General features: G+C 57.0%; 48 protein-coding genes (1 of these 48 cut by a window edge). 35 read left to right on the top strand and 13 right to left on the bottom strand.

Going from position 1 to position 57,671, the window contains the following annotated elements; genetic code table 11:
• Nucleotides 1–126: 126 nt before the first annotated feature.
• The 4 genes from FFV09_RS05130 to FFV09_RS05115 all read left to right on the top strand — a co-directional run bounded on the left by FFV09_RS05130 (nucleotide 127) and on the right by FFV09_RS05115 (nucleotide 5,529).
• Entirely contained in the window at nucleotides 127–1,398 is a 1,272-nt protein-coding gene (locus FFV09_RS05130) for an ATP-binding response regulator (protein ID WP_141446696.1), read from the top strand.
• Between the two features lie 40 nt (nucleotides 1,399–1,438).
• The gene (locus FFV09_RS05125) at nucleotides 1,439–2,431 is read left to right on the top strand and encodes an MBL fold metallo-hydrolase (protein WP_141446694.1); all 993 of its coding nucleotides are present in this window, start codon (nucleotides 1,439–1,441) and stop codon (nucleotides 2,429–2,431) included.
• A 418-nt stretch (nucleotides 2,432–2,849) separates the two neighbouring features.
• The gene (locus tag FFV09_RS05120; protein WP_246098477.1) at nucleotides 2,850–4,550 is read left to right on the top strand and encodes a copper amine oxidase N-terminal domain-containing protein; all 1,701 of its coding nucleotides are present in this window, start codon (nucleotides 2,850–2,852) and stop codon (nucleotides 4,548–4,550) included.
• Between the two features lie 202 nt (nucleotides 4,551–4,752).
• Nucleotides 4,753–5,529, top strand: coding sequence for an enhanced serine sensitivity protein SseB C-terminal domain-containing protein (locus FFV09_RS05115; RefSeq protein ID WP_170314944.1), 777 nt, complete (start codon nucleotides 4,753–4,755; stop codon nucleotides 5,527–5,529).
• A 194-nt stretch (nucleotides 5,530–5,723) separates the two neighbouring features.
• Here FFV09_RS05115 and FFV09_RS05110 read toward each other — a convergent pair whose 3' ends face one another.
• Nucleotides 5,724–6,281, bottom strand: coding sequence for a phosphatidylglycerophosphatase A family protein (locus tag FFV09_RS05110; protein WP_141450339.1), 558 nt, complete (start codon nucleotides 6,279–6,281; stop codon nucleotides 5,724–5,726).
• Nucleotides 6,282–6,469: 188 nt separating this feature from the next.
• Between FFV09_RS05110 and rph the strand changes: the two genes are divergently transcribed.
• Both rph and FFV09_RS05100 read left to right on the top strand, forming a co-directional pair.
• Nucleotides 6,470–7,228 carry a ribonuclease PH gene (rph, locus tag FFV09_RS05105; RefSeq protein WP_141446691.1) on the top strand — a complete coding sequence of 253 codons (759 nt, stop codon included), beginning with the start codon at nucleotides 6,470–6,472 and terminating at the stop codon, nucleotides 7,226–7,228.
• Entirely contained in the window at nucleotides 7,225–7,863 is a 639-nt protein-coding gene (locus FFV09_RS05100) for an XTP/dITP diphosphatase (protein WP_141446690.1), read from the top strand. The genes rph and FFV09_RS05100 overlap by 4 nt, the downstream gene beginning before the upstream one ends.
• 138 nt (nucleotides 7,864–8,001) lie before the next feature.
• On the opposite strand, the gene FFV09_RS05095 is transcribed toward FFV09_RS05100, so the two are convergent.
• Nucleotides 8,002–9,846, bottom strand: coding sequence for a flagellar assembly protein A (locus FFV09_RS05095; protein WP_141446688.1), 1,845 nt, complete (start codon nucleotides 9,844–9,846; stop codon nucleotides 8,002–8,004).
• A gap of 230 nt (nucleotides 9,847–10,076) precedes the next feature.
• Between FFV09_RS05095 and FFV09_RS05090 the strand changes: the two genes are divergently transcribed.
• Both FFV09_RS05090 and FFV09_RS05085 read left to right on the top strand, forming a co-directional pair.
• Nucleotides 10,077–11,237 carry a WD40 repeat domain-containing protein gene (locus tag FFV09_RS05090; RefSeq protein ID WP_141446687.1) on the top strand — a complete coding sequence of 387 codons (1,161 nt, stop codon included), beginning with the start codon at nucleotides 10,077–10,079 and terminating at the stop codon, nucleotides 11,235–11,237.
• Nucleotides 11,234–12,343 carry a M23 family metallopeptidase gene (locus FFV09_RS05085; protein WP_141446686.1) on the top strand — a complete coding sequence of 370 codons (1,110 nt, stop codon included), beginning with the start codon at nucleotides 11,234–11,236 and terminating at the stop codon, nucleotides 12,341–12,343. Before FFV09_RS05090 ends, FFV09_RS05085 begins: the two co-directional genes overlap by 4 nt.
• Nucleotides 12,344–12,588: 245 nt before the next feature.
• Here the strand turns inward: FFV09_RS05085 and FFV09_RS05080 are convergent, their stop codons facing one another.
• The 5 genes from FFV09_RS05080 to FFV09_RS05060 all read right to left on the bottom strand — a co-directional run bounded on the left by FFV09_RS05080 (nucleotide 12,589) and on the right by FFV09_RS05060 (nucleotide 19,361).
• Nucleotides 12,589–14,100, bottom strand: a complete 1,512-nt coding sequence (locus FFV09_RS05080) for a methyl-accepting chemotaxis protein (RefSeq protein ID WP_141446684.1) — start codon at nucleotides 14,098–14,100, stop codon at nucleotides 12,589–12,591.
• Between the two features lie 109 nt (nucleotides 14,101–14,209).
• Entirely contained in the window at nucleotides 14,210–15,199 is a 990-nt protein-coding gene (locus FFV09_RS05075; protein WP_141446683.1) for a Gfo/Idh/MocA family protein, read from the bottom strand.
• Nucleotides 15,200–15,348: 149 nt separating this feature from the next.
• Nucleotides 15,349–16,665: a YsnF/AvaK domain-containing protein gene (locus FFV09_RS05070; RefSeq protein ID WP_141446681.1), complete on the bottom strand. Its 1,317-nt coding sequence runs from the start codon at nucleotides 16,663–16,665 to the stop codon at nucleotides 15,349–15,351.
• 225 nt (nucleotides 16,666–16,890) lie between these two features.
• Nucleotides 16,891–18,045 carry a YsnF/AvaK domain-containing protein gene (locus FFV09_RS05065; protein WP_141446679.1) on the bottom strand — a complete coding sequence of 385 codons (1,155 nt, stop codon included), beginning with the start codon at nucleotides 18,043–18,045 and terminating at the stop codon, nucleotides 16,891–16,893.
• Between the two features lie 221 nt (nucleotides 18,046–18,266).
• On the bottom strand, nucleotides 18,267–19,361 hold the full coding sequence (locus FFV09_RS05060) for an AI-2E family transporter (protein WP_141446677.1): 1,095 nt from the start codon (nucleotides 19,359–19,361) through the stop codon (nucleotides 18,267–18,269).
• Between the two features lie 364 nt (nucleotides 19,362–19,725).
• Here FFV09_RS05060 and FFV09_RS05055 point away from each other — a divergent pair, with 364 nt between their 5' ends.
• The 12 genes from FFV09_RS05055 to FFV09_RS05000 all read left to right on the top strand — a co-directional run bounded on the left by FFV09_RS05055 (nucleotide 19,726) and on the right by FFV09_RS05000 (nucleotide 37,268).
• Entirely contained in the window at nucleotides 19,726–20,562 is an 837-nt protein-coding gene (locus FFV09_RS05055; protein WP_141446676.1) for an amino acid ABC transporter substrate-binding protein, read from the top strand.
• A 250-nt stretch (nucleotides 20,563–20,812) separates the two neighbouring features.
• Nucleotides 20,813–21,481 carry an amino acid ABC transporter permease gene (locus tag FFV09_RS05050; RefSeq protein ID WP_141446674.1) on the top strand — a complete coding sequence of 223 codons (669 nt, stop codon included), beginning with the start codon at nucleotides 20,813–20,815 and terminating at the stop codon, nucleotides 21,479–21,481.
• 24 nt (nucleotides 21,482–21,505) lie between these two features.
• Nucleotides 21,506–22,258 carry an amino acid ABC transporter ATP-binding protein gene (locus tag FFV09_RS05045; protein ID WP_141446673.1) on the top strand — a complete coding sequence of 251 codons (753 nt, stop codon included), beginning with the start codon at nucleotides 21,506–21,508 and terminating at the stop codon, nucleotides 22,256–22,258.
• A gap of 182 nt (nucleotides 22,259–22,440) precedes the next feature.
• Nucleotides 22,441–24,174 (top strand): methyl-accepting chemotaxis protein, encoded by a 1,734-nt coding sequence (locus FFV09_RS05040; RefSeq protein ID WP_141446671.1) that lies wholly within the window; start codon nucleotides 22,441–22,443, stop codon nucleotides 24,172–24,174.
• Between the two features lie 234 nt (nucleotides 24,175–24,408).
• On the top strand, nucleotides 24,409–26,184 hold the full coding sequence (locus FFV09_RS05035; RefSeq protein ID WP_141446668.1) for a sensor histidine kinase: 1,776 nt from the start codon (nucleotides 24,409–24,411) through the stop codon (nucleotides 26,182–26,184).
• Between the two features lie 22 nt (nucleotides 26,185–26,206).
• The gene (locus FFV09_RS05030; RefSeq protein WP_141446667.1) at nucleotides 26,207–27,874 is read left to right on the top strand and encodes a response regulator transcription factor; all 1,668 of its coding nucleotides are present in this window, start codon (nucleotides 26,207–26,209) and stop codon (nucleotides 27,872–27,874) included.
• 467 nt (nucleotides 27,875–28,341) lie between these two features.
• Nucleotides 28,342–30,030: a type 2 periplasmic-binding domain-containing protein gene (locus FFV09_RS05025; protein WP_141446665.1), complete on the top strand. Its 1,689-nt coding sequence runs from the start codon at nucleotides 28,342–28,344 to the stop codon at nucleotides 30,028–30,030.
• 162 nt (nucleotides 30,031–30,192) lie between these two features.
• Nucleotides 30,193–31,083: an ABC transporter permease gene (locus FFV09_RS05020; protein ID WP_141446664.1), complete on the top strand. Its 891-nt coding sequence runs from the start codon at nucleotides 30,193–30,195 to the stop codon at nucleotides 31,081–31,083.
• 51 nt (nucleotides 31,084–31,134) lie between these two features.
• Nucleotides 31,135–32,013, top strand: coding sequence for a carbohydrate ABC transporter permease (locus tag FFV09_RS05015; RefSeq protein ID WP_141446663.1), 879 nt, complete (start codon nucleotides 31,135–31,137; stop codon nucleotides 32,011–32,013).
• Between the two features lie 1,042 nt (nucleotides 32,014–33,055).
• Nucleotides 33,056–35,083 carry a beta-galactosidase gene (locus FFV09_RS05010; RefSeq protein WP_170315134.1) on the top strand — a complete coding sequence of 676 codons (2,028 nt, stop codon included), beginning with the start codon at nucleotides 33,056–33,058 and terminating at the stop codon, nucleotides 35,081–35,083.
• A 216-nt stretch (nucleotides 35,084–35,299) separates the two neighbouring features.
• Nucleotides 35,300–36,226, top strand: coding sequence for an NADP-dependent oxidoreductase (locus tag FFV09_RS05005; RefSeq protein ID WP_141446661.1), 927 nt, complete (start codon nucleotides 35,300–35,302; stop codon nucleotides 36,224–36,226).
• A gap of 160 nt (nucleotides 36,227–36,386) precedes the next feature.
• The gene (locus FFV09_RS05000) at nucleotides 36,387–37,268 is read left to right on the top strand and encodes a CHAD domain-containing protein (protein WP_170314943.1); all 882 of its coding nucleotides are present in this window, start codon (nucleotides 36,387–36,389) and stop codon (nucleotides 37,266–37,268) included.
• Between the two features lie 229 nt (nucleotides 37,269–37,497).
• Here the strand turns inward: FFV09_RS05000 and FFV09_RS04995 are convergent, their stop codons facing one another.
• From FFV09_RS04995 to FFV09_RS04980, 4 genes are all read right to left on the bottom strand, one after another.
• Nucleotides 37,498–38,208 carry an S-layer homology domain-containing protein gene (locus FFV09_RS04995; RefSeq protein WP_141446659.1) on the bottom strand — a complete coding sequence of 237 codons (711 nt, stop codon included), beginning with the start codon at nucleotides 38,206–38,208 and terminating at the stop codon, nucleotides 37,498–37,500.
• Nucleotides 38,209–38,443: 235 nt separating this feature from the next.
• Complete coding sequence (locus FFV09_RS04990; protein ID WP_141446658.1) at nucleotides 38,444–39,862, bottom strand: aldehyde dehydrogenase; 1,419 nt, start codon at nucleotides 39,860–39,862, stop codon at nucleotides 38,444–38,446.
• Between the two features lie 343 nt (nucleotides 39,863–40,205).
• Nucleotides 40,206–41,270, bottom strand: coding sequence for a hemolysin family protein (locus tag FFV09_RS04985; RefSeq protein ID WP_141446657.1), 1,065 nt, complete (start codon nucleotides 41,268–41,270; stop codon nucleotides 40,206–40,208).
• 123 nt (nucleotides 41,271–41,393) lie between these two features.
• Nucleotides 41,394–42,698, bottom strand: a complete 1,305-nt coding sequence (locus FFV09_RS04980; protein ID WP_141446656.1) for a hemolysin family protein — start codon at nucleotides 42,696–42,698, stop codon at nucleotides 41,394–41,396.
• 332 nt (nucleotides 42,699–43,030) lie between these two features.
• Here FFV09_RS04980 and FFV09_RS04975 point away from each other — a divergent pair, with 332 nt between their 5' ends.
• From FFV09_RS04975 to FFV09_RS04955, 5 genes are all read left to right on the top strand, one after another.
• A complete protein-coding gene (locus tag FFV09_RS04975; protein WP_141446655.1) occupies nucleotides 43,031–43,981 on the top strand; it encodes a sulfurtransferase in 951 nt (316 codons plus the stop codon).
• Between the two features lie 428 nt (nucleotides 43,982–44,409).
• Nucleotides 44,410–44,676: a DUF1883 domain-containing protein gene (locus FFV09_RS24525; RefSeq protein WP_141446654.1), complete on the top strand. Its 267-nt coding sequence runs from the start codon at nucleotides 44,410–44,412 to the stop codon at nucleotides 44,674–44,676.
• A 220-nt stretch (nucleotides 44,677–44,896) separates the two neighbouring features.
• On the top strand, nucleotides 44,897–45,844 hold the full coding sequence (locus FFV09_RS04965) for a ribonuclease H1 domain-containing protein (RefSeq protein ID WP_141446653.1): 948 nt from the start codon (nucleotides 44,897–44,899) through the stop codon (nucleotides 45,842–45,844).
• Nucleotides 45,837–46,913 carry a type II toxin-antitoxin system RnlA family toxin gene (locus FFV09_RS04960; protein WP_170314942.1) on the top strand — a complete coding sequence of 359 codons (1,077 nt, stop codon included), beginning with the start codon at nucleotides 45,837–45,839 and terminating at the stop codon, nucleotides 46,911–46,913. The genes FFV09_RS04965 and FFV09_RS04960 overlap by 8 nt, the downstream gene beginning before the upstream one ends.
• A gap of 27 nt (nucleotides 46,914–46,940) precedes the next feature.
• Complete coding sequence (locus FFV09_RS04955; protein ID WP_141446651.1) at nucleotides 46,941–47,318, top strand: type II toxin-antitoxin system RnlB family antitoxin; 378 nt, start codon at nucleotides 46,941–46,943, stop codon at nucleotides 47,316–47,318.
• Between the two features lie 159 nt (nucleotides 47,319–47,477).
• On the opposite strand, the gene FFV09_RS04950 is transcribed toward FFV09_RS04955, so the two are convergent.
• Nucleotides 47,478–47,855 carry a hypothetical protein gene (locus FFV09_RS04950; RefSeq protein WP_170314877.1) on the bottom strand — a complete coding sequence of 126 codons (378 nt, stop codon included), beginning with the start codon at nucleotides 47,853–47,855 and terminating at the stop codon, nucleotides 47,478–47,480.
• On the opposite strand from FFV09_RS04950, the gene FFV09_RS04945 reads away from it, so the two are divergent.
• The 10 genes from FFV09_RS04945 to FFV09_RS04900 all read left to right on the top strand — a co-directional run bounded on the left by FFV09_RS04945 (nucleotide 47,823) and on the right by FFV09_RS04900 (nucleotide 56,370).
• Nucleotides 47,823–48,542 carry an SDR family NAD(P)-dependent oxidoreductase gene (locus FFV09_RS04945; RefSeq protein ID WP_141446649.1) on the top strand — a complete coding sequence of 240 codons (720 nt, stop codon included), beginning with the start codon at nucleotides 47,823–47,825 and terminating at the stop codon, nucleotides 48,540–48,542. The genes FFV09_RS04950 and FFV09_RS04945 overlap by 33 nt on opposite strands.
• 267 nt (nucleotides 48,543–48,809) lie before the next feature.
• Nucleotides 48,810–49,805, top strand: coding sequence for a LacI family DNA-binding transcriptional regulator (locus tag FFV09_RS04940; protein WP_141446648.1), 996 nt, complete (start codon nucleotides 48,810–48,812; stop codon nucleotides 49,803–49,805).
• A 2-nt stretch (nucleotides 49,806–49,807) separates the two neighbouring features.
• A complete protein-coding gene (gene rbsK, locus FFV09_RS04935; protein ID WP_141446647.1) occupies nucleotides 49,808–50,710 on the top strand; it encodes a ribokinase in 903 nt (300 codons plus the stop codon).
• Complete coding sequence (gene rbsD / locus FFV09_RS04930; RefSeq protein WP_141446646.1) at nucleotides 50,707–51,114, top strand: D-ribose pyranase; 408 nt, start codon at nucleotides 50,707–50,709, stop codon at nucleotides 51,112–51,114. Before rbsK ends, rbsD begins: the two co-directional genes overlap by 4 nt.
• Before the next feature lie 11 nt (nucleotides 51,115–51,125).
• Nucleotides 51,126–52,607, top strand: a complete 1,482-nt coding sequence (locus FFV09_RS04925) for a sugar ABC transporter ATP-binding protein (protein WP_141446645.1) — start codon at nucleotides 51,126–51,128, stop codon at nucleotides 52,605–52,607.
• A 1-nt stretch (nucleotide 52,608) separates the two neighbouring features.
• Nucleotides 52,609–53,580: a ribose ABC transporter permease RbsC gene (gene rbsC, locus FFV09_RS04920; protein WP_141446644.1), complete on the top strand. Its 972-nt coding sequence runs from the start codon at nucleotides 52,609–52,611 to the stop codon at nucleotides 53,578–53,580.
• 20 nt (nucleotides 53,581–53,600) lie between these two features.
• Nucleotides 53,601–54,533, top strand: coding sequence for a ribose ABC transporter substrate-binding protein RbsB (rbsB, locus tag FFV09_RS04915; RefSeq protein WP_141446643.1), 933 nt, complete (start codon nucleotides 53,601–53,603; stop codon nucleotides 54,531–54,533).
• 360 nt (nucleotides 54,534–54,893) lie between these two features.
• On the top strand, nucleotides 54,894–55,640 hold the full coding sequence (locus FFV09_RS04910; RefSeq protein WP_141446642.1) for an HIRAN domain-containing protein: 747 nt from the start codon (nucleotides 54,894–54,896) through the stop codon (nucleotides 55,638–55,640).
• A gap of 60 nt (nucleotides 55,641–55,700) precedes the next feature.
• Nucleotides 55,701–56,060, top strand: a complete 360-nt coding sequence (locus FFV09_RS04905; protein WP_141446641.1) for a hypothetical protein — start codon at nucleotides 55,701–55,703, stop codon at nucleotides 56,058–56,060.
• Nucleotides 56,061–56,190: 130 nt separating this feature from the next.
• On the top strand, nucleotides 56,191–56,370 hold the full coding sequence (locus FFV09_RS04900) for a hypothetical protein (protein ID WP_141446640.1): 180 nt from the start codon (nucleotides 56,191–56,193) through the stop codon (nucleotides 56,368–56,370).
• A gap of 136 nt (nucleotides 56,371–56,506) precedes the next feature.
• Here the strand turns inward: FFV09_RS04900 and FFV09_RS04895 are convergent, their stop codons facing one another.
• On the bottom strand, nucleotides 56,507–57,671 hold the 3' portion of the coding sequence (locus tag FFV09_RS04895; RefSeq protein ID WP_141446639.1) for an MATE family efflux transporter. The gene runs 185 nt beyond the window's last position; only the last 1,165 of its 1,350 coding nucleotides appear in the window; the start codon falls outside the window, past its right edge — the gene reads right to left on this strand; its stop codon occupies nucleotides 56,507–56,509.

The following is a 57,671-nucleotide window of genomic DNA, read 5'->3' as shown; positions in this document are numbered from 1 at the left end:
CGGAAGCAATGAATAGAAACGTTTCGAGTCGAATTCGCCCCAAATGATTTTTGTCGGAAAATGGTTATAAGCAGGCAAGCTGAGGGTATATAGCACTATTATGCTTGCCTGAAGAGGTGCTAAGGAATGTCAAACGAACAAGAAAATTATCGAAAAATAGAACGATACGAACAGGAGCATCAAGAGCTGCGGACCGAAATCGACGGGCTGCGGCTGCTGCTGGAACAAGAGCGGACGGCGCGCGAAGCGGCGGATCGCGAATCGCAGAACAAAGCGCATTTCGTCGCGGTGCTCAGCCACGAGATCCGCAATCCGCTCAACGGCATCATCGCCATGAGCGATCTGCTGCAGGATACCGAACTGACGGAAGAGCAGGAGAATTATCTGGAGATTATCCAGAGCAGCAACCACTCGCTGCTTGAGCTCGTCAACGGTATTCTCGATATGAGCCGCCTTGAAGCGGGCCGCATGACCGTGTCCCACAATCCGTTCGACCTGATCAACACGGTCGAAGATTTGATCTATATGCTCGCTCCGCGGGCGTTTGCCAAAAACGTCGAAGTCATCTTGAACGTCGAATCGGAAATTCCGCTGTTCGTCGTCGGAGACGTACTGAAAGTACGCCAGATTTTCCTGAACCTGATGCAGAACGCGATCAAGTTTACGCATGAAGGAGAGATCGTGTTCGAACTCAAACGGATTCCTTCGCTCAAAAGCGACGGTATCTCGGTCAGCTTCGCTATTCACGATACGGGTATCGGCATGTCCGAAGAACAGTCGGGCCGGATCTTCGACGTCTACACACAGGTGCACGAGTCGTCGCAGCATACGTACGAAGGCTCCGGACTCGGCATGACGATCACGAAAAATCTGGTTGAGCTGCTCGGCGGCACGATCGAAGTGTCCAGCGAACCCGGCCGGGGTACGTCGATCGAAATCATGCTGTCGTTCGACCGGTATACCGACCTGCCTTCGATACCGTTCGAGGACGACGTGCTGGAAGGCATGCGTTTCCTTGTGGTGGACCAGCAGGCGACGAGCCGCAGCACGATCGTCGGCATGCTCGAAGGCTGGGGCGCCCATGCGGAGTCCGCGGCCGAAATGGAAGAAGATCTGGTGGAGCGCGTCGGCATGGGCGCGTTCGACGTCGTCTTTATCGACGGCAGCACGCTCAAGCGGGGCGAAATTTTCCGCAATTTGCAGCAAATCCCGGATCTTAACCTGTTTCTGCTGGCCTGGCTGGGCGAGAAGATCGAAGAAGGGGAACGCAGTTTCTTCCGCTCGATCATCCCGAAGCCGATTCGCAAGCTGCATATGTTGAACGCGATTTTGGCCATGGAAAAAAACGACCGTTCTGCGGGACGCGACCACGATCGCGATCCGGAGCGCGGTCTGTAGCGGAAACGGCGGCAAATCGAGGAAAGGACGGAACAAGGGCATGAGCCAATCACGAATCACGAGCTACGACAAATTGACACGGGTACGGATGGGCATGTCTTTTCCGCTGCGCTGGGTTAACAGCTATATGCTGCGCGGCGAAGAAGGCTGGACGGTCGTCGATCCCGGCCCCCGTTCCGCCGAGAACGAATCCGCGTGGGAAGAGGTGCTGCGGGACATGGGCATTGCGCCGCGGGATATCGCTTCGATCGTCCTGACGCATCATCACCCGGACCATTACGGCCTTGCGGGCTGGTTCCAGCAGCGCGGCGGAGCGCAGGTATGGATGTCCCACGCCGCAAGCGAAGCGGCCCGCCGCAACTGGGGCAGTGCGTCGGATTCGTCCGGCGGGGCCGGCTTCGCGCAGGCGACGATCGAATTGTACCGCCGCCACGGCATGGAACAAGACCGTCTGGCGCAGCTGCCGGAGCATCTGTCCGGCTTCGCCGCGCAGGTCGAGCCGCAGCCCGAAATCTCGGTGATCGACACGGGCATGCCGATCCGCTTCGGCGGCCGGCTGTGGCAGCCGGTGGAGACGGGCGGGCATGCCGAAGGGCATCTGTCTTTTTACGAGGAGAAGACGGGGCTGATCCTGTGCGGGGATGCGGTGCTGCCGAGAATCTCGCCGAACATTTCCTATACGCCCGGAGGCGACGAACATCCGCTGCGCTCGTATCTGGACGGGCTGCGCGTGCTGGGCGGACTGAACGTAAGCCAGGCTTTTCCCGGCCACCGCGATCCGTTCGGGAATTTCACGGAACGGACAGCGCAGCTGTTGGCCCATCACGAGGAGCGGCTGGACCGGATGCAGGGCATGCTCGGCGGCGACCCGCGCAGCGCCTACCAAGTGTGCATCGAACTGTTCGGCGGTTCGCTCGGCATTCACCAGCTCCGCTTCGCGCTGTCGGAGACGCTCGCCCACCTGGTCGAATTGGAAGACCGGGGGCGTGTCTCCCGAACGGAAGAAGACGTATGCACTTGGCATTCCCTTTGACGATCCGCTATCGAATCGAACGAACCTGTTTGAACGAGCTTGTCTCCCTATTAAGAGGGACGGGCTTTTTTTTATGCGACCAAAGTATGAACCGGCAGCCCGGACAAGCCCGCAAAAATAAATTTCGAAATAAGCTTTGCCGCTTGGTTAGTTCTTAGGAACCGCGTTTATATAAGAGATGCCGGCAATTATATGACACTCCAAAAAGTTTCGGGAAATCAAAACCAGAAACGTCCAAATGGAAAATATTTTAAAAAGGCAATTTCGAAGAAATCCAAAGTTTTTAAAAAGATTTTGAAAACAGGTGATCCAAATTTCGAACCGCTGCGTTTCATGACATGTAAGCAGCGGAAACAACACAAGAAACAACGGGAATCAGGAAACAACAAAATTCAGATATACAATGGAGGAATGGACAATGTTTAAAATGTTCAATGCAAAGAAGCTCGTGGCACCGGTACTCGGTCTGGCTCTGGTAGTTCCGACAGTGGCGGGGGCCGCTCCGGCACAGGCTTCGACAACGACAACGACGAACATTGCGGCAACGGCAGCGCAAATGACAGCAATGAAAGCTTCGACTACGACGCCTGCGGTCGAACTGAGAGCCGCGCTTGACCGTCTCCTTTCCGAACATTACCAACTCGCGGTAGACTCGATGATCAAAGCGTACCAGGGTTCGCCTGACGCGGCTGCTTCGTTCGCGGCACTGAACGCCAACGCAAGCGACATGCTGCCAGCGATCGAATCGCTCTACGGCAAAGCGGGCGCAACCGAATTCGGACGCATCTTCAGCGCCCACAACCAAGCGACCGATGAACTGGTCAAAGCGCAAAAAGCCGGCAACACGGCAGGCGTACAGGCAGCTGAAGCCAAAATCGAGAAATTCGTCAAAGAATTCTCGGCCTTCCTCGGAACGGCAACAGGCGGCAAACTGCCACAAGCTACAGCCGAAAAAGTGCTTCGTCTCCACGAAGACCAGGTTCAGGATACTTTCGAGAAATATGTAGCAGGCGACTTCACGGGAGCTTACACCGCTTACCGTACAGGCCTGAACACGATGTTTACGGTCAGCGAAGCATTGTCGACGGCAATCGTGACGCAAATGCCGGAAAAATTCCAGAACACGAAATCCGATACGCCTGCCGGCGATCTGAGATCGGCTCTGAACTACCTGTTCGCGGAACACTTCGCACTTGCTACGCTGCAAATGCAAGAGCAGTATGACGGCATGAGCGCAAGCAGCAGCGCACTCGTGATTGCCGAAGCCGGCAACACCAAAGACTTCAAAGCGGCAATCGCTTCGGTCTACGGCAATGCGGGAGCGGATCAGTTCGAGAAGCTCTGGACGACCGACCATATCAACGTGCAGGCTCAATACGTAGCGGCCGTGAAGAGCGGGGACCAAGCGGCCATTACGGCAGCCAAAGCCCAAATCACGAAATTCACCAAAGAAATGGCGGCGTTCTTGAGCGCGGCTACCGAAAACCGCATTCCGGAAGCCGGAGCATTGGCCGGACTGACTGCGCATGAAGACCAAGTGCAAAAAGTGCTGGATCAATACGCAGCCAAAGATTACACCGGTTCGTACAAAACGGAACGCGAAGGTTATGCCCTGATGTTCGACGTGGGTAAACTGCTGAGCGGCGCGATCGTGGACCAGTTCAACCCTAAATTCCAACAACCGGCTATGACACCGGCTCCAACAACTCCGGCAACACCTGCACCGGCACCGGGCAAAATGATGACGGTCAAAATGCAGATCGGAAGCCAAAACCTGACGCTGAACGGCAAAACGACCAAAATGGACACGATGCCGCGCGTTTGGGATAACACCACTTACGTACCGCTTCGTTTCCTGAGCGAAGGCATCGGCGCCAACGTGAAATGGGACAAAAAAGCCAATGCTGTAACGGTAATGGCCGGCAAAGATACGCTGAAATTCTGGTTGGGCAAAGACTTCATGGAAGTCAACGGCAAAAGACAGTCGATCGGCCACGAAGTATTCGCGGACGAGAACGGCAGAACCGTCGTACCGCTTCGCTTCATCACGGGTCTGCTGGGTTGGAACTTCAACGTCGACAGCAGCAACTGGATGATCACGCTCACGAAATCGATGTAATCAGTTCGCCAACCTGTCCTTTCGGACGGACACTTTTCAATCAAGCTTCAAGAGGACTTCCTGTAACCGGGAAGTCCTCTTTTTTTTTGCTTTTACCTATAAACAGGTATAAAATGTCTTATAAGACAGCAGTAATCCTTTTTCTGCAATCCTTTTTCAATCCATGTTCATTATAGAAGACCTACAAGAAAGGAGGGAAATGATGAGTTTTACACCCCAAAACCGATTGGAAATAGCTCTAAGCGAGGCGGTCGAATATCCGTCACGGCGCAGGGCATTCTATGAGGAGCTTCAACGTGCGGAACTGTATGCGCTACATATGGAAGGCGACGTGCCGGTCGAAGACGGAATGATCCGGGAAAAAGCGGAAGTGCGCCTGCCATGCGTGGAAATCGAAGGCAAAACGTATTTGCCCGTATTCAGTTCCCTGGAGATGCTGCAGCGTTCGATCGAGCAGGAGATGCGTTATATCTCGATGAACGCGATGGATTTGTTCGGACTCGTTCGCGGTTCGGACGTCTGGCTAAATCCCGGCGCGCCGTTCGCCAAGCAGTTTCCGGCTACCGAAATCGAATCGATTCTCGACGGAAGCCTGCTGGCAATGCCGCAGAGCTATACGCTGGATACGGACCGTCAGATTATGCTCGGGCGTCCGGTGCAGGAACCGACCGAGCTGCTGAGCGGCCTCTCGGAAGTGTTTCGATCGTTCTCGAATGTGAAGCTTGCGTACAGCGCGCATTATTACAATCCCGAGAGCGGAGATCCGCCGCACACGCTGATCGCGGTCGAAGCCGAAGGGGAATGGGAAGAAGTGGTACGGGCGGCAAGCTTGCGCGCTTCCTCGGCGTGTATTCCCGATCCGCCTGTCGATTTCGTGCGGCTGGACGGCCTCAGCGGTCTGGAACGTTATTTCGAAGCGGACTGCGAGCCGTTCTACCGCAAGTTCGGACGCCTCAAGCAGGTCGTGCGCCGGGCTTGACGGGCGTGGCTTGACGGCGCGGCCGCCTTATGTTCGCGGAGGCAGGGAAAAAGGGACGTCCCTGCGATACTCCGGCGAACCGGCGGCATGCGAAAAGGCAGGACCGATTTGGTCCTGCCTCTTTTTGGCGCGTTTTGGGGGATGCCGGTTCGGGCAATGCCGGTTGGAGCGATGCGGGCATCGCTCCATATCGCTCAGTCGTCGCCGGGTTCTTTGGGCAGCTCGATCGACACTTCGCGTTCGGTCTGCTTGTTGTGCGCGATCCGGCTGCTGGCCGCCGCGGCGATCGCGCCGACGATATCGTCGAGAAACGTATGGACGGGGCCGAGGTTTTTGTCGTTCAGCCGCTCCAGAATGCCGGGCTTGAGCTTGTCGACGTAACCGAAATTGGTCAGGCCGATGCTGCCGTACACGTTGACGATCGACAGCGCGAGAATCTCGTCCACGCCGTACAGCCCTTCGTCGTTTTTGATCATTTCCTGCAGCGGGGACAGCAGTTTGCCTTCTTCCGCAAGCACGTCGAGCTGGATGCCGGTCAGCACGGCGTTTTGCACCTCACGCTTTTCGAGCACTTTTTCCACGTTATGCACGCATTCTTCCATTGTCAGTTCGGGGTAATATTTTTGCTGCAGAAAAAGGACCAGTTCCGCAATCTCTTCGATTTTCACGCCGCGCTTGTCCAGCCAGCTTCGGGTCGCCTCGGCTACTTTGCGGCTGTTGAGCGAATAAGCCTGACGTTCGGGAATGCCCATTTTTTCTTCTTTGGGCGTAATTTTTTCCGGATTTTGCATGTTAATCACCTCTCTTCCTTTCTGTACAATTTCGGTGCCGATGAAACAAAAACTGTCCAAAAAGGCGAGGAACATGTGCTTTCCCCGGCGGATTTTGCTAAAATGAACACAACGAAGCGTCGAACAGACGGATACGGGAGGATACAAAAGTGAGCAGGAACGACAGAAAACCGGACGAGATTCGTCCCGTCAAGCTTGAGATCGACACGAACAAATACGCGGAAGGTTCGGTTACGATCACGGTAGGCGATACGATAGTGCTCTGCAACGCCACAGTGGAAGAAAAAGTGCCGCCGTTTATGAAAGGTCAGGGACGCGGCTGGGTCACGGCCGAATACTCGATGCTGCCCCGGGCGACGCATTCGCGCAGCATCCGGGAATCGGCCAAAGGAAAGCTGGGCGGACGCACGATGGAAATCCAGCGCCTGATCGCCCGCGCCCTGCGCGCGGTCGTCGATCTGCAGGCGCTCGGAGAGCGGACGATCATCGTCGACTGCGACGTGATCCAGGCGGACGGAGGCACGCGAACGACTTCGATTACCGGCGCGTTTGTGGCGATGTGCCTGGCCATGAACAAGCTCGAAGCGCAGGGCAAGCTCAAGACGTATCCGATTACCGATTACCTCGCTTCGGTCAGCGTGGGCGTCGTCGACGGCGAAGCGCTGCTCGACCTGCGCTACGACGAAGATTCTTCCGCGGCGGTCGATATGAACATTGTGATGACCGGAGCCGGGGAATTCGTCGAGCTGCAGGGGACCGGCGAAGAGCGGCCGTTCAGCCGCGCCGAATTGAACGCCCTGCTCGAACTCGGCGAGCATGGCGTCCGGCAGATGATCGGGCTCCAGCGGGAAGCGCTCGGCGCGAACGCGCTGAAGATCGGCAGTCACGGAAGCGGAGGATTGGCATGAGCGAAGCAGGCAGCGGAAACGGCAGAGAGATTATAGTCATGGCGACCCGCAATATGGGCAAGGTGCGCGAGTTCCGGCATGCGCTGGAACCGCTCGGCAAGGAAGTGCGCAGCCTGCACGAGTATCCGGAAGCGCCGGAAGTCGTGGAAGACGGCCGGACCTTCGCGGAGAACGCGTTCAAAAAAGCGAAAGAAATCGGCGATTTTCTGAATCTGCCGGTCATTTCCGACGATTCGGGGTTGTGCGTCGAGATGCTGGACGGAGCGCCGGGCATACATTCGGCACGATACGCCGGCGAACACGGCAACGACGCGGCGAACAACGCCAAATTGATGGACGAGCTGATGCGCAGACGCCTCGGCGACGACACGGAGCAGCCACTGCTGAGTCCGGCGAAGTTCGTCTGCGCGCTGGCGATGTACGATCCGGCGACCGGCCGCACGCTGGAGTCCGAAGGCCAGGTCGAAGGCTGGATCACGTCGGAGACGGCCGGCGCGGGCGGCTTCGGCTATGATCCGCTGTTCTTCGTGCCGCAGTACGAGCGCACGATGGCGGAACTGAGCGTCGAGGAGAAGCAGCGGATCAGCCACCGCGGAGCGGCTCTGCAGGAACTGCTGAAGAAGCTGAACGGCTAGCGGCGGAAACGCACAAGACTCGGGAGCGAACTGGATCTGAATCGGATAAGAACGGAAACGGCAAAAGCGCGGAAACGAAGGTGAACTTCGTTTCCGCGCTTTTTGCATTCGGCCTCGGGAGCTGGCGGGCGTCCGCGTTCAGCCCGGCACGGCGTTCGCGTCCGGCTCGGGGATGCCGAACGTATAATCCTGCACCGGAGTCAGGATATTGCGGTGCTGGGTGCCGACGGAAATTTTCCCTTCGAACATGCGGTGCACATGGATGCTCTGCCGGGCGCGCAGGATGCAGGGCGCGCCGCCGGCGCTGCCGACGATCCGCGCGTCGATCCGCTCTTCCGCTTCGAGGCAGGAGCCGCGGCAGACCGAGACCGGATGCACGAACGTAATCGAGCCGGTCGAATACAGATCGCTCTGCATAACGCCTTCGCGGTGGATCACGAGGTCTCCGTTCGATTTGATCGTGCTGGTCTGGCAGCGGGACAATTCGATCCGCGAATCGCCCTGCTGCATATCGTTCACGAACGAATGCTCCCGCTCCAGGCTGCCCTGCAGGCGGACGAGCAGCGGCTCGTCCAGCGATTCGATCATCTGGGCCGGCGACAGCATCAGGTTCAGGTCGTCGGCAAACTCGTTCGAAGCGCCGCCGGTGCTGCGCTGCACCGCGACGAGCACCTGCAGCAGCTCGCGTACCCGCGGCTGAATCTCTTTGAACTTCGTCTTCATGAGCAGCAGGACGACCTGGCCGAAGCGGGCAGACTGTCCCCGCCGGCCGACTTCGGCATACAGCGTGCGCGCCGCCTGCAGCAGCATCGCCGTCTCGTCCTTGAGCTGCATCGAGAGGTGATAGAGACGGTTGAACGTCAGGCCGAAGCTGCCGGAATACAGACAGCTGCCGATCGTGCTGCCCTGCACGACGATGCTGCCGGCCGCCGTGATCGTCGAATGGTAGACGCCGCCCGATACGTAGACGTTGCCGAGCGACTCGACGATCATGTTGTCGGTCACGTTCCCCTGAATGGTCACGTCGCCCGAAAAGACGATATGCCCGGTCTTCAGGTTGACGTCGCCCTGCACGACGTAAGCGTCGGAGACGTCCAGATAGCGGACGGCTCCTTCCGTGATGCACGGCCGGCCGGATTTGGCGGCGACGAATACGCCGGGTTCCCGTTCTTCAACATGCTGCCGGGCGCGCACGTCGAGCTCGCGTACCGGAGGCGCGGCAATAGATTCGCCGTATACGTCATAGCCCGGCATGCCCGGCTCCGAAGGGATGACCCGGGCCAGCAGGTCGCCCGGCTGGACAGACGGAATGCGCAGATGGCTGCGGTAATCGAGGGAACCGCCGGCTTCTTCGAACGCATTTTCGATACACTCTTCGAACCGAAGCTCCAGCTCGGCATCACGGCCGGGCAGCGGCTGGCGCCCGAAAGCGAAAGCGGCCGGCTGGCCGTTCGCCTGTTGAAGCGCTTGCACGATAGCGGGGACGTCCAGATGCTGGCGAATGCCAAGCGCTCCGACTTCGGCCATGAGCTCGGCGATCCCGAGCCGCCGAACGACGGTGTCAGTGTCGGGACGCGCGCTCGGCGAAAGCGTGCGTGCGGCGGCGGTGTCTGCAAGCGTCCAGGCATGGCGGATCTCGGCGAAGACGCGAATGACCGCCTGCATGCGATCGGGCGAGACTTCGATGTCGTACATCGGCTCGTCCGGGTATTCCCATTCGATCCGGTCGACCGAGCGAACCGCCGAAGCGGAGAGCAGCTCGGCGCCGTTGAGCCAAAATCGCAGCGGCGCGGCCGGCAGCAGAACGGCGGGTTCGCCTTCTCCCGCCGGATCGGTCACTTGAAATTTGCCCGCGCGCACGCGGATCGTGCCGTCCGCATGGACCGGCGGCGAAGACGGAGGATGGGTGACGCTGCCGGAGCCGGTAGACGCAGGGACATCGAACAAGTCTGGCTTTTCCGGCACAATCAGGGATTCCGGCATGCGAATAACCTCCTTTGGGATGATAGATCAGAACACGGCAAATAGACGTGCAACTTGAGAGCTAGACGGACAGGGAATTAAGTCTTTGTTATGGAATAGAATAATACCTTTAGCCCTATTTTTCAATAACCATTTCCAATTTGTCCGTTTTATTGCATGTATGCGAGTTATCGCGTACATTAGGGCGCATCAAGAGAACTTTCGTACCGGAAAGAGAGGATGAACCGACTATGCGAAAAACGTTCAAAATCGCCGCCGCGGCCGCGCTGCTGCTCGCCGTGGCTTCGGGCGCCGCGCTCGCGGATACCGATGCCTGGACGGGGGCGGGCAAACAACCCGGGCTGATGGCCGGGCAAGGCGGTACGCTGCTCAAGCTGCCCGGACGGGCGGAGAAGCAGCGGGCCGCGGCTTCGATCGATCCGGCGACCGGCCGCGCCGGAAGTCTGGCCGGCACGCGGGCCGCGCAGGGGCAGACCGGCACGTTCACGGCGAGGCTTCGGGCGGACGGCCTGAACGAGACGCTGACTTTCCGCTATGCCGAATCGGACGGCCGACTGGTTCCGCTGCCTTCGCCGGATCTCGGTTACGAGCTGCATACTCTTCCGGACGGGCAGGCGCTGGTCGAATACGCGTCGTCCCTCTACAAGCTCGATCCACAGCGGAAGACGCTGTCCCCGTTTCTGCTCGGACAAACGGGCGGCTACCGCAAGACTGTCCGCAGTGCGACAGCCGGAGGAGCGCCCAAGATGGTCGTTTGGGGCAAGCGTGCTTCGATCAGCCCCGACGGGCACAAGCTGCTGTACTGGACGACGCGCAGCTTCCCGTCGACCGGCAGCGAAGACGGAGAGAACTGGATCAAGGACCTGCGGACGGGAGCGGAGAAAAAGATCTACGGAGCCGGCTACACGCTGCTCGGCTGGGATAACGACAATCGCTTCTATCTCGATCTGGGCGACGGCGGCATCGTGCGCGTGGACAGCTCGACCGGAGCGTCGGCCAAGCTCGTCTCCGGCTATTCCGTCTCGGCCGTCTCCGGCACGCATCTGCTGTCGCAGACGAAGGACGGTTCGCTGAGCGTACGCGATCTGTCCGCCGGCAAGGCCCGCACGTTCAAGGGCGGCGGACTGGGGCATGTCCGTTCCGCGGCCGCGTCCGCGGACGGCGGAACGTTCGCGGTTCTGAACGCGCCCGACCGTTCGAGCCGCGTGTCGACGCTGATACTGATCGAAGCGCGCACGCTCAAAAGCCGCACGATCGCGGAGCCCGCGGGCGCTTCGATCCTCGGCCTGTCGTGGCAGGACGCCGAGCGGCTGCTCGTTCGGACGCGCAGCCGGGCAACCGGGACGGAATCGACGTATACGATCGATATTGGCGAGGAGGCGGGGACATGAAGCATCAGCGAAGCGGATATGGAACCGGAACCGGGTACGTTCGGGAGCGTAAGGGCATGCGCCGCCATCGGCCGCTGCGCCGGATCGGCGCGGTCGTCTGCGCGCTGCTTGCGCTCGGCGCGGTATCGACGGCTTCGGCGGCCGATTACGGCGCGCGCTTTGTTCAGCAGTACGGCGTCCGCACGTCGATCGCGCCGGCTCTGACGCCGGCCCGCAGCGATGCGGACGGCGTGCTCGAACGCTATGCGCCGATCGAAAGCAAGACGAATCAGCCGCGCAGCGTAGTCGGCGGAACCAATCCGCATAACGGCGCGGACTTGGCCATGGCCGCGGGAGAACGCGTCTACGCGATTCTGCCCGGCAGGGTGACCGAGATCAAGTCCGACACGTCGGCCCAGCTCGGCAGCGTGATCATTGATCACGACACCGACGGGGACGGCACGCCCGACGGCGACTACGTCCAATACGTGCATATCGATCCGGCGGGTTCCGGCGGTTCGGGCCTGCGCGTCGGCGATTATGTGACCGAGACGACCGTGATCGGCACGGTCGACCGGGCCAAGCGCTATAACCCGCATCTGCATATCCAGCACGTCAGCCGCGGCCGCAGCGGCGATCCAAGCAGCCGGACGATGCCGATGTATCCGTTCTACCGCCACGCTTCGCTTGCGACGTGGAACGGCGGCTCGGATCTCGATTATGTGTCCGCCGACTGGCAGGACGGCAGCCTGCTGTACCTGACCGCCTATGCGGGCACCGACAATCCGCGCACGAATCGATATGACCGTAACGCGCCGGCCGAGATTCGGCTGCATTACAAGGTCGGTTCGGGCGGCAGGTGGAAAATGTCTCCGGTCCGCTTCAGCCTGTACGAAGCCCGGACGTTCCGGTATCGGATCGATCTGCGGCAGGCGACCGGAGCCCGGACCGGGCAACAGGTTCACGTCTATGCGGTGGCGGTCCGGGCGACCGATCCGACCTTTCCGGGGTCGGCCGCTTATCGGCACGGCTTGTGGCCGCAGTTCTACAAGCAGCCGGACCGGGTGCTGTACGCGTCGTCCCAGGCGAGAGCGGACGCGGCTTCGAGGGTGTTTACGATTCGCTAAACCGGGTGAATCGGGTATATCGGGTGAGCGTTGAGACGGGGCATTCGGCAAAAAAAGGCAAATCCTGCGCGAGCGTTCGCGCGGGATTTGCCTTTTTTGTTCAGAATAAAAGATCGGCCGAACCCGCAGCTTCCAGGCGTCGCATCCAGCCAATCCGGGCCATTCGGTTAAGCCAAGCCAAGCCAAGCCAGCCGAGTCGGCTCTGGCCGGTCAGGCCGACCGAACCCGCCCGCCGAAGCCGGTCTTTATCCGCTCGTGCCGGACGAGACGGACAGCGAACTTTGAGCATCTTCCCGGTCCGGGGCCGCGGTCAGATCCTGCAGATCGCCGATCAGCTTCTCCAGCTGGCCGAAGCTGCCCGCCATCTGGTCGGTGATGTATTTCTGTTCGCTCATGCCGGCCAGAATCTCTTCCATGGCGGAGCTGGTCTGCTTCGTGATCGTGGAGATGGCGGCGGTCTGATCGGTAACTTCGGAAGACGAGGCTTTCATCTTCTCGGAGCGCAGTTCGACTTCGCCTGCCTGATCCAGCAGTTTGTGCGTGTTCTCGTTGATCTCGGTCAGCACGTCTTCGGAGCGCCGGGCGGCGGCCAGACTGCTCTCCGCCGCTTCGCGGCCGCGGTTCACCTGGCTCATAAGCCGTTCCGTGCCGCTCTGCAGCTCGCCGAGGATGCCGCCGATCTGTTCGGCGGACTCGCGCGAATGCTCGGCCAGCTTGCGCACTTCGTCGGACACGACGGCGAATCCGCGTCCGGCGTCGCCGGCCCGGGCCGCTTCGATCGCGGCGTTCAGCGCCAGCAGGTTCGTCTGGCTGGCGATCTCGGAGATCGTCGTCAGAATCTGGGCGATCTGGCGGTTCTGTTCGCGGAACAGCTCCATGTCATGCGCCGTATCGCTCATAACCGAGTAGACCTGATCGATCTGTTCGCGCAGGTCGCCCATGCGGCTGGCGCCTTCCTGCGTGACGCTCGCCGTATGGGCGGACAGGTCGCGCATGATCGACGAGTTCTGCACGACGCCTTCGATCTCCACGTCGCTGGCCGACATTTTGTCCGAGATGCCCGATACGCTGCCGGCCTGACTCTCCGCGCCTTCCGCCACCTGGGCAAAAGCGTTCGTGATCTCGCCGGTAATCAGTTCGTTCAGCGTAATGTTTTCTTTGGACTTGTGGGCGAACTTCCCGAGTTGATCGACCGCCGACTTGATTTGGGCAAATACCCGCTCAAGCTGCTCGGCGTCGGCTTCCGCGCGTTGGCGCTGCCGGACGGAATCGGCGAACAATTTTTCGCCCAGATAACCGATCGCGACCGCGATCGCCGCGATGACGACGAACAAGCCGACCGTGAAGATGAGTGATACCAGCCGGCCTTCGGGCACGAACACGTCCGCGCCGCGCAGCCACGACACGAAAATCGCGATTGCCGTCAGGCACGAGTAGAGCAGCACGTAGCGCGCCCGCGGATAGAGCAGCAGCAGCACGACCGGCAGCAGCGCCGCTAGCACGTTGATCGTATCGGTCAGCACGAGGGCGTAGCAGGCGAAGAAGAACAAGGCGGCCGCATACGGCAGAACCGGCTGTGCTTTTCCCGTCCACGTCAGCCATGTAAATACCGCCGTAAAAACGCCCATGGCGCCGGCCGCGAGCTGCGTCGGAAGCGACAGGTTCAAGCTGGCGAGGCCGAGAAGCAGAAAGACGGCCCACAAGATCCACATGACGATTTTGTTTCTCTGATGCATGACTTGATCGAGATTGCTCAAATGCTCACTTCCCCATCTATGGAATTGGTTGTACGCGATGACAGACTTAGATTTATTATCGGCAAAAAGCCCCTAACGGTGTAGGGGCTCCTGCGAAAAAACGTATGCCTCAAACTTCGTCGGGATAGCGGAGTCCCCAACTGCTGCGCGCCTGATCCATCATCGCCATGACGCCGATCGACCAGCCGAGCGTGGAAGGCGTCTCGCCGCCCTGAACCCAGGCGTTGAAATCGCGCACTTCGTACGACAGCGCTTCGGCGCGTTCGCCGGCCGGAATCGTCTCCGTCGTCCCGTCTTCGTACGAGATGAGGGCGCGCACGGCGCGGGTGAAATCTTTGATCAGGATCGTGCCGCGTTCGCAGACGATAAAGGCGACATGCCCGGTATCGGCCAAAAAGCTGATCGAGACCGAAGCCGATTCGCCGAGTCCGCCGTGCAGCCGGATGAACGCTTCTTCGTCGACGCAGGTATCCGCTTTGCGTACGTCCGTGAGGAAACGGTCGGGACCGCCCGGCATGAACATCTTGACAAGCGACAGCGCGTACGTACCCATGTCGAGCAGCACCCCGCCGGCCAGATCCGGATTGAAGAAGCGGTTGCCCGGATGGTATTCTTTGGCGTCGCCCATTTCCACGTGGATACTTTTGATCGCGCCGAGTTTGCCGCCTGCAAGCAGGTCAAGCAGTTCCCGGTACAGCGGCATATGGTAGACGGTCATCGCTTCGGCCAGCACGAGACCTCGCGATTGGGCGGCTTCGACCGCTTCCGCAAGCTGGGCGCCGTTCAGCGTAATCGCTTTTTCGCAGAAGACGTGCTTGCCTTTTTCGAGCGCGCGCAGGATGAATTCGTGGTGCGTATTGTGCGGCGTGGCGATATAGACGACGTCGACGGCGGGGTCGTCCAGCAGTTCGTCCAGGCTTCCGTAGCTTTTGGCAATATCGTGTTCGCGGGCGAACGCTTGGGCTTTGTCCAGGCTGCGGGCGCCGACCGCCTCGATACTTCCGCACACCGCGCGGATCGCGGAAGCGAAATCGCCGGCAATCTGTCCGGGTCCGAAGATCGCCCACCGGATCTCGGAGCGGGTATTAAGTTCTGTCATGTCGTCAACCTCTTTCGATAGGGAATAGGAATACGGCAGCAGCGCCGAAGAAAGGCGCGACAAAGCGGAACGTCCGCATACACGGAACGTTCCGCGGAAAAAGCCGGCCGGAGCCGGCAGATAGAGGACTGCAAATTGCAGCAAGGGCGTTAACGTCTTGGACGTTCGCTGCGCGGCGGCAGGGAGGCCGCATCGGTCGCCGGCGGGGAAGAAGGCAAGCCCGCAGACGGCCGCCGTTCGGCCGCTTCGCCGGACAAAGTTTCGTCGACCGCCGCGTGCCCGGTCTGTTCGACCCGCGCTTCTTCATGCCGCAGCGTCTCTTCGATATGCCGCGTTTCTTCGACTTCCTGCTTGTAGACGTCGACTTCGCCGGTCACGACGCTGCGCTTGTTTACTTCGATGCGCTCTTCGCTGACCGGGATCCGAATCGTCTCGTCGCGGCCGATCTGTTCGTCCGTCGCTTCGCCGTTGACCGCGCGCCGCTCGATCACGACTTCTTCGTGGCTGACCGGTACCCGGATCACTTTTTCCTCGTGAACGATTTCTTTGCGGACTTCGACTTCGCCGGTGCGAACCTGCTTTTTGTCGATATCGAGCTGTTCGGCCCGCAGCTGGATCGCGTCGCGGTCTGTGTCGCGGTCTGCGTCACGGTCTGTACTGTGGTCGGCGTGCATCTCCAGTTCGCGCTGCAGGGAGGCTTCCGTATCGCGGCCGGTATCGGCCGGATAAGCGGAATCCCGCTCCTGCTGCCCGATTCCGTCGATTACGCCGAGCGGCGCTGTGTCGCGAACATCGGCTGTACCGCGAACATCGACTGTGTCACGAACATCGGCTGTACCGCGAACATCGACTGTGTCGCGAACATCGGCTGTACCGCGAACGTCAGCCGTCTCATGAACATCGGCCGCTTCGCGCTCCGAAGCGTGCGGCGCGGCGACGGTCAGGTTGTCGTTGTCGCCGTCCGCGCCCAGACGGGTATGGTTCAGCGCGTAATGCCGGCGGAAGATGTCCTCGACTTCTTCTTTGCGGTCGCTTGTCGTATCGACGAGCACCAGCATGCGCCCGCCGCCGATCTGCTGATCGTACGCTTTCGCGTCTTCTTCGGGAATGCCGAGGCCGATCAGGCCGCCGACGAGCCCGCCGCCGGTCGCGCCGACGGCGATGCCGGCCAGCGCCGTCGCGATCGGGCCCGCCGCGAGCAGCGGCCCGATGCCGGGAATCGCCAGCGCGCCGAGTCCGGCCAGAAGTCCGCCTACGCCGCCCAGGATACCTCCGGCCGTCGCGCCTCCGGCGGCGCCTTCGGGTGCTTTGGTGCCGGTCTGTTCGCCGATCGCGGCCGCATCCTGATGGTCTTTGGAAATGACGGAAATATCGTCGGCGTCATAGCCGTACCGCTTCAGCTCCTCGATCGCTTCGGAAGCTTCGCGCTGCGTCAGAAAGATGCCCGCTACTTTTTGAGTCTCCATCTTGTCATCCTCCTTGGTGGAACTTGAATGGGCAAATCTTGCACGGGTAAAAAAGGGCGATCGCCCCGAATACGCGAACAAGCCCGAGCTGTAGTCCAGCCGGGCTTATTCGCGTTCGGAAAGGGCGCCGCTTCCTGTCATGGAAGCCTGATCAGGATGCGGGGGAAGCGGCGCTTTCTCTTCGGGATCGCTTAACGGGTTCCGGTGTGCGGTCGCACAGCCTCGTTACGGACGACGTGTCGTCGCGTTTTCTCTCAGCTTGTCGGCGTCCGCGCCGTCGCGCACTTCCACGCGGCCGTCTTTGTCGACGCGCGCTTCTTCGCGGCGCAGCGTATCGCGAACCTGCTCCGTTTCATGCACTTCGCGTTTGTGAACTTCGACTTCGCCGGTGACGACGTTGCGTTTGTTCACTTCGACCTGCTCTTCGGTGAGCGGCACGCGAATCGTCTCGTCCATGCCGACCGGCTCGTCGGTCGGCACGTTGTTCACCGCACGGCGTTCGATCACGACTTCTTCGTGGCTGACCGGAACGTCGATCGATTTCTGCTCTTCGACGATTTCCTTGTGTACGCCGACTTCGCCGCTGCGCACCGTGTTCGTCGTCACGTCGAGCTGTTCTTCACGCAGCTGCAGCTTGCGGGCTTCGTCATGATTGTCCGAATCAAGGCCGGCCCGATGCTGGTCCAGATCGAGATCGGCCGGGCTTGCAAGTCCGCGGTCGCCGACCGGCGTTCCGTCCATACGGTTCGCGTCGAGGTTCGTCGCGCCCATCGCCGGCGTATCGCGGTACAGCGTATCTTCGGCCATCGTATCGCGGGCCACCGCCGGATCGGAAGTCGAGTCGTTCATCATCGTTCCGCTGGCCAGGCCGCCCTTCATGTCCATCTCGTGCCGTCGGTTCGTGGAATTGTTGTCCCGGAAAATGCGGGAGATTTCGCCGCGCTTCGCATCTTCCGAATCGACGATGACGAGGATGCCGCCGCTGTCGACCGCTTCATCGTATTCCTTCGCTTCGTTCTCGGGAATGCCGAGGCCGATCAGACCGCCGACGAGTCCGCCGCCTGCCGCGCCGACCGCTGCTCCGGCAAGCGTGGCCGCGAGCGGGCCTGCCGCCAGCAGCGGGCCGATGCCCGGAATGGCGAGTGCGCCGAGACCGGCCAGCAGGCCGCCGATACCGCCGAGCACGCCGCCGGTAGCCGCGCCGCCTGCCGCGCCTTCGGGAGCCATGGTTCCCGTTTCGTCTTCAAGCTTGCGCATGTCTTTCTTGTCCCGGGTAATGACCGAGATGTCGTTCGTGCTGTAGCCCGATTTCTTCAGGTCCTCGATTGCATGGGAAGCGTCTCTTTCCGAATTGAACACGCCTACGATTTTGTTGTTCATGATGTTACCTCCTCGTGGTTGTCGAAATGTAGAATTTCGTTGTGTTGGTTATTCGTCGATGGGGCTGTTCCAAGGCTTCGATGTTCCTGCCATGCTTCATATTTACACACGCCAAGAGATTCTAAACCGCCTGGCAAGGGGTTTTTTATAAAAGTCAATCTTTTTTTCAAAATTGTTTCAAAACAAAAAAAGCCGCTCTCCCGCAGGGAGAACGGCCGGCTTCAGTTTAGCGTGTGCTTGATCTTGCTCTTGATGTACATCTGGTAAATGTGGCGAATTGCGATCTTGACGACCATGTAGATCGGGATGCAGATCAGCATGCCCAGAATGCCCATAACGTCGCCGCCGACGAGCAGCAGCACGATGACGGTCAGCGGGTGCATGTCGAGCTGCTTGCCGAAGACGAGCGGTTCGAGCAGGTTGTTCTGGACCAACTGGGCCACGACGACGATCACGATCGACCAGAGCGCCATGCTCGGCGATTCGATCAGGCCGACGATGCCGACCGGAACGCCGGCGAGGAAGGCACCGATGAACGGAATAAAGTTCAGGAAGAACGAGATGATGACGAGCAGCAGCGAGTACGGCAGCCCGATAATGAGGAAGCCGATATACAGCAGCACGCACAGCATCAGGTTGACGATGACGCGCCCGGCGATGAAGCCGTTCAGCGCATCGTCCATTTCGCCGAGCATTGCTTTGCCGTCTTCCTTGTTGTTCGCCGGGAACAGCTTCATCAGGTACGGAGGAAGCTTGTGATCGTCGCGGAGCAGGAAGTAGAGCAGGATCGGGAACGTCGCGATGACGAGCACGAAGCTCGACAGGAACGAGAACATGCCGGTAATATTATCCGACAGCCAGGTCAGCGACGTATCGAGTACGCCCGACAGGCGGTCGAGCAGTTCCTGGTTCTGGCCGGCATCGCTCGGAAGGAAGCGGCTGAACGTCGGATTGTGCTGCAGCTGCTGGAGCTGGTATACCGCGTCCTGCGCGAGCTGCGGCGCGTTGGTCACGAAGCTCTCCACCTGGTCGCGCAGGGTAGGCCATACCCAGAACGAAGCGCCGACGATCAGCAGGATGAAGACTACGAAGATCAGCATGACCGACCAGGAGCGCTTCAATTTTTTGCGTTCGAGGAACCGGACGAGCGGACGCAGCGGGTAATAGAAGAAAGCTGCGATCAGCAGGGGAACGACGAGCGAACTGACCAGCGATACGACCGGCGTGAAGATGAATTTGACCATCGTTCCCAGGAGAATGATGAGCAGGACCAGGGCGACGCCCGCTCCCGCGACGAAAAAGCGATTCTTGAACATGAACATCCTCCTAGTGAAAGTATGCTTCCGGCAAGAGAAGCTTGCGGCAAACGCCGCTCCGCTGCCTATCCGGAGAGGTGCGGAGACCGGGTCGAGGGTAAGGGGGACTACGGCCCAAGCAAGACAGATCTATGTATATACTTAAACGAAACCGGTTCCCTTCACGCTGTAAAAATAAGAGAGAAATAAGCGCGGTAAGAAGAAGGCGAAAAGGGCGGATTCGGAATGTTCGATCTAAAGCCGATAAAATGAATGGGAATTATACGAAACCCCATTGACTTTCATAAGGTAAGGGTATAAAATTCAATCTTGCACGACCTACTTGTACTGTACATCCATTAGACACAATCGGAGGAATTCACCCATGAAAAAAGCGACTTTGCTCGGCCTTGTTGCCATCCTGATGACCCTGATGCTCGCCGCCTGCGGCAGCAACGGAAGCAGCCCGGCCGCTACGAATAACGCGGGTACGGCGGAAGAGAAGCCGGCCGCGGCAGCCAATGCGCTGGAGAAGATCAAGTCCGACGGCAAGATGGTCATCGGAACCGAAGGCACGTACGCCCCGTTCACTTTCCACGACGCAAGCGGCGCATTGACCGGCTTCGACGTGGAGATCGCCCGCGAAGTGGCCAAGCGTCTCGGCGTGGAAGCCGAATTCGTGGAAGCGCCGTGGGACAGCCTGCTGGCCGGCATCGACGCCGGACGCTTCAACGCCGTATTCAACGAAGTCTCGATCCGCGACGATCGCAAAGAAAAATATGATTTCTCCGATCCGTACATTTCTTCCGGCGCGGTCCTGATCGTGCGCGAAGACAACACGGACATCCAATCGCTGGCCGATCTCAAAGGCAAAAAGTCCGCCCAGTCGCTGACCAGCAACCTCGCTGACATCGCCAAAGAGAACGGCGCCGAGATCGTGCCGATCGAAGGCTTCAACCAGGCGATCGGCCTGCTGAACTCCGGCCGCGTCGACGCGACGATCAACGATAACCTGTCGTTCCTCGATCTGAAGAAACAAAAACCGGACATCGCGCTCAAAGTCGTGGCCGAAGCCGACGACGCTTCGCAAAGCGGCGGCGTATTCGCCAAGAACCAGCCGGAGCTGATCGAAGCAGTCAACAAAGCGCTGGCCGACATGCACGAAGACGGCACGTACAAGACGATCTCCGAGAAATATTTCGGCGAAGACGTGTCCAAGTAAGCAAGTAAGAGTCAAGCTTGCCGTCCCTACCTGAAGCGGGACGAGGCGCTCGGCGCCGCGGGCTTCGATCCGCATTACTGATACGGAAGAAGCCGTTCGCGGTTTCAACCGCCCGGGGCTACCTTCGGATTCGCGCAGGCGATTCCGGAGGCGGCCCCCTTCCTTTTGTTCGGAGACGCCGATTGCGTGTAATGACGAAGAAGACGTCTTTTCCCAAAACGATTTTGCCTGGAGAGGGGTATAACGGAGCATGGACGAACGTAAAATTCAGATTTTGATCGACTCGCTGTGGCCGATGATCAAAGCCGGCCTGCAGTTTACGATCCCGCTGACGCTCATCTCGTTCGCGCTGGGATTGGTGCTGGCGATCGCCGTCGCTTTGGTGCGGCTGTGGAAGATCCCGGTATTGAGCCAGATTGCCGGCATCTATGTATGGATTATCCGGGGGACGCCGCTGCTCGTGCAGCTGTTCATCATTTTCTACGGACTGCCGAGCATCGGGGTCGAATTCGATCCGTTCCCGGCCGCGGTCATCGGCTTCACGCTCAATATGGGCGCCTACAACTCCGAGATCGTGCGCGCCGCGATCCAGTCGATCTCGAACGGACAGTGGGAAGCGGCTTCTTCGCTCGGCATGACGCGCGGACAGGCGCTGCGGCGCATCATCCTGCCGCAGGCCGCCCGCGTTTCGGTGCCGCCGCTGTCGAACTCTTTTATCAGCCTGGTCAAGGACACGTCGCTCGCCTACACGATCACCGTGATCGAAATGTTCCAGGTAGCCAAACAAATCGAGGCCACTACCTACGAACCTTTGCTTATCTACTGCGAAGTTGCCGCCTTGTACCTCGTTCTCTGCACGATTCTCAATGCGCTGCAGAACGTGATGGAGAAGCGGCTGGCCCGTTTCTCGGCCCCTTAATCCGCTCGGAGAGGAGACAAATCCATGCTTGAAATTCGCAATTTGCATAAATCGTTCGGAACGCTCGACGTGCTTAAGGGCGTAGACCTGTCGCTGGAAAAAGGCAAGGTGCTCGTCATTATCGGCCCGTCCGGCTCCGGCAAGACGACGCTGCTGCGCTGCCTGAACCTGCTGGAGATGCCGAGCGCCGGTTCGTTGAAGCTGGGCGATTCGGTCCTCGAATTCGGCACCGGGCGCAAACCGGGCAAGGCGGAGATACTCAAGCTGCGCCAAAGCACCGGCATGGTGTTCCAGTCGTACAATCTGTTCCCGCACAAGACGGCGATCGAGAACGTGATGGAAGCGCAGATTATCGTCCAAAAGAAAGACAAGGCGGCCGCGCGCAAACGTTCCGCCGAGCTGCTGGCCAAAGTCGGTCTGAGCGGCAAGGAAGATTCGTATCCGCACCAGCTGTCGGGCGGGCAGCAGCAGCGCGTCGGCATCGCCCGGGCGCTTGCGACCGATCCGCAGGTGATGCTGTTCGACGAACCGACTTCCGCGCTCGATCCCGAACTCGTCGGCGAAGTGCTGAAAGTCATGAAGCAGCTGGCCGCCGAAGGCATGACGATGGTCGTCGTGACGCACGAGATGAAGTTTGCCGCCGAAGCCGCCGACACGGTCGTGCTGATGGACGACGGCATCGTGCTCGAACAGGGACGTCCGGATCAGGTGCTCCGCAACCCGTCCAGCGAGCGCGCCGCGCAGTTCCTGAACGTGCTGATCGAAAAAGAAAGCTGAGTTTGCAGGATAGAAAAATTGGAGAATTTGACAAAAAGCCGAAGGATCGCAGCCGATCCTCCGGCTTTTTTTATTTTTTTATACGATTTGCTTGTTCACTATTCAAAAATCCATTTTTTTGTCGAAAAAACTAACGTGAGCACTTGCATCCGCACAGGAACGGAAAAGACGGGGGAAAACAGATGAAAAAGACATTCAGGCTTACGTTTTTTGCGAAAAACATGCTGATGATTGCGCTGGGAACGTTGTTGGTCGGCGGAATGCTGACAGGAATTACCGTAAAATTGCAGCAAAACATGGCACTCGACAATCTTCGCGGCCAGTATGTCGGCGTCGCGAATTACATCAAAGCGCAGCTTGGCACGGAATTGGTCGCCCAGGCGATCGTGAATCCGGGACCGGATAACGCAGCAGGTCAAAAGCTTACTCCGCTGCTCGATCAAGTGTCGGAACTCAATTCCAACATCGCGCAGGTCTATGTCTACGGCGCCGATCTGGAGAACGGATCCGAGAGTATTATCGCCCTGCCGAACAGTCTGATCGACGCGGACATGGTGCAGGGGACGCGGTACGACAACCCGGCCGAATTCCAGGCGGCCATGGAGACCGCCATCAACGACAAAAAGCCGGCCAGCACCGGCATTTTCACGGACATCTATGGCAACTGGGTAACTGTAGTGCAGCCGATCACGGACGATGCCGGCAAAGTTATCGCCGTCATGGGACTGGATATCAACGCAGCCAGCGTTGCCGCCAACACGGGCGACATTTTGCGCGCGTCGCTGCTGGCGCTGGCTCTCTGCTTCCTCGTCGTCCTGGCGATCCAGTTCTTCGCAATGCGCCGCATGATGCAGCCGATCCGCGAACTGTTCGGAGCGATCGGCCAGATGAACGCCGGCGATCTGAACGTGCAGCTGCGCACCGATCGCAAAGACGATTTCGGCGATCTGAACCGCAAGTTCTCCGAAATGGCGGGCGAACTCAAGACGATCATCGCCGGCGTGCAGAGCCGTGCGCAGCAGGCCGCGAAGTCGTCTTCCGCTCTCAAGAACGAAGTCGAACAGAATATGCGCATCCAGGGCGGCGTGCTGGAGAGTGCGGAACGGATGAGCCTCGGCGCCCGGACACAGGAAAGCTCGGCCGAAGAAACGTCGAGAGTCATGGAAGAAATGTCGCGCGCGATTCAGGAAATCGCCCAGACCGCTTACCAGGTATCCGACGCGGCTTCCGATATGAAAACGGAAGCCGGAACCGGCGGCGAATCGATCGAACGCGTCGGCGAGCAGATGTCGGCGATCAGCGCTTCCGTCGGCCGCTCCGCGGCCCGGATTCGCCAGCTGCAGGAGCGTTCGCGCGAGATCGAAGGCATCGCCGGACTGATCTCGGGTATCGCTTCGCAGACGAACCTGCTGGCGCTGAACGCCGCGATCGAAGCGGCGAGAGCCGGCGAGCACGGCCGCGGCTTCGCCGTCGTGGCGGAAGAAGTGCGCAAGCTGGCGGACCAATCGGCGACGTCGGCCGGCCAAATCTCCGGCATTCTCGGCCTGATGATCAAGGAGACCGACGAAGCGGTCGTGCTGATGGAAGAAGGGCTGCACGAAGTGCAGACCGGCATCGAGCTGTCGCAGCGCACAGGCGAAGCATTCAGCCGGATCGAAGCGGCGATCGGCGGCGTCTCGACGCAGACGGAAGACATGTCGGCCGTGACGGAGCAGATGTCGGCAAGCTCGGAAGAAGTGTCCGCATCGGTCGCGGAACTTGCCGGCATTGCCAAAGAATCGGCCGGCAGCTCGATGGAAGTGACGCAGGCTTCGCAGCTGCAGCGCGAATCGCTGGGCAGCGTATCCGCTTCGTCGGAAGAGCTGAACCAGATGGCGCTGGAACTGAACGAACTGATTGCCAAGTTCAAGATTTGATCTGTACCTATAGGTCTGCGCCCTGATTCGTCGGGGCTCGGCCCGTAAATAGAAGCCGCTTACGCAGGGCAGGGGAGCCGTTCAAGCGAACGGCTCCTTTTTTCGCTGCCAAAACAGCCGAAATGTTGCCATAGTGCTCTTGCCGACTTCGGTGTCACCGCTTACAATGAGTTGGCTTGACCATTAACCGCCTGCGCCGCGCGCAGGGCGTTCACCGAGAGGGAGGAGACTCCGATGCCCCGCGCCAATCTTTTTGCGAAAATGATGCTTATTCTGACCTTGATGTGGATTCCGGTCGCGCTGCTCTACGGTTACTCCAACAAGACGACGACAGACGTGCTGAGGCAGGAACTCGGCGAATCGAACCGGAATCAGCTGGCCTTTTTCCAGAGTCAGGTCAATACCAATATCGAGATGCTCGCTTCCTGGCCGAATCTGCTTATTCACGATCCGGACATCGAGAGCTTCCGCAAGCTGTATACGAACGGCGGTTATTTTAATCTGGACGAGATCAATCTGGTCAAGCGGATTCAGAACAAGCTGAGCATTCAGGAAAGTTCGTCGAACTGGAAAAGCCGGCTGCATCTGTATTCGCCTTCGCTGCGCCGCGTAGTGTCCGAGAACGATGCCCGCGCCTACGATCCGACCGCCCTGCAGGCGCAGATCAAGCCGGGCTGGCAGGTGAACCGGGCGACAGACGGCAGCGAAGACATTTTCCGCTTCTCGTGGTTTACGGTCGCCCCTTACGGGATCGACGATCCGGCTCTCGAAGCGGAAACGATCGTGGAACTCGAATTCGACAGCCGCAATATCCAGAACATGCTCGACAAGTTCAAGACCGACGGCCGCCACGATCCTTTTTATTACCGGGGCGATATGGGAACGATCTACAACCGGACGTCGGATCGCGATCTGACCGGCCGGATGATGCAGAAGCTGAACGTATCGCCGCTGCCCGAAAGCGACAATCTCACGGTGCGGATCGACGGCGAGCCGTATATGGTCAGCATCGTGCTGTCCAAGGAGACGGGCTGGTACCTGATCGACTATATGCCGATGGCCGACATGCTGGAGCCGATCCGCAAATCGAATCTGCTGTTCTACTCGTCGATCCTGATGCTGCTCGTGATGGGTTCGGTCGCGGCGTATCTGCTCTACGTGCAGGTGCAGATCCCGATCCGCCAGCTGATCCGGGGCTTCCAGAGCCTGCAGCAGGAAGATTATTCGGTCCGGATCAAGCCCAAAGGACGCAACGAGTTCAGCTTCCTGTCGGAGCGCTTCAACCAGATGGTCGACCAGATCCAGAATTTGTTCGAGCACGTCTATCTGGAGCAGCTGCACGTCAAGGAAGCACGGCTCAAGCAGCTGCAATCGCAGATCAATCCGCATTTCTTCTATAACTGCCTGTCGTTCGTGACGAGCATGGCGAAGCTTGGCCGGATGGATGCGGTCGTGGCGATGTCGCACAGCCTGTCGCGGTATTACCGCTACACGACCCGGCAGGAACGGGAATTGGTCCCGCTGCGCGAAGAAGCGGAGTTCGTGCGGCATTATCTGGAGATCCAGAAGATGCGCATGAACCGGCTGGATTACGTCATCGACCTGCCGGAGACGCTGCTCGATCTGTACGTGCCGCCGCTCATGCTCCAGCCGCTCGTCGAAAATGCGGTCATTCACGGTATCGAGCCGCATGCGGAAGCCGGGCTGATCCGGATTACGGGCGAGCTGAACGACGACGGAGACGTGATTCTGCGCGTCGAAGACAACGGCGGCGGACTTGAAGCCGGCGAACGGGAGCAGTTGGAACGGCGCCTGATCGAACCGATGGGCGAAGAGACGGGCTGCGGCTTATGGAACGTCAATCAGCGGCTACAGCTGCGCGGCGGCCGGGAAGCCGGCGTCCGGACGGAACGGTCGCCGATCGGCGGGCTGAGCGTCAGTCTGGTCTGGAACGAGAATACGCTCGGCAAAACGGACGAAGCGGACACGCTGCGGCGGCGATCCGGCTAAGCGAAAGAGAGGGGACGACGGAATGATCGAAGTGCTGCTTGTGGACGACGAGACGTATGTGACGGAAAGTCTGGAACTGACGATTCCGTGGGAAGAGATCGGGGTGAGCACGGTACGCCGCGCCGCTTCCGGTGCGGAAGCGTTGGCGATCATGGAAGAGGAAGCGATCGATCTGGTCGTGACGGACATCCGCATGCCGGGCATGGACGGGCTGCAGCTGATCGAGGAGATCGGGCGGCGGTTCGCGGGGGTGCGCTGCATTCTGCTCACGGGCCACAGCGACTTCTCCTATGCCAAAAAAGCGCTGCAGCTGCGGGCGAGCGACTACGTGCTCAAGCCGGTAGACGACGCGGAGTTCGTCGCCGCCGTGTCCGAAGCGATCGATTCGCTGCGGGAAGAATGGGACGAATTCGACAAAGTGCACCGGCTGCTGTACAGCCGCAAATCGGATTACAAAGTGCTGCGCGAGAACCTGCTGCAGGAACTGCTGCTCGGCCGCGAACTGGGCGGCCGGGCGCTTGCCGAGCAGCTGCGCGCGTACGAACTGCCGCTGCAAGCCGGAGCGCCGACGCTCATGCTGCTCGCGCGGCTGGAAGGCCGCTTCGCGTCGATGGACGCGGCTTCGCTGGAGCTGATGGACTTTGCGGCCGGCAATATCGCCGGCGAAGTGCTGCGCGGCCAGCCGCTCTGGTACGGCAGCGGCCCGCACGGCTGCCTCGTGCTGCTGCTGCAGCCCAGCGAAGCCGGCGGCGGTCTCGCGCTCGAACAGACGGCCGGCGGCCTCGATCGCCGGCTCGATACGCTGCGGGAACATATCCGCCTGTATCTGAAGGGCGAGATCTCGCTCGCGGTCTCGACCGTGTTCGAACTCGGCGGAGGAGCGCCGACCGCCGCTTATCGGCGCACGCTCGGTTCGCTCTACGCCGCGGGCACGGGCGGGCGCACCGTCTATACCGATGCTCGCGCCGCGGCATCGGGCCAGGCGGTGTCGCATTCCGCCGTATCGCCGGCGGGGGACGGGCGCGGAGCGATCGCCGAGGCGATGTATGCGCCGCCGACGCTGCTGCATCTGCTGGAGTCCCACCAGTGGGACGAAGCCAAAGCGAAAATGGGCGGCGTCTTCGACGCGGCGGAGCAGGCCGGCCTTGCCGGCCCGCCGATGTACGAGATCTATTTGTGGATGACGAATGCGTTCCTGTTCATCTCGCACCGCGAAGGCCAGCCTGTCGGGGAACTCGGCGGCGAAGAAGGCTTCGACCCGGTCCTTGCGCGCGGACTCGTGCAGCATCCGCAGCGGCTGCGCAGCTGGGGCATGCGCCTGCTGGACGGCCTGGCCGAGCAGATGTCGCACGGCGGCGGCGAAGGCCAGGGCCGAAGCAAAGTGGCCGGCCGGATTCGCCATCTGGTCGGCGCCGGCCTCGACGGCGACCTGTCCGTCAAGACGCTTGCCGACCAGGTGTACCTGCATCCGGTATATCTGTCCAAGATCTACAAAGCCGAGACCGGCGAAGCGCTCGGCGATTACATTATCCGGATGCGGATGGAGCGCGCCGCGCATCTGTTGAAGCATACGTCCAAAAAGATTTACGAGATTACCGGCGAGCTGGGGTATCAGAACCCGCAGTATTTTAGCAAGATGTTCAAGAAGCAGTACGGCATGACCCCGAACGAATTCAGGGAATTAAGCTGAACAAGCAGAAAAGAAGCGGCCGAGCCGCTTCTCAACGTGTCGAGAACGGTCTGCTTCCGAGTGAAGCGAGGAGGCGAAGGGAGAAATTCAGTGTAGGAGCGCCAGCGTTCGCCTTTGAAATCAGGAAAATCCCATTCAAATTTGATCCTTTTTCCTGATTTCAACACGCGACCGGAACGAATTTCTCCCGCAGTCGACAAGCTTCTCATACGTATAGGACCTTCTCGACAGCCTGAGAAGCGGCCGAGCCGCTTCTTTTTTTTGGTTTGCGCATCTTTTGGGCTTGGCGGCGTCCTGTGGAGGTCCGACCTCCAAAACGCGCGGCGCGGGGTTCCCGCCCGCCCGCCCGCCCGCGAACCCGTCATTCCTTTCCAAAGGTGCAGGAATGTTGCGAACGCGACATAGGCCGCTTTCTTCGTCCGCCCTATAATAAAGAAGCAAGGCAGACGACACGAGGGGGAAACAACATGAAAGCGATATCCGGCAAAAGATGGCTGCCGCTGCTGGCGGCCGGCGCGATGCTGGCCACGACGCTGGCGGGATGCTCCGGCGGAGGCAAAACGGAAGAAAGCGCGGCAGGCGCCGCGCCGAACCTTGAGAACGTATACAAAGAGAAATACGATCCGCCGGTTACGATTACGACCGCTTGGGGCGTCGATCCGGCACTGACTTTCAAAAACGGAGAAACGATCGAAAATAGCGTGGCGACCAAATGGGCCAAAGAGCAGTTCGGCATCGATATCAAATCGCTCTGGTCGGTAACCGATACGAACGGCGCTTTCGGCACGAAGCTGCGCCTGGCGATGTCTTCGGGACAGGATATGCCCGACCTGCTGACGATCGGCACCGCCGACAACCAGATTGCGCAGGACCTGATCGACTCCGGCATGTACGAAGAAGTCGGGCCGCTGTTCGACAAATACGCGTCCGACACGTGGAAAGAAGCGGTCAATCAGGACCCGAACGTCTGGAACGCCTATATGCGCGACGGCAAGAAAATGGGCATTCCGGTACTCGATTACGCCTACAACCACGATTACCTGCTCTGGATTCGCCAGGATTGGCTGGACAAGCTGAACCTGAAAGCTCCGAAAACGATCGACGAAATGGAAAAAGTGATGGACGCGTTCAAAAACCAAAATCCGGACGGACTGTCGCCGGATCAGGTCGTTCCGCTGAGCATCGGCTTCAAGACGTCGATGAACACGTGGATGGGCGATCCTTCCTGGATCTTCGGCGCTTACGGCACGCTGCCTCAGCAGTGGAACGCCGGAGCGGACGGCAAGCTGGTGTACGGTTCGACCGAACCGGGCATGAAGGAAGGCCTGCAGAAGCTTGGCGACTGGCTGGCCAAAGGCTATATCCCGCAGGAAGCGGCGCTGTGGGACGAGAACAAGACGGCGGAACCGGCGGTTGCCGGCACGGCGGGCATCATTCCGGGACCGTACTGGATGAGCGGCTGGCCGCTCAAAGACACGGTCAAAAACGCGCCGGGCGCGGTCTGGGCGCCGATCGAAATTCCGTCCGGTCCGGACGGACAAGCGATGCGCCACGGCACGCAGTTCACGAACGGCGTCACGCTGATCAAAAAAGGCATGGAGCATCCCGAAGCTTTCTTCACGTACCAGAACTACCTGTTCGACAACTACGCGAATCCCGAGCCGGGCAGCCCGTACGATAACGGCTTGTTCGCCGGCTACGATTACCAGCTCGACGCCAACGGCAAGCAGCTGCCGATCGAAGAGATCGACGGCGGTTACGTGAACGTCGTCCGCTACCTGCTCGTTCGCGACGGCGCCCGGATTCCGGACGCGCAGATGAAAGCTCTGCAAAGCCTGGCCGAAGGCAACGAGCCGAAGACCAAGCTTGAGAAAGACGTGGCTGTCAACTACGGTCCGGAGACGCCGGCAGCGGCGCAGGTGCTGTTGAAGCAGGACGACATTTCGCGCAAAAACCTGTTCACCGGTCCGACGACCGAAACGATGAAAAGCAAAATGGATTATCTCAACAAAATGGAAAACCAAACGTTTAACGAAATCATCTACGGCAAAAAACCGGCCGATGCGTTCGACGAGTTCGTCACCACGTGGAAAGCGGGCGGCGGCGAGCAGATCACGCAGGAAGTCAACGCCTGGTACGACGAAGTCAAACAGTAAACCGCCCGAATCCGGGTCCGGTCCGCATTCCCCGAAGAGGGAAGCGGGCCGGAATCGGCTTCTCGCCGGTCTGCGGCATACGCGGAAATTGAAGGCGGCAGGGGGATAGCCCTGCGGCCTTTGCTTTCCCATGCCCTTTTTCAGTCGAAGGAGGAGAATCGTTTGAAAACATTGAAAAAAACTTGGCCGTTTCACGTCATGCTCCTGCCGGCGATGATCTTCCTTATTATTTTCAGTTACATCCCGATGGGCGGCATCGTCATGGCGTTTCAGGATTACAAGCCCTGGCTCGGTATCGGCGGCTCGGAATGGGTCGGACTGGACAATTTCCGCTACCTGTTCGAGCGCGAAGACAGCGTGCAGGTAATCTGGAATACGCTGTTTATCGCCATCTTGAAATTGGTCTTCAACCTGATCGTTCCGTTCCTGTTCGCGATTTTGCTGAACGAAGTGCGCAAAACGGCGCTTCAACGGGGCATTCAGACGCTCGTCTACCTGCCTCACTTCCTGTCGTGGGTTATCCTCGGTGGCATTCTGATCGACCTGCTCGCCACCGGCGGCCTGGTCAACCGGGCGCTCGGCTTTTTCGGTCTCGGTCCTTACTTTTTTCTCGGCGACAATGATTGGTTCCGCTTCACGGTCATCGTCTCGGACATCTGGAAAGAGTTCGGCTACAGCACGATCATCTTCCTCGCGGCGCTTGCCGGCATCGATCCGTCGCAGTACGAAGCGGCCGAGATCGACGGCGCGACCCGCCTGAAGCAGACGCTGCATATTACGATTCCTTCGCTGATTCCGATCCTGATGGTCGTCGGTACGCTTGCGCTCGGCAACGTGCTGAACGCCGGCTTCGATCAGATCTTCAACCTGTACAACCCGCTCGTGTACGAAAAAGGCGACATTATCGACACGTTCGTCTACCGGACCGCTATCCTCAACGGGGAAATGGGCTTCGGCACCGCCGTCGGATTGTTCAAGTCGATCATCAGCATGGTCCTGATCCTGATCTCGTACCGTCTCGCTTACAAATGGGCCGGGTATCGCATTTTCTAATCCGGACGCCGCGCAGCCGCGCGGCCCGCTTCCGGGGAAAGAGGGAATCCCATGTATCATAAAACGACAGGTTACCGCGTCTTCAGCATTTTCAACACATGCTTTCTCGTATTTCTCGCCGTCTTGTGCATCATCCCGCTCGTACACGTACTGGCTGTCTCGTTCAGCACCAAAGCGGCGGCCGACGCCAATCTGGTCGGACTTTGGCCGGTCGGCTTTTCGCTCGAAGCGTACAAAAAAACGGCCGCCAACCCGCTGTTCCTGCATTCGCTCTGGGTGTCGGTCATGCGCACGGTTATCGGCACGGCGATCACGCTGCTCATTACGTTCCTCGCCTCCTACGCCCTGTCCAAAGAAAACAGCGTGTTCCGGGGCCGCAACGTCTACTCGTGGATCTTCGTGTTCAGCATGATCTTCAGCGGCGGCCTGGTTCCTTTTTACATCGTGATCCAAAAACTCGGCCTGATCAACTCGTTCTGGGTGCTCGTCCTGCCGGGTGCGGTGAACACGTTCCTCGTCATCTTGATGCTGAACTTTTTCCGCGGCATTCCGAAAGAGCTCGAAGAAGCGGCGCTGATCGACGGAGCCGGCCATTTCCGCACGCTGTTCCGCATTTTCCTGCCGATCTCGCTGCCTTCGATCGCGACCGTCGCGCTGTTCAGCATGGTGTTCCACTGGAATTCCTGGTTCGACGGCCTGCTGTATCTCAACAACGCCAAAGATTTCCCGCTCGCCACGTTCCTGCAGACGGTCATCATCCAGCAGGATATGAGTTCCATGAGCGTGAATCCGAAAGAGATGGAACTGATCTCGCAGACGACCGTCAAAGCGGCCCAGATCTTTATCGGCAGCGCGCCGATCCTGATCGTGTATCCGTTCCTGCAAAAGTATTTCGTCAAAGGCATGACGGTCGGCTCGGTGAAAGGCTGAATCCGGCTGGTGTCTTTTGACAGGTTCGTCGATTGGGTTGGAAAAGACGGGGCGTGTGCGTATGCGATACATGTGCACGTTGGCGCGCTGCGGGGCGAAGGGTCTGCGGTCGCTGATCTCACCCTGATTTTTCGGATTGGAATAAGATCGCGGGCGGTGAAAATAAGGGTTCAAAGGCGACCTTCGACTCCTTCGCCCCTCCGCTGGGTGCGTGGGTATGCGCTGCGTGCGCGCTGCGGGGCGAAGGGTTTGCGGTCGCTGATCTCACCCTGATTTTCGGATTGGAATAAGATCGCCGGCGGTGAAAATAAGGGTTCAAAGGCGACCTTCGACTCCTTCGCCCCTTCGCTGGGTGCGTAGGTATGCGTGCTGGCATGCACGTTGGCGCGCTGCGGGGCGAAGGGTCTGCGGTCGCTGATCTCACCCTGATTTTCGGATTGGAATAAGATCGCGGGCGGTGAAAATAAGGGTTCAAAGGCGACCTTCGACTCCTTCGCCTCTTCGCTGGGTGCGTGGGTATGCGTGCTGGCATGCGCGTTGGCGCGCTGCGGGGCGAAGGAGGGTTGTACGCCTCTATGGTCGTGAAATGTGCACCAAAAGTCAACATTCTCGGGTGATTGAGCAGTTTTTTCTCCGAATGTTGACTTTAAGTCAGCATTTTAGCTCGATTCCAGCCTTATTGGCATGCAAACGCACAAAATGTTGCCTTTACGTCAACTTTTCCGCAAAAAGCTCGCTCAAAACCTTGAAATGTGGACCAGAAGTCAACAATGCTAACCAGGCACCTATTTTCCCGAAAATCGGTTCGATTCGTTGTTCTCCATATCCAACATGAATAGCGTAAGATGGATGAAACAGCCTTTACCTATCTCCATTGCTCTCCGCAGCGCCGCCCAACCGCAAACGCCTCCACCACCGCCGCCACCTCTACTACCGAGAGCGGAAGCTTTTCAGCCGTCATCCAGAAATTTTTTATCCAAATGAAGGAGAGTGACTCCAAGTGACCTACGTTTACCCGCCCGTGAGCGACAAAGTCCCTCACATGCTGCACGGAGCCGACTACAACCCGGAGCAGTGGCTCCGCTACCCGGAAGTGCTGGAAGAAGATATCCGCCTGATGAAGCTGGCCAAATGCAACGTCATGTCCGTCGGCATTTTCTCGTGGGCGATGCTGGAACCGGAAGAAGGGGTGTTCACGTTCGACTGGCTCGATCAGGTGCTGGACCGCTTCGCGGCGAACGGCATCTACGCGCTGCTGGCGACGCCGAGCGCGGCGCGGCCGGCCTGGATGGCGCAGAAGTACCCCGAGGTGCTGCGCACCGAAGAGAACCGCGTCCGCAACCTGTTCGGGTTCCGGCATAACCACTGTCCGACGTCACCCGTGTACCGCGAGAAGACGTCGATCATCAACCGCAAGCTGGCCGAACGGTATTCGGAACATCCCGCGGTCATCGGCTGGCATATTTCGAACGAATTCGGCGGCGACTGCCACTGCGAGCTGTGCCAGACCGAGTTCCGCAAGTTCGTTCAGGAGAAGTACGGCACGCTCGACGAGCTCAACCACGCCTGGTGGACGACGTTCTGGAGCCACAGCGTGACGGACTGGTCGCAGGTCGAATCGCCGGCTCCGCACGGGGAGAAGCAGGTACACGCGATGAACCTAGATTGGCGCCGGTTCGTCACCAAACGCACCGTCGATTTCGTCAAGCACGAAACGGTGCCGCTGCGCGAGATCAATCCCAAGCTGCCGGTGACGACCAATTTTATGGAATTTTACGAAGGATTGGATTATTGGCAGTTCGCGGATGCGCTCGATTTCCTATCGTGGGACAGCTACCCGACGTGGCATGACGCCGATACGGAATCGAAGCAGGCGGCGAAGATCGCTATGATGCACGATATCGTCCGCTCGATCAAGGGCGGCCGTCCGTTCCTGCTCATGGAGAGTACGCCGAGCCTCACCAACTGGCAGGACGTCAGCAAGCTCAAGCGTCCGGGCGTGCATCGGCTCTCGTCGCTGCAGGCCGTCGCGCACGGATCGGACAGCGTGCAGTATTTCCAATGGCGCAAAAGCCGCGGGTCGAGCGAGAAGCTGCACGGGGCGGTCGTCGATCACGCCGGGCACGAACATACCCGCGTGTTCCGCGACGTGACGGATGTCGGGTCGGCGCTTGAAGGCATGGACCGGATCGTCGGCACGTCGGTGCCGGCCGAAACGGCGATTATATTCGACTGGGAGAACCGCTGGGCCGTTAACGATTCGCAGGGGCCGCGCAATATGGGCGTCAAGTACGAGCAGACCGTGCAGAGCCACCACGAAGCGCTGTGGAAGCTTGGCGTGCCGACGGACGTGATCAGCATGGATGCCGATTTTGCCAAGTACAAATTGATCGTCGCCCCGATGCTGTACATGGTGCGCGAAGGCGTGGGCGAGCGTCTGGAACGGTTCGTCGAAAATGGCGGGACGCTCGTCGTGACGTACTGGTCGGGCATCGTGAACGAGACGGACCTGTGCTTCCTCGGCGGATTCCCGGGTCCGCTGCGCAAAGTGCTCGGCATCTGGTCGGAAGAACTGGAAGGGCTGCACGACCGCGACCGGAACCGTCTTCGCCTGAACGGCAGCGGCGAGCTCGGCCTGTCCGGCGACTACGAAATTTCCGAAATGTGCGACCTGATCCATCTGGAAAGCGCGGAGAGTCTGGCGGAGTACGCGTCCGACTTCTATGCGGGACGTCCGGCGCTGACCGTCAACCGTCTCGGCGCGGGCGAAGCGTATTATATGGCGGCCCGCACCGGCGGAACGTTCCACGACGATTTCTATACGGCGCTTGTCCGCCGCTCGGGCATCGCCCGCACGCTGGACGTGCCGCTGCCGCCGGGCACGTCGGCGCATCTGCGGACCGACGGCGAGAGCGACTTCGTGTTCGTGCAGAATTACACGCCGGAAGCCGTGTCGTTCCCGCTCGACCCCCGTTCTTACACGGATCTGGACGGCGGCGAACCGGTCGGCGCGCAGCTTGAGCTGGCACCGTACGATATTCGCGTGTTGGAACGCCGCAGGGACGCGTAGAGGGACGAAAGGTTTCTTTTTGAAGCCACCGACCCGGCTTATGACCCGGTTCCGGGGACCGTCGTTTGCGACTTGACAGCGCTGAAACAAGCCCGTTCGAACCCTTCTTCCGTATCGGAAGGAGGGTTTTTTCATGCAAAAAGGGTCTGGGCAAGGCAGCAGGGGTAATAGCATGGGAAGCAAGGCAACCCTGCTACAGAAAGGTGAGGATGAAATTTGAAAGCAATCGTAATTGACGAGTTTGGCGGACCCGATAAACTGCAAGAACGGAACGTACCCGAACCGAAGATCGATGCGAACCAGATCCTGATCAAACTGTATGCGACGTCGGTGAATCCGGTCGACACCAAAATCAGGGAAGGCGCGATGGGCGCGGCAGCCGGTCCATTCCCGCTCGTGCTCGGCGGAGACGTCGCGGGCATCGTCAAGGAAGTCGGAGACAATGTCAGCCGCTTCAAGCCGCGCGATGCGGTATTCGCCCGGCCCCGCGTGTTCGGCACCTATGCGCAGTACGTCGCGGTAGACGCGGACGTCGTCGTGAAGAAGCCGGACAATCTGAGCTACGAAGAAGCGGCGTCGATTCCGTTGGCCGGCCTCACGGCCTGGCAGGCGCTGGTCGATCACGGCAAAGTAAAGGCGGGCGACAAAGTGCTGATCCATGCGGGCGCCGGCGGCGTCGGCACGCTTGCGATCCAGATCGCCAAAGCGCTGGGCGCGGAAGTGGCTTCGACCGCAAGCGGCAAAAATGCCGAACTGTTGAAGTCGCTTGGCGTGGACCATGTGATCGACTATACGCAGGAGGACTTCTCCGAAGTGCTCTCGGATTACGATATGGTGCTCGATACGATGGGCGGCGATATTCAGCACAAAAGCTTCAAAGTGCTCAAGCCGGGCGGCCATCTCGTCTCGATTCTCGAGAAGCCGGATGAAAATCTGGCGAAAGACCTCGGCATCCATACGGCCCATTTCATGATGGAGCCCAAAGGCGAACAGCTGGAGAAGCTGGCCGAACTGATCAAGCAGGGCAAATTGAAGCCGGTCATCGATTCGACCTACTGGTTGAGCGAAGAAGGCGTCCGTGACGCGCATACCAAAAGCGAAAGTCACCACGCCGTCGGCAAGATCGTCATTCGCGAAAAATAAACCGGTTCGGCGGGCTGTCTTTTTCTGCCGTGCCCCGGTTTGAAAATATTCGTCAAAAACGAAGCCTCCCGGCAGACGGGGGGCTTTGTTTCGGGTAATGATACGGATAGACAGCATTGAAGCAGGCAGAGGGAGTCTACCGAGAAGGAGTGCGAAGCAGATGAGCAACGAACGGGAATCATACGTATTGACGATGCAGGAGGATACGCCGGAGCTGATCGAACAGTGGCGGGACGCGCTGGACGAACTGTATATGGAATTCCGCAAACGCAGCCGGGCCGCGCTCAAAGACTATGACGTCGAAGACGTGCATCAGGCGAGGGTGAGCGCGCGCAAGCTATTGACGCTGCTGCCGGTGCTCGATCCGGACGACGAGAGCGGCCTGTACCGCCCGATCAAAAAAGCGCAGAAGCGCTTCGGCCGGGTGCGGGACGCGGACGTGCTGATCGGCGAGTTCAAGCAGCTGCGGCAGGAAGCGAAGGAAGCCGGGCGGGGCGACGAGTCCAGACTGTTCAAACGGATGGCCAAGCTGGAAAAAGAAGAACGGCGCAGCCAACGCAAAAAGCTCAGCGCCAAACTGCCGAAGATCGTGAACGGGAAGCTGGATCGCCGGTGGAAGACGTTTCTAAAAGAAGACCTGCCGGAACTGGCCGCGCGCGCGGACGTTGTAGGCAGCGTGCGCGAACTGAAAGACGATTACCGCAAACGGCGGCATGTGTACCAGGTAACGGCGGATCGCGCAGGGTTGTACAGCGACGAAGCGCTGGATGCGCTGCATCAGGTGCGGATCGCGGCCAAGCGCTGCCGGTATACCGCGGAAGCGGCGGCGTTTGCACTCGGCGACAAGCAGGCGGAAGACGCCGAACATTTCAAAAGCGTGCAGAAGCGTCTCGGCGAAGTCAACGACCGCCATGTGCGTATCCGGATTGCCGACGACTACGGTCCCGAAGCGCTCGGCGCGGATGAGGCCGGCTGGACCGCGTTCCGGGAGCGGCTGGATGCCCAGTTAAAAGAAGCGCTCGAAGAAGTGGGCGAACTGTAAGCGGTATCGGATCGGAATCGTCGCAAGCCGACAACAGAGTCACAAAGAGCCGTTAGCGGCGAGATCGCCAAGAAACCCGGTTCTCCTTCAGGGAGAGCCGGGTTTCTTGGGCGTGCAGGATGAAGAGGCGGGGCAATAACGATAGATCGGGCGGGGCGCAGACGCTGCCCGGCGCTTTGTTCGAGGTCAGGCATTCGGGGCAGCAGTCTTGCTCAAGCAGACAGCCGACTTACTTGGCCGGCGGTTCCGGATCGGCCGGCATGTCCGGGGTCGAGGCCGGGGTTTTTGATGTATTTTTCAGAAAATCGATCGTGTCATACAGCAGCACGGCGGCTTCGGCGCGGGTAATTTTGGCTTTGGGATTCAGGGTGCCGTCGGCGTTCAATTTGAGAATGCCGCGCGAGAGCGCGCGCTGGATCGAACCCTGATATTCCGGGGTAAGCTGGTCTTCGTCGCCGATCGGCTGCGGCTTGATGTTGATCAGCGGCAGGTTGCCCGACGTCTCGACCGCCTGCATCAAGTAATGGATATACGTCTCCTTCGTCATCGGCGCGGTCGGATCGACGGATTCCGGCAGCTTCACGCCGTTGAAATGGGCGTTGACGAACGCTTCCGCGTACCAGGCCTCGTCCGAGACAGCCGGGAACAGATCGTGCGCCGTCGGCACTTTGCCGGCTTCGAACGAGATCGCCGCGAGGCTGAGCTGCAGGCCGCCGGCGATAAACTGGATGCCCTGCGCGTAATTGAGCACCGACTTGGGCTGGAACGAAGCCGCGCTTACGCCTTTGACCAGACCTTCGGTTTTGAGCGCGTCGATTTTCGCCTGCCCGCTCACACCGTTCAGGTCGCCGAAGCCGGCGCCTGCGGCAAACAGCTGACCGCCAAGCGACACGGAGAGCACGGAGACGGCCAACACGGAAGTCATGCTTTTTTTGTTCATTTTCTGTTCCTCCTCAAGGTGGCGGACGGCGCTTAAGGGACCGGCTTGGATAACATCCGCTTCGATAATCTTTCTTACTGCCTCAGACGCGCAGCCGCCGGGAAAGGTTGCAGCGCAAAAAAACCGTTCCTGCCGCGGAAATTTCCGGGGCAGGAACGGTTCGGTTAGGATGAACGGTTCGATTCGAGATGAACCGTTCGGTTCAAGCGAAGCTTCGATCCGTCAACGGTTCGAATTATTTGAGCATTTTTTTGGCCAGCTGCATTTGCTCTTCGCCGTAAGGCGGGAAGAACAGCGTCGTGCCGCTTTCGGCCGAAGGGCGCTTCAGGATGCTCTTCTGGTGCGAGAACGTGCGCAGGCTGTGCAGGCCGTGATACGAGCCTGTGCCCGATGCCCCGGTTCCGCCGAACGGCAGATGCGGGTTCGACACATGCAGCAGCGTATCGTTGATGCAGCCGCCGCCGAACGGCACTTTTTCGAGTACGCGATCCTGCACTTCCTCGTCGGTCGTGAACAGGTACAGCGAAAGCGGACGCGGATGCGCGTTGACCTGGCGAATCGCGTCGTTCAGGTCGGTATACGTCAGCACGGGCAGGAGCGGTCCGAACAGTTCTTCCTGCATGCTGGCCGCATCCCACGAATCGATATCCAGCAGCGTCGGTTCGATGAACTTCGTATCCCGGTCGCCGCTGCCGCCGAAGACGATCTTGTCCTTGTCTTTTTCCAGAATGTCGGTCAGACGGTCGAAGTGGCGATGGTTGATGATGCGCCCGAAGTCCGGGCTGCTCCACATGTCTTCGCCGAGGAACTCGCGAATCGCGTTCTTGAGCGCGATCAGCAGCTGGATCTTCTTGCTCTCGTGCACGAGCACGTAATCCGGCGCGATGCACGTCTGCCCGGCATTGACGAGCTTGCCCCAGACGATGCGTTTGGCCGCCATGCGCAGATCGGCCTGCTTGTCGACGATAGCCGGGCTTTTGCCGCCCAGTTCCAGCGTGACCGGAATGAGCTGCTTGGCCGCCGCCTGGGCGACGATGCGGCCGACTTCCGTGCTGCCCGTGAAGAAGATGTAGTCGAACGGCGAGTTGATCAGCGCGTTGACCGTGTCTTTGCCGCCGTCGATGACGCGGACGTAATGGTCTTCGAACACGTCGGCGAGCAGCTGCTTCACGACGAGCGAGACGTTCGGCGTGCTGTCGGACATTTTGATGACCGCGCAGTTGCCGGTCGCGATCGCGCCGACGAGCGGTTCCATGACGAGCTGGAACGGATAGTTGAACGGTCCGATGATCAGCACGGTGCCGTAAGGTTCGTTGATGACGAAGCTGCTTGCGCCGGCCAGCGTGATCGGCGTCGCGACGCGCTGCGGCTTGGACCAGCGATACAGCTCTTTGCTGATCTCGGAAATGCTGTTCAGCACGAAGCCGATTTCCGTCGTGTAGGCTTCGAACGCGGGCTTGCCGAGATCCGCCTGCAGCGCTTCGATCAGCGCGGGCTCGTAGCGTTGGATGGCGGCTTTGAGTTTCTCCAGCCGGCGAATCCGGAATTTGTAGCTGCGCGTGCGGTCGGTATCGTAGAAAGCGCGATGCTCTTCGAGCATCTGCGTCACTTCTTCGGAATTCCATTCTTTTGCAATCGTGTCCTTTGCGATCATAAAGATTGACCTCCTCGGGGGGATGGAATGCTTGAACCGGTAGTTACCCATTTATAAAGTGCTGTAAAAATCATAGGGCTTCCGGAGGGCTAAAGTCAAACTTGCCGGAAGCGTGACGTTCGCAACAACAAAGCCGATGAACCTCAATAACTTTATTACCCACATTCACGGGCAAGCGGAACAAAAATCGGCGGAAAAACGAGATTTGCCGGGAAAAGACAGCGTTCGGGCATGCAAAAAGCCCCGTTCTGCCGCAAAGCGGCAGCCGGGGCTTGCTGGATGAATCTACTGCACGGCCGGCCGGAAGCCGCCGAATCGACGAACCGGCGGTCCTGCAGGCCGGTTACAGCGGAGCGAGCGGCAGACGCACGCCGTCCGCTTCGTCGCGAATATCGCCGACGATCTCTTCCAGAATGTCTTCCATCGTCACGAGGCCGATCGTGCGGCCGCCCGCGTCCGACACGGAAGCCATATGCACGCGGTTCGCCTGCATGCTGAGCATGACTTCGCGCAGCGTGGCGGTCTCCGTGAACTGCGGCAGCTTGTGGATAAAGCCTTCGATCCGGCCGTCCCGCCCCGCCGCGATGGCGGTCAGCACTTCCTTGCTGTGCACGAAGCCGATGAACAGATCCGGGTTGCCGTTCGTGACCGGATAACGGGTATATTCGTGTTCGCTCAATTTCTCGATCAGTTCGCTCTGCGGCACTTCCTTCGCGATTTTGACGATCTTGTCCGAAGGAATCATGATTTCGCGCAGCGTACGGTCGTCGAAAGCGAAAATGTTGTTGAGGTACTGCTGTTCCGTTTTGTTGATCTCGCCGCTCTCGTAACTTTGTTCGACGAGCCATTTCAGTTCTTCTTCCGAGTGCACCGATTCGTGGCCGGCCGGCTTGACGCCGAACAACCGAAGCAGCAGCGTCGCGGAACCGTTAAGCAGACGGATAAAAGGAGCGGTCATCCGTCCGAAGCGGTACAGCCACGGAGCGAGCATGAGCGTCATCTTCTCGGCGAACTGGATCGCCAGCGTCTTGGGCGCGAGTTCCCCGAGCACGACGTGCAGGAACGTCACGAGCGCAAGCGCGATCGTATACGACAGCACGGTCGCGGCCGCGGCCGGAACTTCGAAATGATCGAAGACCGGATGCAGCATTTTCTCGACGGTCGGTTCCCCGAGCGCGCCGAGCACGAGAGCGGTAATCGTAATGCCGAGCTGGCAGGCAGACAGGTAATAATCGAGGTCCTGGGCGACTTTCTTCGCCATGACCGCTTTCTTGTTGCCGTCCGCGACCAGTTGGTCGAGCCTCGACATGCGCACTTTCAATATGGCAAATTCAGCACCGACGAAAAAGGCGGTCAGGCCGATAAACACGGCCACCAAAAACAAGTTTAACGCAATTGATCCGTCCAATAAATTCCCTCTTGCGAGGGATTCACCTCCATGAAATTAGGATTTGGAAACCGGGAATCGGGTAAAGCGGCCGAGCGGCGCTGCCGGAACAAGCCTGACCGGCGAAAGCGTTACTGCTCGGTGTTACTGCTCGGTATAGTTCAGCCGTACCCGTTTGATTTGCAGGTCGTCTTTTTCCGTGATGGTCCACACATGGTCGTTATCGATCAGCTTCTCGCCTTCGGCGGCCGACGTGCCTTTGCGGTGCTGGATCCAGCCGCCGATCGTGTCGGTGTCGCTGCGTTCGTCGAACGTTACGCCGAAGCGCTTCTCCAGCTCGTCGAGCAGCACCCGTCCGCTGATCACGTATTCGCGTTCGCCGGACTGGCGGATCTCGGAGATCTCGTCCGCGTCGAACTCGTCCCGGATCTCGCCGACCAGTTCTTCCATGACGTCTTCCATCGTGACGACGCCCGCGGTGCCGCCGTATTCGTCGACGACGAGCGCGATATGCATACGTTCCTGCTGCATCTTGAGCATCGTTTCCTGGATCGACGTCGCTTCCGATACGTTCGGGATGCGGCGGATAAACTCTTCGAGCCTGCGCGCGCGTCCGGCGATAATGTGCGGAAGCATCTTTTTGGCGTTGACGACGCCGATGATCCGGTCTTTGCTGCCGTCTTCGGTCACCGGGTACCGGGTGTAGTTGTTCTCGTCGAGCACCGCAATCAATTCCGCGTATTCCATATCCTTGTCGATCGTCACGAGCTGCGTCCGCGGCACCATGATGTCGCGCGCCACGCGCTCGTCGAACGAAAAGACGTTTTCCATGTAGGACAGCTTCGTTTCATTGATCTCGCCGCCCTGATAGCTCTGCGTCATGATGATCTTCAGTTCGTCCTCGGAGTAAATCTCCTCGTGGCCGGACGGCTTGACGCCGAAAGCGCGCAGCAGCAGGCGGGACGTTCCGTTAAGCGACCAGATGAACGGATACATGACCCGGCCGAATACGTACAGCGACGGGGCCAGCAGCAGCGTCATCTTCTCGGCAAACTGGATCGCCAGCGTCTTCGGCGCCATCTCGCCCACGACCACGTGCAGGAACGTCACGAGGAAAAAGGCGATAGCGTACGAAGCGACCGACGAAGCGGAAGCCGAGACGTTGAGCCAGTCGAAGACCGGGTACAGCAGCAGCTCGACGGCCGGTTTGCCGATCGCGCCGAGGCCGAGCGCCGTAACGGTGATGCCGAGCTGGCACGCGGACAGGTAGTAGTCGAGGTCCTGGGCCACTTTTTTAGCCTTGACGGCTTTTTTGTTGCCCGCGGTGATCAGTTGGTCGAGCCTCGAGATCCGTACCTTGACGACCGCGAACTCCGAAGCGACGAAGAATGCGGTGAGCGCGAGCAGGACGGCCAGAATCAATAAATTGACGATTGTCATTAGGTCCAATAAGTTCCCTCGTACGAGGGATTCACCTCCAGTGAAATTTTAACGACAGACCCGCCTCTTTCGTGTGAATTCCGGTTGAAAGAGACAGGTCCAAGAAACGGTGATCAACGAAAAGTTGTGGTTCAGCGCCTTCCCAAGTCTGCTGCCTCCTCCCTGAATGTATTACTTGTTACTATACCATAACCTTTCGTAACCATGCAGCACCGCGTTTCGGTTAATAAAATTGACAAACGTCGGACACATTTGCCCGGACGGACTTGACGTTGGCTTTCATGCCGGCAAGATGCTATTCTGAGTAAAAAAGCGCTGCCTGTGGAGAGGAGATCATCACTATGCAAAATATCGTATCGAACAAATGGCTGCTGGCGAGACTTTACGAGCCGGAGCAGACGATCGTGGACTGCCGCTTTACGCTCGGACAACCCGAAGCGGGGCGGGCCGCCTACGAACAGGACCATATTCCGGGAGCCGTGCATCTGGATCTCAAGCAGGATCTGTCCGCCGAAGCCGGCGATCACGGAGGGCGCCATCCGCTGCCGGAACCGGAAGCGTTCGCGGCGAGACTCGCGAAGCTCGGCATCGGCAACGACACGCGCGTCGTCGCTTACGACGACGAAGGCGGCATGAACGCGGCCCGGCTGTGGTGGATGCTGCGCTGGCTCGGACACGAGAACGTAACCGTACTGGACGGCGGGTTCTCGCATTGGAAGCAGGCCGGTTTCCCGGTCGACGACAAACAGGCCGTCCGCGTGCCCGCGACGTTCACGCCCAACGTGCAGCATCATCTGCTGACCGACGTGAACGAAGTGCAGCGCATCGTCGGCACGCTCAAGGCCGAACGCATCGTCGAGAGCGTACACGAAGAAATGGCGGCCGAGCGCGGCGAAGTGCCGGTGCAGGACATCGAGATCCCGGCCGCCGTCGATCCCCGGGTCTTTTTCACCCCGGTGCTGATCGATTCCCGCGCACACGACCGCTACCTCGGCCAGAACGAGACGATGGACCAAGTCGGCGGCCATATCCCGGGAGCGGTCAACTTCTTCTGGAAAGATCTATTGAAGGAAGACGGCACGTACAAGGACGCCGAGGAGCTGGGGCGGCACTTCGAAGGCATCGACCGGGACGCCGAGATCGTCGTGTACTGCGGCTCCGGCGTAAGCGCCTGCCCGAACGTGCTGGCGCTGGAACAGGCCGGCTTCAAGAGCGTGCGGCTGTATGCCGGGAGCTGGAGCGACTGGATCTCGTACGGCGACAATCCGATCGCGACGGGGGAAGAGGTTTAAGGGTTTGATTTGAAAAGGGAAGCCCGCGGCGGACGCGGGCTTTTTTGTGTTGCTGAGGATTGCGGAGGTGCGCAGTGCAGAGGGTCAGAACGGCTGCCGTGCAGTATACCGATGTATGCGAAGTCAACAAGGGACCAACGCTGGGCTGGGGAAAATGTTTTCTGTAGGCAACGAGGAATATACGCCTCGGAGTACGCAGGACGTGTAGGGATGAAATGAAGAGAAAGGCGCTGAATCCATGATGTGTAGATTGGAATCAACAAGATTGTATGGATTTTTAAGTTCGATCAACGAAAAGCTAACAAACAAAAATCATTGAGAGTAAGATCGCCATACTTTCGCCCTATTAACAGAGAAAAGCGGGCAGTATAATTTATACAAAGCCCAGAAATATTAAAGGCTTAAATAAAAGTATAGGGGCGTTGAAAATGAATTACACTTCCTACGAATTAGGGTACTTGAGTGGAAATGAGGTTGTTGAAGTGACTCTTATCGGAACAGAAGCAAATGTCAAGTTGCTTGATACAGGAAACTTCAACGCTTATCGTAGCCGACGGAGACACTCTTATTACGGAGGACATTACAATGCCTCGCCAGCAAGAATTAGAGTTCCACATGCAGGACACTGGCATGTTACAGTTGACTTGGGCGGATATAGAGGCCATGTTCGTTCCTCTGTGAAGATTCTTTCCTAATCACAAGTTGATTTCAAGCCGAACTTTGGAATAACCGAAGTTCGGCTTGTTTTATGAAAATCAACCCTTTGAGATTATCAAGTACACTTAATATCATAAATAAAATTTTGATTAAATATACTTTTTATGATAAAAAACCATTCTTTAAAATAAATAAATAATGTAACATGTTATTTATGAAAACTTGTTAAAAACTTATATATGAAAAGAAGGTGGCTATGTGAGTAAGTTTTATGCTGTAAAGATGGGACGAAAAACTGGAGTATTTAGTACGTGGGAAGAGTGTAAAAAACAAGTAGATGGTTTTCCTAATGCTGTATACAAATCATTTACAAGTTACGAAGATGCAAAATTGTTTGTGTTCGATAAAAAGCTTGGAAATCAAAAAACATTCGATTTTAAAGCAGAAATAACAGCATATATAGATGGTAGCTACAACGATGACCAGAAATATTATAGTTTTGCCAGTATAATTTTTGATGGTGATAAGAAGTTGAAATTTGCAGGTGCAGATAATGACTTAGCAATTGTAGAACAAAGAAATGTTGCAGGTGAAGTTAAAGCTGCGATTCAAGTAATCGAATATGCTGTTCGAAGAAATGCTAAGTCGATTGAAATATTCTATGATTATGCAGGTATAGAAAAGTGGGCAAAAAACGAATGGAAGGCTAAGAACTCTTTTACAAAGAGTTATGTGGAGTTCATTCAAAAGGTAAGCTCACAAATCGAAATAGTATTTCTAAAAGTAAAATCGCATTCAGGAAATACATATAACGATGAAGTTGATTTGCTAGCTAAGGCAGCATTAAAGCCTCCTTATAATAAAATAGAAGAAGTTTACAATTTAAGTAATAATCAAAATACTAGTGAAAATTATTCATCATCGAGTCTTACTTTTGACTATGAAAAGGGATTCGAAGAATTGAAGGGGAATAAAAAAAACCTCAATTTAGGATTAATGATTGAAAATAAAATTTTTTCCTCTGAGCATATACTTAAAGTGTTTAAATCAAAATGGAAAAAGCAGAAAAGAAAGCTTAATGAATATACTGAAATTAAAGCTGTGTTCGACATTGAAAATCAGGTAATTATAATTAGGGTTTTAAATACTCAAGGAAAATATGAACTGGTTAAACTCGATAAAGGAGACATGGTATCTAATGGCTAAAAATAAGGGGTACTTTTTAAATAAGATTGGACTAGAAAGTGTGGTAAATAATTTTTGTAACATCGAAAAATCAGAATGTTTAAATCCAGCTAATCAACAGACGAGGTACTTCTTAGAAAAAGAAGATAAAAAATTTTCGATAGATGTATTTTTCAGAAAGGATAATACCATCACAATAACCCCTCTTCCTAATCAAGAGTTTATAGGAATTGCCACAGAATTACATGGTTTAATAAGAGACAGTGTAGAATATAAAAATGTAGTAAGTGGAACTTTCTCCACAAAATTGTTACCTAATCAATTTACAGACTTAAAGCAATTTATAGAAGGGTTGTCAGGTGTAACTGTCCTCAGTGAAGAGGATAAGGGGTTAAATGGAAAAATTATAAAATATAAGACTGATTTCGGTGATTCAGTTACTTTGACTTATTACAATTCTACCCATAAACTCTTCTTTCAAGGTCTAATGATGAATTTATACATTATTATAAAAACTTATTTAGCGCCATTCAACGGAAATGCGATACCGACCAAAATATCAGGAAGTACTGGTGCTTCTATTGAAGAATTGGCAGACCAGTACATAAAGCATAATCTACCCAATGGCTTCAAATATTTAGATCCAATAATGGCTAATTTTATAACCGATAGTTTTACTTTGGTAGCAGCGGGTACTAACTTGAGAGACTATGCTGCTTGGGTTATGCCAACAATGAGGGTTCTTGAGCATTCTATAAAGCGCATATGCTTGAACAGCAGTATTTATCTTGAAGACAAAGGTGGTTTTAGATACTTCAATGGTAATGGGTCGAAAACTTCTCCTGTTTTTCAAGATCATAATGGAAGTCAAGTCGTAAACACTGACTTGCAAAGTAGATTAGACTCTGATAGAGTTGATATTTTAGTTAGGTGTTATTTATACTTGAAGTCGAATCGTCATGAGTTGTTTCATACAACTCAGATAGTGCAAGGTACAAGATTAGTTTCTACTCCTGAAGAAGCGCAAAATATTATTATAGGAGCATGTGATCTAATTGAAGAATCTTTGAAATTTGATCTTAATCCTTAAATTATAAATAAACGGAGGTACTGGCATATGGAGAACTATGAACTGCTTAATTTTAAAAGCGACCGTCGCAAAGTAGTCTTGTCTACTTCTTATGCCAGTCCTCTTGGTAGTGTATATCTCATTTCTAATGAATTAGCCAAAGAAAATTATCATGGGGAAGTACTTTTTGATCTTCTTCTGAGCAACGGATTTAATCCAAATAGGTTCTTATCTATGGTTTTTGACGGAGAACGATTAGTATCTCAAACAACCAAAATAATTAACGAAATTCCTAAGTCTTTACTAATTGAGATATATGAGTTCTACTACGAACATATAGAATATATTGAAAAAAGTAGTTTGCCTGATATACAAAAATATTTGTTAAAAAACAATAAAGTGGCTGAAAACCTTAGTTCAAGTTGATAGTTTATTTGGAAATATATAAATAAAAATTATGAATAATGATTATTTATTTGAATAATCAATCGCATACGTATGCGAATAACGATCCAACGTAATCCCTACAGAAGAATCCCCAAGCCTTTCCATACAATCTTCGGCAAACCGGTTTTCTTTAGCATGTCAGCCAAGTCGTTTCAAAATAATAGGGTTGATCGTTAAACCTCGCTTAGTTTGACTCACCAGCCCAACGTCCTTATAATCCGGTCCTGCAGCCAGCTTGTCCTGTGCTTGCAGGGCTTTTTTTCGTTTCACCGCTTCCACTAAAACCTCCGGCCTAAAAATCGTTCCGATTCCGGTGCTGCGGTATTTGGTCACCGCTTGCTGATTCAGTATCCGCTTTTCCGCTTTAATGAAATCTTCATTACAATGTCGAGCGGGTATCATATGCTTACTAAGTGAGCGGGTATTAATGCACGGCACAAACACACCAAAAAGCGCATAGCGCATATAAGGAGAGAATCGATCATGAAAAGTCACCTCATCTTCGGAGCCAGCCAAGGACTCGGAGATGCTTTTGCAAGAGGCTTGCCCAAGGCGGGGGATACCATGTGGTTGGTATCGCGGAGCCGTCCGTCCAGCCTCGAGCTGCAAGACGGCGTCGAACGAATCTGGATTCCGGCCGACCTGTCCGAAGCGGACGCCGCCCCTATTATTTTCGGGCATATTCAACAAGCGCAGCTGGACGTGGTCGTATACAATTTGGGAATCTGGGAGAGGGAAGGTTTCGAAGATCACTATACCTTCGATCGAGACGAATCCGAGCATATCAGCCGCATGATTCAGACCAATATCACGTCCGCGATCGTATGCCTGCAGGGGCTTCTGCCGAATCTGCGTCGGGCCGATTCCGGCAAGATCATCCTGATCGGCTCGACAGCGGGATTGAGCAACGCGAACAATGCCCAAGTGACCTTCGTCGCTTCGAAATTCGCAATCCGCGGCATCGGTGAAGCGCTGCGCGAACATTTGCGTCAGGACCGGATCGCCGTCACCTGCATCAATCCGGGCGAGTTGGCTGCCGAGATTCCGTATGCAGAGGGGCGGGAACGCGCACTGGAGGCTTATGGAGGGACTCGGATTCCGTTGCAGGACGTGATCGATTTGGCAAGCTGCCTGATCGGTTTATCCCCGGCTGCCTGCGTCAAAGAGATCCATCTTCCGGCCATGACCGACACCAACGCCTGATTTTTATATGGAAAAAGAACTCGCTTCACACGCAGTCGTCTCCTGCACCGACGCACATACGATCCGCTTCTGGGACCGAGGGGTACGCCGGAAGCCGGAGCGACTGGATCTCGTACGGGGTATCATTCGGTGGCAACGGCACGTGCGGAATTTCGGTCTTGGAACGAAACTATACCCACAAGGTGTAAATAAATTTGATAAGTCTTGAAAACGGTTTAAAGTTGTGATACTTTATGTGTAACCGGTTACTCATTCGAGGTGAAAAGTATGGTCACGATAAAAGATGTCGCAAAACACGTAGGTGTATCGGTCGCTACCGTATCGCGGGTACTCAACGAAACCGGTTATGTGCACGAAGATACGCGCCGTATGGTGGAAAAGGCGATTCAAGAGCTGAATTATACGCCCAACGAGGTGGCTCGTTCCCTGTACAAGCGCAAATCGAAATTGATCGGATTGCTGCTGCCGGATATTACGAACCCGTATTTCCCGCAGCTTGCCCGAGGCGTGGAAGACCGGATGCAGGAAAGCGGATTCCGTCTGATCTTCGGCAACAGCGACGAGAGCGAACAAAAAGAACAGGATTATATCCAGACTTTTGTGCAAAATAACGCGGTCGGCATTATCTCGTCCACCAATTTTCCGGGCATGGAATCGTATCGCCGTTTGAATATACCGGTCGTCTTTTTGGATCGGATCTCCAGCGACCGTCCGGCCGTGTACGCGGACGGTCGGGAGGGCGGCCGGATCGCTGCGCAGCAGATTATCAAGCGGGGCAGCCGCCGAATCGCCGTACTGCAAGGCCCGGCGCATATCCGTCCGGCGCAGGATCGTTTTCAGGGAGCCGTCGAAGTGCTTCAGGATACGGGAGTTGCCTACGAAGTGATTCGGACCGCGTCGTTCGCGCTGACAGAGGCGGAGGAAAAAGCGAAAGAGCTGTTCGCTGCTTTTCCCGATACGGACGGGGTCATCGCCAGCAACGATATGGCGGCGATCGCCGTACTGCACGAAGCGCTCCGATTAGGGAAAAAGGTACCGGAAGAAGTGCAGATTATCGGCTTTGACGATATTCCGCTGATCGGACTGTTGTCCCCGCCGCTGTCGACGATCCGCCAACCCGCTTACGATATGGGCTACAAAGCGGCAGAGTTAATGATTCGATTGATCGAAGGACAGCCGGTGGAGCAGCAAAATATCCAGATGCCGGTCGAGTTTGTCGAGCGGGGCAGTACACGAGAAAATCCAGAGAAAAGGCGGGAATAAGCATGAGCGCATATACGAAAAAACAACCGCGCGTCGTCGTGGTCGGAAGTTGTTCGATGGATCTGGTCGTGACGTCTTCCAGACGGCCGGGGGCCGGGGAGACGGTGCTTGGAGAAAGCTTCAAAACGGTGCCGGGCGGAAAAGGAGCCAACCAGGCGGTAGCCGCGGCAAGGCTGGGCGCGGACGTTTCCATGATCGGACGGGTTGGCGACGATTCGCTGGGGCAGACCATTTTGGACAACCTGAAACAAAACGGGGTTTGTACAGACAATGTGGAACCGGTTACACATTGTGAAAGCGGAACAGCGCATATCATTTTGGCGGAAGGCGATAACAGCATCATCGTCGTCGAAGCGGCCAACCGCCACGTAACGCCCGAATATGTGGAGCAAGCGCGCGCCGTGATCGAACAGGCCGACATCGTACTGATTCAGCAGGAGATTCCGGCCGAGACGGTGCTGCTGGTCAGCCGTATTTGCAAGCAGTCCGGCGTTCCTTTGCTGCTGAATCCTGCGCCTGCTCGCCCCGTGGAAGCGGAAGTCATCGACAACAGCGCCTATTTGACCCCGAACGAGCACGAAGCGAGCCTGCTGTTCGACGGAGCGGAGCTCGGCGAAAGTTTGCGGAAGTATCCGAATCGCCTGATCGTGACGGAAGGAAGCCGCGGCGCCCGTTATTTCGACGGACAAGAAGAAGCGGTCGTGCCTTCTTATCCGGTCGAAGCCGTCGATACGACGGGGGCGGGCGATACGTTCAATGCGGCATTTGCGGTCGCTTTGGCCGAAGGGAAAAGCATCGCAGACAGCTTGCGCTTCGCCAATCGTGCAGCTTCGTTGTCCGTCACGCGCTTCGGCGCGCAGGGCGGCATGCCGAAGCGCGCCGAAGTGGAGGAGGCGCTGGCATGAAAAAACACGGCATACTGAACAGTCATATCTCCAAAGTGTTGTCTGATCTGGGGCATACCGATTATATCGTCATCGCCGACCTCGGCCTTCCGGTGCCGCCGGGCGTGCCCAGGATCGACCTGGCGTTGACCTACGGCGTTCCCGGTTTCGAGCAGGTGGTCGAAATTGTAGCTGCCGATATGGAGATCGAGCAAGTCATGATCGCAGAAGAGATGATCGGGCAAAACGAAGCGGCTTACGCGTTCATGCACCAGACTTTTGAAGCGGCATCAATCGAATCATGCAGTCACGAAACGTTCAAGAAGCTGACCGCGGGCGCCAAAGCCATTATCCGTACCGGCGAAGCCAAGCCTTATGCCAACTGTATTTTATACGCCGGCGTTTGTTTTGGAAACGAAGAATAGGAGGAAGCCGCATGCATATCGAAATGCAGGGCATTCATAAAGCTTTCGGTACGAACCAGGTATTGAAAGGTGTCGATTTCGAACTCAGGGCAGGCGAAGTGCATGCGCTGATGGGCGAGAACGGCGCGGGCAAGTCCACCTTGATGAATATCTTGGTTGGACTGCACGCGCTGGACGAAGGCCATATTACGGTCGACGGAAAAGAAACGTATTTCGCGAATCCCGGCGAGGCCGAAAAACATGGCATCACGTTTATTCACCAAGAACTGAATATATGGCCGGAAATGACCGTGCTGGAGAATCTGTTTATCGGCCGGGAACTGAACCTGCCGTACGGACTGCTGGATACGCGAAAAATGAAACGCCTTGCCCGTGAGCAGCTTCAGCGCTTGTCCGTCGACCTGCCGCTGAACAAGGAAGCCGGTGCTTGTTCGGTCGGACAGCAGCAGATGATCGAAATCGCCAAAGCGTTGATGACGGAAGCCAAAGTCATCATCATGGACGAGCCGACAGCGGCATTGACCGAACGCGAGATCGTCAAGCTGTTCGAAATCATTCGTTCGCTGAGAGCAGAAGGCGTGTCCGTCGTGTACATTTCGCACCGAATGGAAGAGATCTTCGCGATCTGCGACCGGATCACCGTGATGCGCGACGGCATTACGGTGGATACGAAAGAGATCCCGGCGACGAACTTTGACGAAGTCGTTCGCAAGATGGTCGGACGCGAACTGACCGAGCGTTATCCGAAGCGGAATCCGAAGCCCGGCGACGTCATATTGGAAGTAAAAAACGCGACGCGGCGCGGATTATTCGAAAACATCAGCTTCAACGTCCGGGCCGGGGAAGTCGTCGGCTTTTCGGGTCTGATGGGCGCGGGGCGCACGGAAATCATGCGGGCGATCTTCGGTCTGGACAAGCTTGACAGCGGCCAGATCATACTGCGGGGCAAAAAGATCAATATCCGCCGCCCGGAAGACGCAGTACGGCATGGAATCGGCTTCATTACCGAAGACCGCAAAGACGAAGGTCTTGTGCTCGACTTCTCGATTCGCGAAAACATGGCGCTGCCGAACCTGTTCAGTTTTACGTCCAAAGGCTTTATCTCATCGCGCAAAGAGCGCGAGTTCGTGGATACGCTGATCAAGCGATTGCAGGTCAAAACGCAGTCCGCCGAGACGCCGGCCAGCAGCCTGTCGGGAGGCAACCAACAAAAGGTCGTCATCGCCAAATGGATCGGCATCGGACCGAGTCTGCTCATTCTCGACGAACCGACGCGCGGCGTGGACGTGGGCGCCAAGCGTGAAATCTATCAGTTGATCAACGAGCTGACGGACCGCGGCGTGGCGATCATTATGGTGTCCTCCGAGCTTCCCGAGGTACTGGGCATGAGCGATCGGATCATCGTGGTGCATGAAGGCCATATCGGCGGCGAGCTTGCGGGCAGCGAAGCGACGCAGGAAAACATTATGACTTTAGCGACAGGAGGACAATAAGATGCAAAAATCAGCTTCCGCAGCCGACTCCGGCAAACGTTTCAAATTATCGGAGGTTACGCAAAAACTCGGTCCATTGCTCGGGTTTATCATTTTGGTCGTGATCGTGTCGATATTGAACCCGGCATTTTTGGAACCGCTTAATATTCTGAATCTGTTTCGCCAGGTGGCGATTAACGCGCTGATCGCGTTCGGCATGACCTTCGTCATTTTGACCGGCGGCATCGACCTTTCGGTTGGATCGATCCTGGCCTTATCCAGCGCGTTCGTAGCCAATCTGATGCTGGCCGGCGTCGATCCGATCTTCGCGATTCTGATCGGCTGTATCGCCGGCGCGATCATGGGGGCGGTGAACGGCCTGTTGATCACAAAAGGCAAAATGGCTCCGTTCATCGCGACGCTTGCCACGATGACCGTTTTCCGGGGCTTGACGCTCGTCTACACCAACGGAAATCCGATCACGGGTCTGGGCGACGATCTATCGTTCCAATTGTTCGGCCGCGGTTATTTCTTGGGGATTCCGGTTCCGGCGATCACCATGATGATCGTATTCGCGATCCTCTGGACGATTTTGCATAAAACGGCTTTTGGCCGCAAAACGTACGCGATCGGCGGCAACGAAAAAGCGGCCATCGTATCGGGCATTAAAGTACACCGCGTCAAGATCATGATCTACAGCCTGGCCGGTCTGCTGTCCGCCTTGGCGGGCGCCATCCTGATGTCCCGTCTGAATTCCGCGCAGCCTACGGCCGGACAATCGTACGAACTGGATGCGATCGCGGCGGTCGTGCTGGGCGGAACCAGCCTGACGGGCGGACGCGGATGGATCGTCGGTACGCTGATCGGCGCGCTGATTATCGCTACGCTCAACAACGGTCTGAATCTGCTCGGCGTCTCCTCGTTTTTCCAGATGGTGGTCAAAGGCGTCGTGATCCTGATTGCCGTACTGATCGACCGCAAACGGTCGGCTTAAAACAGAAAGAAGGTGGCCTTATGAAAAAATTAACGACTACGCTCGTCGCTTTACTGGTTGTCTTGATGCTCGCCGGCTGCTCCATGCAGCCGCCGGCATGGGCCAGAACCAATCAGGCATCCGACTCCGGCAAGATCAAAATCGGGTTGTCGATCTCGACCTTGAACAATCCGTTCTTCGTCTCGCTCAAAGACGGCGTGACGGCGGAAGCGCAAAAACTGGGGATCGAAGTGATCGTCGTCGATGCGCAAAACGATTCGGCCAAACAAAGCAATGACGTAGACGACCTGCTTCAGCAGGGCGTGAACGCGCTGCTGGTAAATCCGACCGACTCGGCCGCGATCTCTTCCGCGGTGCAGGCGGCCAACGTGCTGGATATTCCGGTGATCGCGCTCGACCGTTCCGCGGATCAAGGCGACGTGAAGGCCCTTGTCGCCTCCGACAATGCCAAAGGCGGGCAAATGGCGGCCGAGTATCTGGTGCAGCAGCTTGGCAAAGGCGCTAAAGTAATCGAGCTGCAAGGCGTGCCGGGCGCGTCCGCGACCCGTGAACGGGGACGCGGCTTCCACGAGATTGCCGACGTGCAGCTCGACGTGATCGCCAGTCAAGCGGCCGATTTTGACCGCACCAAAGGATTGACCGTCATGGAAAATCTGCTGCAAGGCAATCCGGGCGTACAGGCCGTATTCGCGCATAACGACGAAATGGCGCTCGGCGCGATCGAAGCCATCCAAAGCTCGGGCAAAGATATTCCGGTCGTCGGCTTCGACGGAAACGACGATGCGCTGACCTCGATCCGGAACGGCAAACTGACCGCGACCGTGGCCCAGCAGCCGGATCTGATCGGCCAACTGGCCGTAAACGCCGCGCGGGACGTGCTTCAAGGCAAGGAAGTGGAAGCCTCTATTCCGGCACCTTTGAAGCTCGTGACTACAGAAGATTCGCAGCCTTAAAGCCGAACACGACCTCGCGATCTGCATGAGAGCAGAAAACGAGGTCGTTTTTTTTCATGATACGGATATCTTGAAAGCTAAAATTGAAAGACAACGGCACGTACAAAAGCGCGGAAGAGGTTTAAAAATGGGGAAACTCAGAAAAAGTTGAAAAGCTAAATGCCTTTGAACTGTTTAAAAATGTAAAAAATATGAATCCCCAGATCGTAACTTACATAAAAGACTTGAAGATATTGACGGATAGTCAGATAGAGTCGATAGTGAATCAGGTACCGACCCTCGTAATGGACGAAGTAAGAAAAAGGTTTGTCTCTACTGTTCTAAAGAAGAGGAGAGATCTTATCTTAAAGGAGCTCTAATATGCCGGAAAAACATACTTATCATAAATTACTGCTAGTTTGGAAAAGTCCAAGAAATAAAGCGAATTATGCAGTAGGAACGCTTGAATTAAAGGATGAGCAATATTTCTTTTATTATAACCACGAAATTTACAAACAAGCAGTCAAAGAAGGATTCGTACCTTTTGTGGGCTTGAGCGACGTCGAGACCATTTATCAAAGCAATAAACTTTTTTCTTCATTCGAGAGAAGAATTCCTAATACCGATCGAAATGATTTTAAAAGATTTTTAAAAAGCCACAAAATTAATTCTTCAAACGTTGAATGGGAATACTTGTGCATTACACAAGGACGACTTGCAACTGACCAAATCTCTTTTATTGCGCCTATTATCTATGCATCCACCTCTAATGTTGCTTTACTGAATGTTGATATTGCAGGTTGGTCTCATACTAAAGATGAAGTACAGGATTACCATATCGATGATCCAATCAGCGTGCAGTGGGATGCGTCAAATGAGAAGGATAGAGAAGCTGTAGAAGTCGTGTTGGATTATAGGGAAAAATTGAGACTTGGTTATATTCCAAAACCTTTCAATGCATTCTTTTATAAGGTTCTAAAAGACGGGTTTGATATTCATGCGAGAATCCAAGCCAAAATTCCTGAAGAAAACCGTCCATTGATTTTGGTTGCTTGTGAGATGGATGAGAATTCTTTTGGAAAATTAAAAGAATTGCATTATATGTTTGAGGTTCGGAATTGGATCTGAGATTTGATGCCGCAGAAGCAAGCACCGTCCGCCAAAAACTATTCGGAAGGAACGTGAAGCATGGACGACAAGTTTTTCGAATTTGGGCGCAAGTCGGCTGTGGAACTGATCCGCACCTTGTTCTACGCGGGCACGCTGCCTATTCTGTACGCTTCTTATCGATTTGGGGAGCATTTCGCTTTGGCGCATCCGGTTCTGGGCACGGTTTTTCGGCAGGACGATTTTTATCGGGTAGGCGAGAAATCCGGCTGGATTCTGGGCTTGATGATGGGCGGCGCTGCTTTGATCATTCTGGTCACGCTGTGGAAAGTGATCTGCGAGATGCTGCTGATCGCGCTGAGATATTTCGAGCGGGGAACGGGCGGCGCGATTGCTTCTGACAAGCGGGCACGGAGGAAGAAGCGGCGCAGTCGGCCCTGAGCAGGAGCGGCTTGCTTGGACAGCGGCTCGCTTGGGCGGCGTATCGGTTCATCGGCCGGCGATGGACAAGCTGATGGAGAGGCTGCGCGCCGGGCTCCCTGGCGTAGGCGCCTGCTTGGAAGGTACGGACATGGAACAGGCCGGCTTGTCGATGGACAAGCCGGCCTGTTTGGCGCGTAACGAACCGTATGATCGCTATTTGCCGCTTTTTCGCTTTTTTGAAAATCTAACGAATCGTCATAGTCTTATTGGCCGTGATCCGGTCGGTTTGAGCCGTTTTGGAGCAAATAGCGTGATGACGATTCGTTAGGTCGGAGAAAAGCAGTTTGGGAGGCAAATAGCGGGATGAGGGTTCGTTAGAGTAGGGTTCCCGCCCCCACTTCCACCCCCGCCATCGCTCCGCAAATTCCGCCACCTTGCCTCCTTGCCTCCCTCCCGGCTCCGGCTTATCCGGCGAAATCCAGCTCCGGCTGCAGCCTGCCGCGCAGCGTCCACAGCAGGATGCCGCCGACGGCAAAAGCGACGACGTCCGCGATCACGAGCGACCAGACTACGCCGTGGAAGCCGTATGCGGCGTTCGCGACGAACAGCACGGGAATGAGCGTGACGCCCTGAATGACGGACATGACCAGCGCGGCGGTTCCCTGGCCGGTCGCCTGGAAGATGCCCGTGAACAGGGCGGTCGCTCCCGAGACGAACAGGGACAGGAAAGTGACCCGGAGGATATAGCTGCCCATCTCGATCAGCTGCGGATCGCGGGTGAACCAGCCGATCAGGTGGTCGGACGTCAGATAGACGACGAGGCCGAACAGCGCGGCCAGCAGGGCGATCGCTTTGACGGTGAAGCCGATCGCCTGCTTCATGCGCAGCCGGTTGGCGGTGAACGAGAACGCGATCAGGGGCACGACGCCTTCGCACAGCCCCATCAGGATGAACTCCGGGAACTGCAATAGGCGCGACGAGAGACCGTAAGCCGCGGTCGCCCGGTCGCCGTATTCGATCAGGAAATGATTCAGCAGCAGCGACATGGCTCCCAGAAACACGCTCATGATAAAGACCGGAATACCGATCTTCAGCACATTGCCGACGATTTCCCGCGTCGCTTTGAACCATTTGACGGAGATCGTCAAAAACGGGCTTTTCACTCCCATATGGAACAGGTAGAACACGCATGCGACCAGGTTGGCGACGATCGTGGCGGACGCCACGCCGATAACGCCGGCATGCAGCACGAAGACGGCCAGCGCGTCGAGCGCGATATTCACGACGACGCTCAGGATCATGCCGACCATGGAAGTGACGGCGGCGCCTTCCGAACGCACGATATTTTCAAGGGTAAAACAGAGCACGACGACCGGCGCGCCGATCAGCATGACCGTGACGTAGTCTTTAGTGAAGCCAAAAGAACCGGGCGTCGCGCCCAGGCCGTGCACGATCGGATCGATCAGCGGAAGGCCGACAGCGATCACGATCAGCCCGAGCAGCAGGCTGCCGTAAACGGCGAACGCGGAGACGTGCTTGATCTGGTCGTACTTTTTCTCGCCGAGCAGGCGGGAGATGAACGTACCGGCGCCCATGCCGATCAGGTTGCCCAGTGCCATGATCAGCGCA

The organism is Saccharibacillus brassicae, from assembly GCF_006542275.1.
GTDB lineage: Bacteria > Bacillota > Bacilli > Paenibacillales > Paenibacillaceae > Saccharibacillus > Saccharibacillus brassicae.
The sequence above is the reverse complement of the archived record's forward strand: the minus strand, read 5'-3'. Positions and strand labels throughout refer to the sequence as shown.

Coding starts and splice junctions, on each gene's coding strand:
- FFV09_RS05030 (WP_141446667.1), top strand. CDS start 26,207: ATGATCGAAGTGCTGCTTGTGGACGACGAGACGTATGTGACGGAAAGT.
- FFV09_RS04960 (WP_170314942.1), top strand. CDS start 45,837: ATGGCTAAAAATAAGGGGTACTTTTTAAATAAGATTGGACTAGAAAGT.
- FFV09_RS04955 (WP_141446651.1), top strand. CDS start 46,941: ATGGAGAACTATGAACTGCTTAATTTTAAAAGCGACCGTCGCAAAGTA.
- FFV09_RS05120 (WP_246098477.1), top strand. CDS start 2,850: ATGTTTAAAATGTTCAATGCAAAGAAGCTCGTGGCACCGGTACTCGGT.
- FFV09_RS05095 (WP_141446688.1), bottom strand. CDS start 9,846: ATGCCGGAATCCCTGATTGTGCCGGAAAAGCCAGACTTGTTCGATGTC.
- rbsB (WP_141446643.1), top strand. CDS start 53,601: ATGAAAAAATTAACGACTACGCTCGTCGCTTTACTGGTTGTCTTGATG.
- FFV09_RS04975 (WP_141446655.1), top strand. CDS start 43,031: ATGCAAAATATCGTATCGAACAAATGGCTGCTGGCGAGACTTTACGAG.
- FFV09_RS05125 (WP_141446694.1), top strand. CDS start 1,439: ATGAGCCAATCACGAATCACGAGCTACGACAAATTGACACGGGTACGG.
- FFV09_RS05050 (WP_141446674.1), top strand. CDS start 20,813: ATGGACGAACGTAAAATTCAGATTTTGATCGACTCGCTGTGGCCGATG.
- FFV09_RS05110 (WP_141450339.1), bottom strand. CDS start 6,281: ATGGGCATTCCCGAACGTCAGGCTTATTCGCTCAACAGCCGCAAAGTA.
- rbsK (WP_141446647.1), top strand. CDS start 49,808: ATGAGCGCATATACGAAAAAACAACCGCGCGTCGTCGTGGTCGGAAGT.
- FFV09_RS04995 (WP_141446659.1), bottom strand. CDS start 38,208: ATGAACAAAAAAAGCATGACTTCCGTGTTGGCCGTCTCCGTGCTCTCC.
- FFV09_RS04945 (WP_141446649.1), top strand. CDS start 47,823: ATGAAAAGTCACCTCATCTTCGGAGCCAGCCAAGGACTCGGAGATGCT.
- rbsC (WP_141446644.1), top strand. CDS start 52,609: ATGCAAAAATCAGCTTCCGCAGCCGACTCCGGCAAACGTTTCAAATTA.
- FFV09_RS05115 (WP_170314944.1), top strand. CDS start 4,753: ATGAGTTTTACACCCCAAAACCGATTGGAAATAGCTCTAAGCGAGGCG.
- FFV09_RS05130 (WP_141446696.1), top strand. CDS start 127: ATGTCAAACGAACAAGAAAATTATCGAAAAATAGAACGATACGAACAG.
- rbsD (WP_141446646.1), top strand. CDS start 50,707: ATGAAAAAACACGGCATACTGAACAGTCATATCTCCAAAGTGTTGTCT.
- FFV09_RS05085 (WP_141446686.1), top strand. CDS start 11,234: ATGAAGCATCAGCGAAGCGGATATGGAACCGGAACCGGGTACGTTCGG.
- FFV09_RS04990 (WP_141446658.1), bottom strand. CDS start 39,862: ATGATCGCAAAGGACACGATTGCAAAAGAATGGAATTCCGAAGAAGTG.
- FFV09_RS04900 (WP_141446640.1), top strand. CDS start 56,191: ATGGAACAGGCCGGCTTGTCGATGGACAAGCCGGCCTGTTTGGCGCGT.
- FFV09_RS05070 (WP_141446681.1), bottom strand. CDS start 16,665: ATGGAGACTCAAAAAGTAGCGGGCATCTTTCTGACGCAGCGCGAAGCT.
- FFV09_RS05055 (WP_141446676.1), top strand. CDS start 19,726: ATGAAAAAAGCGACTTTGCTCGGCCTTGTTGCCATCCTGATGACCCTG.
- FFV09_RS05025 (WP_141446665.1), top strand. CDS start 28,342: ATGAAAGCGATATCCGGCAAAAGATGGCTGCCGCTGCTGGCGGCCGGC.
- FFV09_RS05035 (WP_141446668.1), top strand. CDS start 24,409: ATGCCCCGCGCCAATCTTTTTGCGAAAATGATGCTTATTCTGACCTTG.
- FFV09_RS05045 (WP_141446673.1), top strand. CDS start 21,506: ATGCTTGAAATTCGCAATTTGCATAAATCGTTCGGAACGCTCGACGTG.
- FFV09_RS05010 (WP_170315134.1), top strand. CDS start 33,056: ATGCTGCACGGAGCCGACTACAACCCGGAGCAGTGGCTCCGCTACCCG.
- FFV09_RS04925 (WP_141446645.1), top strand. CDS start 51,126: ATGCATATCGAAATGCAGGGCATTCATAAAGCTTTCGGTACGAACCAG.
- FFV09_RS04905 (WP_141446641.1), top strand. CDS start 55,701: ATGGACGACAAGTTTTTCGAATTTGGGCGCAAGTCGGCTGTGGAACTG.
- FFV09_RS04910 (WP_141446642.1), top strand. CDS start 54,894: ATGCCGGAAAAACATACTTATCATAAATTACTGCTAGTTTGGAAAAGT.
- FFV09_RS05015 (WP_141446663.1), top strand. CDS start 31,135: ATGTATCATAAAACGACAGGTTACCGCGTCTTCAGCATTTTCAACACA.
- FFV09_RS04940 (WP_141446648.1), top strand. CDS start 48,810: ATGGTCACGATAAAAGATGTCGCAAAACACGTAGGTGTATCGGTCGCT.
- FFV09_RS05090 (WP_141446687.1), top strand. CDS start 10,077: ATGCGAAAAACGTTCAAAATCGCCGCCGCGGCCGCGCTGCTGCTCGCC.
- FFV09_RS24525 (WP_141446654.1), top strand. CDS start 44,410: ATGAATTACACTTCCTACGAATTAGGGTACTTGAGTGGAAATGAGGTT.
- FFV09_RS05000 (WP_170314943.1), top strand. CDS start 36,387: ATGAGCAACGAACGGGAATCATACGTATTGACGATGCAGGAGGATACG.
- FFV09_RS05065 (WP_141446679.1), bottom strand. CDS start 18,045: ATGAACAACAAAATCGTAGGCGTGTTCAATTCGGAAAGAGACGCTTCC.
- FFV09_RS05040 (WP_141446671.1), top strand. CDS start 22,441: ATGAAAAAGACATTCAGGCTTACGTTTTTTGCGAAAAACATGCTGATG.
- FFV09_RS05100 (WP_141446690.1), top strand. CDS start 7,225: ATGAGCGAAGCAGGCAGCGGAAACGGCAGAGAGATTATAGTCATGGCG.
- FFV09_RS05075 (WP_141446683.1), bottom strand. CDS start 15,199: ATGACAGAACTTAATACCCGCTCCGAGATCCGGTGGGCGATCTTCGGA.
- FFV09_RS05060 (WP_141446677.1), bottom strand. CDS start 19,361: ATGTTCAAGAATCGCTTTTTCGTCGCGGGAGCGGGCGTCGCCCTGGTC.